Origin of the sequence: Thioalkalivibrio denitrificans, assembly GCF_002000365.1 — a bacterium.
GTDB classification, from domain to species: Bacteria; Pseudomonadota; Gammaproteobacteria; order Ectothiorhodospirales; family Ectothiorhodospiraceae; genus Thioalkalivibrio_A; species Thioalkalivibrio_A denitrificans.
Genome location: NZ_MVBK01000038.1, coordinates 1 through 57,671 on the forward strand (window position 1 = coordinate 1; position 57,671 = coordinate 57,671).

Annotated in this window: 48 protein-coding genes and 2 pseudogenes (1 of these 50 running past the window's edge); 30 read left to right on the forward strand and 20 right to left on the reverse strand. The window is 61.9% G+C overall.

Annotated elements, in window-relative coordinates; translation table 11 throughout:
• Positions 1-346 precede the first annotated feature (346 nt).
• From B1C78_RS06560 to B1C78_RS06585, 8 genes are all read left to right on the forward strand, one after another.
• Positions 347-1,261, forward strand: coding sequence for a ZIP family metal transporter (locus B1C78_RS06560; RefSeq protein ID WP_077278358.1), 915 nt, complete (start codon positions 347-349; stop codon positions 1,259-1,261).
• An 807-nt stretch (positions 1,262-2,068) separates the two neighbouring features.
• Positions 2,069-4,960: a ribonucleoside-diphosphate reductase subunit alpha gene (locus tag B1C78_RS06565; RefSeq protein WP_077278359.1), complete on the forward strand. Its 2,892-nt coding sequence runs from the start codon at positions 2,069-2,071 to the stop codon at positions 4,958-4,960.
• Between the two features lie 173 nt (positions 4,961-5,133).
• A complete protein-coding gene (locus B1C78_RS06570) occupies positions 5,134-6,360 on the forward strand; it encodes a ribonucleotide-diphosphate reductase subunit beta (protein ID WP_077278360.1) in 1,227 nt (408 codons plus the stop codon).
• A 699-nt stretch (positions 6,361-7,059) separates the two neighbouring features.
• Positions 7,060-7,527 carry a hypothetical protein gene (locus B1C78_RS06575; RefSeq protein WP_077278361.1) on the forward strand — a complete coding sequence of 156 codons (468 nt, stop codon included), beginning with the start codon at positions 7,060-7,062 and terminating at the stop codon, positions 7,525-7,527.
• 133 nt (positions 7,528-7,660) lie between these two features.
• Positions 7,661-8,098 (forward strand): hypothetical protein, encoded by a 438-nt coding sequence (locus B1C78_RS17745; RefSeq protein ID WP_217698012.1) that lies wholly within the window; start codon positions 7,661-7,663, stop codon positions 8,096-8,098.
• 126 nt (positions 8,099-8,224) lie between these two features.
• Positions 8,225-9,127 carry a hypothetical protein gene (locus tag B1C78_RS17345; RefSeq protein WP_139349827.1) on the forward strand — a complete coding sequence of 301 codons (903 nt, stop codon included), beginning with the start codon at positions 8,225-8,227 and terminating at the stop codon, positions 9,125-9,127.
• 1,007 nt (positions 9,128-10,134) lie between these two features.
• Positions 10,135-11,031: a CPBP family intramembrane glutamic endopeptidase gene (locus tag B1C78_RS06580; protein WP_077278362.1), complete on the forward strand. Its 897-nt coding sequence runs from the start codon at positions 10,135-10,137 to the stop codon at positions 11,029-11,031.
• A gap of 304 nt (positions 11,032-11,335) precedes the next feature.
• Positions 11,336-12,130 (forward strand): SDR family NAD(P)-dependent oxidoreductase, encoded by a 795-nt coding sequence (locus B1C78_RS06585; RefSeq protein ID WP_077278363.1) that lies wholly within the window; start codon positions 11,336-11,338, stop codon positions 12,128-12,130.
• Positions 12,131-12,247: 117 nt separating this feature from the next.
• Here the strand turns inward: B1C78_RS06585 and B1C78_RS06590 are convergent, their stop codons facing one another.
• Positions 12,248-12,913: an REP-associated tyrosine transposase gene (locus tag B1C78_RS06590; RefSeq protein ID WP_077278364.1), complete on the reverse strand. Its 666-nt coding sequence runs from the start codon at positions 12,911-12,913 to the stop codon at positions 12,248-12,250.
• 351 nt (positions 12,914-13,264) lie between these two features.
• Here B1C78_RS06590 and B1C78_RS06595 point away from each other — a divergent pair, with 351 nt between their 5' ends.
• Entirely contained in the window at positions 13,265-14,167 is a 903-nt protein-coding gene (locus B1C78_RS06595; protein WP_077278365.1) for a pPIWI-associating nuclease domain-containing protein, read from the forward strand.
• A 1,255-nt stretch (positions 14,168-15,422) separates the two neighbouring features.
• Here B1C78_RS06595 and B1C78_RS06600 read toward each other — a convergent pair.
• From B1C78_RS06600 to B1C78_RS06605, 4 genes are all read right to left on the reverse strand, one after another.
• Entirely contained in the window at positions 15,423-16,352 is a 930-nt protein-coding gene (locus B1C78_RS06600) for a hypothetical protein (RefSeq protein WP_139349828.1), read from the reverse strand.
• A 69-nt stretch (positions 16,353-16,421) separates the two neighbouring features.
• A complete protein-coding gene (locus tag B1C78_RS17350; RefSeq protein WP_139349829.1) occupies positions 16,422-17,285 on the reverse strand; it encodes a hypothetical protein in 864 nt (287 codons plus the stop codon).
• A gap of 293 nt (positions 17,286-17,578) precedes the next feature.
• Positions 17,579-17,884, reverse strand: coding sequence for a hypothetical protein (locus B1C78_RS17355; protein ID WP_139349830.1), 306 nt, complete (start codon positions 17,882-17,884; stop codon positions 17,579-17,581).
• Between the two features lie 376 nt (positions 17,885-18,260).
• Complete coding sequence (locus B1C78_RS06605; RefSeq protein WP_077278399.1) at positions 18,261-18,527, reverse strand: hypothetical protein; 267 nt, start codon at positions 18,525-18,527, stop codon at positions 18,261-18,263.
• Positions 18,528-18,813: 286 nt separating this feature from the next.
• Between B1C78_RS06605 and B1C78_RS06610 the strand changes: the two genes are divergently transcribed.
• From B1C78_RS06610 to B1C78_RS06625, 4 genes are all read left to right on the forward strand, one after another.
• Entirely contained in the window at positions 18,814-21,717 is a 2,904-nt protein-coding gene (locus B1C78_RS06610; RefSeq protein ID WP_217698013.1) for a peroxidase family protein, read from the forward strand.
• Between the two features lie 46 nt (positions 21,718-21,763).
• Entirely contained in the window at positions 21,764-22,996 is a 1,233-nt protein-coding gene (locus tag B1C78_RS06615; RefSeq protein ID WP_175628249.1) for a cytochrome P450, read from the forward strand.
• Positions 22,986-25,037, forward strand: a complete 2,052-nt coding sequence (locus B1C78_RS06620) for a c-type cytochrome (RefSeq protein WP_217698014.1) — start codon at positions 22,986-22,988, stop codon at positions 25,035-25,037. The genes B1C78_RS06615 and B1C78_RS06620 overlap by 11 nt, the downstream gene beginning before the upstream one ends.
• Before the next feature lie 77 nt (positions 25,038-25,114).
• Positions 25,115-26,665, forward strand: coding sequence for a c-type cytochrome (locus B1C78_RS06625; RefSeq protein ID WP_077278369.1), 1,551 nt, complete (start codon positions 25,115-25,117; stop codon positions 26,663-26,665).
• A gap of 75 nt (positions 26,666-26,740) precedes the next feature.
• Here B1C78_RS06625 and B1C78_RS06630 read toward each other — a convergent pair whose 3' ends face one another.
• Positions 26,741-28,255: a hypothetical protein gene (locus B1C78_RS06630; RefSeq protein WP_077278370.1), complete on the reverse strand. Its 1,515-nt coding sequence runs from the start codon at positions 28,253-28,255 to the stop codon at positions 26,741-26,743.
• A gap of 316 nt (positions 28,256-28,571) precedes the next feature.
• Entirely contained in the window at positions 28,572-29,654 is a 1,083-nt protein-coding gene (locus B1C78_RS06635) for a DUF2235 domain-containing protein (RefSeq protein WP_077278371.1), read from the reverse strand.
• Positions 29,655-29,906: 252 nt separating this feature from the next.
• On the opposite strand from B1C78_RS06635, the pseudogene B1C78_RS18045 reads away from it, so the two are divergent.
• The 5 genes and pseudogenes from B1C78_RS18045 to B1C78_RS06655 form a co-directional block, all read left to right on the forward strand.
• Positions 29,907-30,038, forward strand: a pseudogene (locus B1C78_RS18045) (GPW/gp25 family protein); the annotation flags it as partial.
• Between the two features lie 33 nt (positions 30,039-30,071).
• Positions 30,072-30,206, forward strand: a pseudogene (locus B1C78_RS17980) (transposase); the annotation flags it as partial.
• A 224-nt stretch (positions 30,207-30,430) separates the two neighbouring features.
• On the forward strand, positions 30,431-30,769 hold the full coding sequence (locus B1C78_RS06645; protein WP_077278373.1) for a hypothetical protein: 339 nt from the start codon (positions 30,431-30,433) through the stop codon (positions 30,767-30,769).
• Between the two features lie 85 nt (positions 30,770-30,854).
• Entirely contained in the window at positions 30,855-31,355 is a 501-nt protein-coding gene (locus tag B1C78_RS06650; RefSeq protein WP_077278374.1) for a phage tail protein, read from the forward strand.
• A 110-nt stretch (positions 31,356-31,465) separates the two neighbouring features.
• Positions 31,466-32,326, forward strand: a complete 861-nt coding sequence (locus B1C78_RS06655; protein WP_077278375.1) for a TraB/GumN family protein — start codon at positions 31,466-31,468, stop codon at positions 32,324-32,326.
• Between the two features lie 160 nt (positions 32,327-32,486).
• Here the strand turns inward: B1C78_RS06655 and ycaC are convergent, their stop codons facing one another.
• The gene (ycaC, locus tag B1C78_RS06660; protein WP_077278376.1) at positions 32,487-33,113 is read right to left on the reverse strand and encodes an isochorismate family cysteine hydrolase YcaC; all 627 of its coding nucleotides are present in this window, start codon (positions 33,111-33,113) and stop codon (positions 32,487-32,489) included.
• Positions 33,114-33,192: 79 nt separating this feature from the next.
• The gene (locus B1C78_RS06665; RefSeq protein ID WP_077278377.1) at positions 33,193-34,062 is read right to left on the reverse strand and encodes a pirin family protein; all 870 of its coding nucleotides are present in this window, start codon (positions 34,060-34,062) and stop codon (positions 33,193-33,195) included.
• 99 nt (positions 34,063-34,161) lie between these two features.
• On the opposite strand from B1C78_RS06665, the gene B1C78_RS06670 reads away from it, so the two are divergent.
• A complete protein-coding gene (locus B1C78_RS06670; protein ID WP_077278378.1) occupies positions 34,162-35,055 on the forward strand; it encodes a LysR family transcriptional regulator in 894 nt (297 codons plus the stop codon).
• 111 nt (positions 35,056-35,166) lie between these two features.
• Here the strand turns inward: B1C78_RS06670 and B1C78_RS06675 are convergent, their stop codons facing one another.
• Positions 35,167-35,670, reverse strand: a complete 504-nt coding sequence (locus B1C78_RS06675; RefSeq protein ID WP_077278379.1) for an HIT family protein — start codon at positions 35,668-35,670, stop codon at positions 35,167-35,169.
• Between the two features lie 494 nt (positions 35,671-36,164).
• Positions 36,165-36,767 (reverse strand): hypothetical protein, encoded by a 603-nt coding sequence (locus B1C78_RS06680; protein ID WP_077278380.1) that lies wholly within the window; start codon positions 36,765-36,767, stop codon positions 36,165-36,167.
• A 39-nt stretch (positions 36,768-36,806) separates the two neighbouring features.
• Here B1C78_RS06680 and B1C78_RS06685 point away from each other — a divergent pair, with 39 nt between their 5' ends.
• Complete coding sequence (locus tag B1C78_RS06685; RefSeq protein WP_077278381.1) at positions 36,807-37,004, forward strand: hypothetical protein; 198 nt, start codon at positions 36,807-36,809, stop codon at positions 37,002-37,004.
• A gap of 222 nt (positions 37,005-37,226) precedes the next feature.
• Here the strand turns inward: B1C78_RS06685 and katG are convergent, their stop codons facing one another.
• A complete protein-coding gene (gene katG / locus B1C78_RS06690) occupies positions 37,227-39,398 on the reverse strand; it encodes a catalase/peroxidase HPI (protein WP_077278382.1) in 2,172 nt (723 codons plus the stop codon).
• A 345-nt stretch (positions 39,399-39,743) separates the two neighbouring features.
• Here katG and B1C78_RS06695 point away from each other — a divergent pair, with 345 nt between their 5' ends.
• Positions 39,744-41,066 carry a sensor domain-containing diguanylate cyclase gene (locus B1C78_RS06695; RefSeq protein WP_077278383.1) on the forward strand — a complete coding sequence of 441 codons (1,323 nt, stop codon included), beginning with the start codon at positions 39,744-39,746 and terminating at the stop codon, positions 41,064-41,066.
• A gap of 75 nt (positions 41,067-41,141) precedes the next feature.
• On the opposite strand, the gene B1C78_RS06700 is transcribed toward B1C78_RS06695, so the two are convergent.
• Positions 41,142-42,065 (reverse strand): NAD(P)-binding domain-containing protein, encoded by a 924-nt coding sequence (locus B1C78_RS06700; protein WP_077278384.1) that lies wholly within the window; start codon positions 42,063-42,065, stop codon positions 41,142-41,144.
• On the opposite strand from B1C78_RS06700, the gene B1C78_RS06705 reads away from it, so the two are divergent.
• Positions 42,047-42,994, forward strand: a complete 948-nt coding sequence (locus B1C78_RS06705; protein WP_077278385.1) for a homocysteine S-methyltransferase family protein — start codon at positions 42,047-42,049, stop codon at positions 42,992-42,994. The two genes, B1C78_RS06700 and B1C78_RS06705, sit on opposite strands and share 19 nt — an antisense overlap.
• 30 nt (positions 42,995-43,024) lie before the next feature.
• On the opposite strand, the gene B1C78_RS06710 is transcribed toward B1C78_RS06705, so the two are convergent.
• Together B1C78_RS06710 and B1C78_RS06715 are read right to left on the reverse strand one after the other, a co-directional pair.
• Positions 43,025-43,624 carry a histidine phosphatase family protein gene (locus tag B1C78_RS06710; RefSeq protein ID WP_077278386.1) on the reverse strand — a complete coding sequence of 200 codons (600 nt, stop codon included), beginning with the start codon at positions 43,622-43,624 and terminating at the stop codon, positions 43,025-43,027.
• A 51-nt stretch (positions 43,625-43,675) separates the two neighbouring features.
• Positions 43,676-44,368: an alpha/beta hydrolase gene (locus B1C78_RS06715; protein WP_139349832.1), complete on the reverse strand. Its 693-nt coding sequence runs from the start codon at positions 44,366-44,368 to the stop codon at positions 43,676-43,678.
• A 249-nt stretch (positions 44,369-44,617) separates the two neighbouring features.
• Here B1C78_RS06715 and B1C78_RS06720 point away from each other — a divergent pair, with 249 nt between their 5' ends.
• Positions 44,618-45,319, forward strand: a complete 702-nt coding sequence (locus B1C78_RS06720) for a transposase (protein ID WP_077278388.1) — start codon at positions 44,618-44,620, stop codon at positions 45,317-45,319.
• Between the two features lie 32 nt (positions 45,320-45,351).
• Here B1C78_RS06720 and B1C78_RS06725 read toward each other — a convergent pair whose 3' ends face one another.
• Positions 45,352-46,629, reverse strand: a complete 1,278-nt coding sequence (locus B1C78_RS06725) for a mechanosensitive ion channel family protein (RefSeq protein ID WP_077278389.1) — start codon at positions 46,627-46,629, stop codon at positions 45,352-45,354.
• Positions 46,630-47,038: 409 nt separating this feature from the next.
• On the reverse strand, positions 47,039-48,094 hold the full coding sequence (locus B1C78_RS06730) for a GlxA family transcriptional regulator (RefSeq protein ID WP_077278390.1): 1,056 nt from the start codon (positions 48,092-48,094) through the stop codon (positions 47,039-47,041).
• A gap of 609 nt (positions 48,095-48,703) precedes the next feature.
• Between B1C78_RS06730 and B1C78_RS06735 the strand changes: the two genes are divergently transcribed.
• Entirely contained in the window at positions 48,704-49,534 is an 831-nt protein-coding gene (locus B1C78_RS06735; protein ID WP_217698015.1) for a class I SAM-dependent methyltransferase, read from the forward strand.
• Positions 49,535-49,638: 104 nt separating this feature from the next.
• A complete protein-coding gene (locus B1C78_RS06740) occupies positions 49,639-50,154 on the forward strand; it encodes a cupin domain-containing protein (protein WP_425443963.1) in 516 nt (171 codons plus the stop codon).
• Between the two features lie 174 nt (positions 50,155-50,328).
• On the opposite strand, the gene B1C78_RS06745 is transcribed toward B1C78_RS06740, so the two are convergent.
• Positions 50,329-51,123: a transglutaminase domain-containing protein gene (locus B1C78_RS06745; protein WP_077278392.1), complete on the reverse strand. Its 795-nt coding sequence runs from the start codon at positions 51,121-51,123 to the stop codon at positions 50,329-50,331.
• Between the two features lie 122 nt (positions 51,124-51,245).
• Here B1C78_RS06745 and msrB point away from each other — a divergent pair, with 122 nt between their 5' ends.
• The 3 genes from msrB (at position 51,246) to B1C78_RS06760 (ending at position 54,055) form a co-directional block, all read left to right on the forward strand.
• Entirely contained in the window at positions 51,246-51,803 is a 558-nt protein-coding gene (gene msrB / locus B1C78_RS06750; protein ID WP_245795342.1) for a peptide-methionine (R)-S-oxide reductase MsrB, read from the forward strand.
• Positions 51,804-51,827: 24 nt separating this feature from the next.
• Entirely contained in the window at positions 51,828-52,442 is a 615-nt protein-coding gene (msrA, locus tag B1C78_RS06755; RefSeq protein ID WP_077278393.1) for a peptide-methionine (S)-S-oxide reductase MsrA, read from the forward strand.
• A gap of 128 nt (positions 52,443-52,570) precedes the next feature.
• Positions 52,571-54,055, forward strand: coding sequence for a 2Fe-2S iron-sulfur cluster-binding protein (locus B1C78_RS06760; protein WP_139349833.1), 1,485 nt, complete (start codon positions 52,571-52,573; stop codon positions 54,053-54,055).
• 66 nt (positions 54,056-54,121) lie between these two features.
• Here B1C78_RS06760 and B1C78_RS06765 read toward each other — a convergent pair whose 3' ends face one another.
• Entirely contained in the window at positions 54,122-55,669 is a 1,548-nt protein-coding gene (locus B1C78_RS06765; protein WP_077278394.1) for a BCCT family transporter, read from the reverse strand.
• Positions 55,670-55,721: 52 nt separating this feature from the next.
• Positions 55,722-56,180, reverse strand: a complete 459-nt coding sequence (locus tag B1C78_RS06770; RefSeq protein ID WP_175628251.1) for a YbhB/YbcL family Raf kinase inhibitor-like protein — start codon at positions 56,178-56,180, stop codon at positions 55,722-55,724.
• A gap of 339 nt (positions 56,181-56,519) precedes the next feature.
• Here B1C78_RS06770 and B1C78_RS06775 point away from each other — a divergent pair, with 339 nt between their 5' ends.
• On the forward strand, positions 56,520-57,119 hold the full coding sequence (locus B1C78_RS06775; protein WP_245795343.1) for a c-type cytochrome: 600 nt from the start codon (positions 56,520-56,522) through the stop codon (positions 57,117-57,119).
• Between the two features lie 267 nt (positions 57,120-57,386).
• A protein-coding gene (locus tag B1C78_RS06780; protein ID WP_077278396.1) for a YeeE/YedE family protein crosses the window boundary here: on the forward strand, positions 57,387-57,671 show its start. It continues 828 nt past the right edge of the window; 285 of the gene's 1,113 nt are visible here — the first part of the coding sequence; its start codon is at positions 57,387-57,389; its stop codon lies beyond the right edge, outside the window.

The following is a 57,671-nucleotide window of genomic DNA, read 5'->3' on the forward strand; positions in this document are numbered from 1 at the left end:
AACAGCCAGGACAGAAAATCCCCTCTCCCTCAGGGAGAGGGCCAGGGTGAGGGTGGTTCTCTCCACTCTGGCGGGACAGGCGCAGCGAGTACACGTGGTTGATCGTTCAGAACCGCGACGCAAAGACGCAAAGACGCAAAGGTGCGCAAAGTACTTCAAGGCTGAAGGTCTCCCCCAACAGCCAGGACAGAAAATCCCCTCTCCCTCAGGGAGAGGGCCAGGGTGAGGGTGGTTTGAATCCCAAACCCTGCCACCGCATCCGATCAATACCACCCGCTCGCCAGGGTCGCTCTCATGGCCATTGATCGCCGCGCTACACTGTTCCGATCAACAGCAAGGAGCGACCATGTCCAACCCCCAGGCCGACGACGACCACTCGCTGCGCAGCTGGGCGCTGCCGCTGCTGGCGCTCATCGTCTCCCTGATCATCATCTACTTCGTGGTGGACAACTGGGCCGCGCTGCAGGCACGCCTGGCGGACATGGGCACCATCCAGCTCGGCCTGCTGGCGAGTTTCGTCGCGGGCCTGTTCACCGCGGTGGGTGCGTTACCCGTCCTGTTCCTGTCGCGCATCCGGCGCAAGGTGGAGGACTCCCTGATGGGTTTCGGCGCCGGCGTGATGCTGGCCGCCACCGCGTTCTCCCTGGTGCTGCCAGGGGTCGACGCGGCCGAGGTCTACACCGGCGGCAACACGTTGGCCGCGGCATTGCTGGTGGGTGTGGGCATCGGCGTCGGCGGCCTGTTCATCCTCGCCCTGCATCGCTTCGTGCCCCACGAACACTTCGTCTCCGGCCCCCAGAGCGGTGCGAACCCCGAGAAGGTGCGCCGAATCTGGTTGTTCGTGTTCGCCATCGCCCTGCACAACTTCCCCGAGGGCCTCGCCGTGGGCGTGGGCTTCGGTACCGGCGACCTGGCCGCCGGCGTGGCGCTCACCATTGGCATCGGCCTGCAGAACATGCCGGAAGGCCTGGTGGTGGCCGTGGCCATGCTGACCCTCGGATATTCGCGCTGGACCGCCTTGGGCGTGGCCCTGCTCACCGGCCTGGTGCAGCCCGTGGGCGGCCTGTTCGGCGCCAGCGTGGTGACCCTGGCCGAACCCCTGCTGCCCATCGGCCTCGCCTTCGCCGCCGGGGCCATGCTGTTCGTGATCAGCCACGAGATCATCCCCGAGTCCCACCGCAAAGGTCACGAGGGCCATGCCACCCTGGGGGTGTTGGTGGGGTTTATCGTGATGATGGTGCTGGATGTGGCACTTGATTGAAGTGGGAAGTGGGAAGTGGGAATTGGGAAGTGCGAATGTGCCGTGGTTGGAGTGAGTGCGGCGGACCCCGGCGTTTGTGGCTGTCGGTGATGGTGTTGACCGCGACGCAAAGACGCGAAGGCGCAAAGGTGCGCAAAGCACTTCGTAGCTGAAACCCCCTCCCGAACCCCCGTGTTTTCCCCTCTCCATCAGGGAGAGGGCCAGGGTGAGGGTGGTTTGGAGGTCCGACTGCCCCTTCCGTCCCGATTCCCCTGGGGCACCCCGGCCCCGGCGGCTTTCGGTGACTTCTGCTCGGGACTCTCGCCAAGACGCGAAGCTCGCGAAGGAAGGCCTTTCAAGATACTTGAATGGGTTCTTCGCGGGCTTCGCGCCTTCGCGAGAGATCCGATCTTTTCCTCACCAGGGCACAGACCCATCCACAACGACCCGTCGCCCCGGAGCGGCACCCCCAACTCCCCACGGGTCCTCAATGAATATTCCCTTCGCGGCCTTCGCGGTCTGCTTTCCCCCACCCAAAACCATGAAAGTTTTTTATCCTCGGCCCCCCGAAGATTTGATCACCGGTCAGCCCCGTCAGGCCCCCCCTCGCCAGGAGCAAGGCAGGACGCGGGTTCCCGATTTCGTGCACCGTTTCCGCGCAGCTTATCCACAGCCTGTCCCCATGGTGTGCACCTCCTTACACACAAGATATTGTGCTTGACGGTTTTCGGAACCCCGTCCTATAGTGTTTTGAGGCCTGAGGGGCACCACAAGACCCCGGCTTTTTCCCCATCCCCCAACACCTGCCAACCGCGAGGCCAGACACTTATGCATACGGAAGTCAGCGTCGAAGAACAGTCCAGGCCGGCAGCCGCAGGCGCCGCCCCCGAATCCGCAGTACCGGCCGCCGAGCTGGCGGCCACGGCCCCGGGCCAGCACCATGTGATCCGACGCAACGGCAAGGTCACCGCCTTCGATGAGGCCAAGATCAAGGTGGCCATCACCAAGGCCTTCCTGGCCGTGGAGGGCGGCAACGCCGCCGCCAGCCGCCGCATCCACGACATCGTGGACGAGCTGACCGCCCAGGTATGCGAGAACCTCTTCCGCCGCACCGGCGGCTCTTCCGTCACCGTGCATATCGAGGACATTCAGGACCAGGTGGAGCTGGCCCTGATGCGCGGCGGTCACCACAAGGTGGCGCGCGCCTACGTGCTTTACCGCGACCAGCAGGCCCAGAAGCGCGCCGCCGAGGCCGCGGCGAAGAAGCCCGGGAAGCAGGCCGAGGCCCCCGTGATCCACGTCACCCGCGCCGACGGCACCCGCGCGCCCCTGGACGAGGCGCGTCTGGCCGCCGTGGTGGCCGAGGCCTGCGCCGGGCTCGACCACGTGGACGGTCAGCTGATCCTCAACGAGGCCCGCCGCAACCTGTTCGACGGCGTCGCCGAGAAGGACGTGGGCACCGCGCTGGTGATGAGTGCCCGGGTGCTCATCGAGAAGGAGCCCAACTACTCCCAGGTCACCGCCCGCCTGCTCATGGACACCGTGCGCCGCGAGGCGCTGAGCTTTCTCGCCGGCATTCCCCAGGAGGCCACCCAGGCGGAAATGGCTGAGCGCTATGCCGAGTACTTCAAGGCCTACGTCAAGCGCGGCGCCGAGCTGGAACTGCTGGATGGCGAACTGACCCGCTACGACCTGGACAGGCTGGGCGCGGCGCTCAAGCCCGAGCGCGACCTGCAGTTCACCTATCTCGGTCTGCAGACCCTCTACGACCGCTACTTCATCCACTCCGGCGGCACGCGCTTCGAGCTGCCCCAGGCCTTCTTCATGCGCGTGGCCATGGGGCTCGCCATCCACGAGATCGACCGGGAAGGGCGGGCCATCGAGTTCTACAACCTGCTCAGCTCCTTCGACTTCATGAGCTCCACGCCGACGCTGTTCAACTCCGGCACCCTGCGCCCGCAGCTCTCCAGCTGCTACCTCACCTCGGTGCCCGACGACCTGGACGGCATCTTCAGCGCCATCAAGGACAACGCGCTGCTCTCCAAGTTTGCCGGCGGTCTGGGCAACGACTGGACCCGCGTGCGAGGCATGGGCGCCCACATCAAGGGTACCAACGGCAAATCCCAGGGCGTGGTGCCGTTCCTGAAGGTGGCCAACGACACCGCGGTAGCGGTCAATCAGGGAGGAAAGAGAAAGGGCGCCGTGTGCGCCTATCTCGAGACCTGGCACATCGACGTGGAGGAGTTCATCGAGCTGCGCAAGAACACCGGCGACGACCGCCGCCGCACCCACGACATGAACAGCGCCAACTGGATCCCCGATCTGTTCATGAAGCGCGTGGCGGAAGAGGGCGAGTGGACGCTGTTCACCCCCAACGAGGTGCCGGACCTGCACGATCTCGTCGGCGAGGCCTTCGAGCAGCGCTATGTCGAGTACGAGGAGAAGGCTGCCCGGGGCGAGATCAAGGTCTTCAAGAAGCTCAAGGCCGTGGACCTGTGGCGCAAGATGCTCGCCATGCTGTTCGAGACCGGCCATCCCTGGATGACCTTCAAGGACCCCTGCAACCTGCGCAGCCCGCAGCAGCACATCGGCGTGGTGCACAGCTCCAACCTCTGCACCGAGATCACGCTCAACACCTCGGACGACGAGATCGCCGTGTGCAACCTGGGCTCCGTGAACCTGGCCGCGCACGTGGACGAGAACGGCTTTAACCTGGACAAGCTCGAGCACACCGTCAGCACCGCCCTGCGCATGCTGGACAACGTCATCGACTACAACTACTACTCCGTGCCCCAGGCGCGGCGCTCCAACCTGCGCCACCGCCCGGTGGGGCTCGGCATCATGGGCTTCCAGGATGCGCTGTATCAGCAGCGCATCCCCTACGCCTCGGAAGACGCCGTGGAGTTCGCCGACCGCTCCATGGAGGCGGTGTCCTACTACGCCATCAAGGCCTCCACGGATCTCGCCGAGGAGCGCGGCCGCTACCAGAGCTTCGAGGGCAGCCTGTGGAGCCAGGGCATCCTGCCCATCGACTCCATCGACCGGCTGGCGAAGGCCCGCGGTCAGTACCTGCAGCAGGACACCTCCGTTACATTCGACTGGGACAGCCTGCGCGACCGGGTGCGCACCGTGGGCATGCGCAACTCCAACACCATGGCCATCGCGCCGACCGCGACGATTTCCAACATCTGCGGCGTGAGCCAGTCCATCGAGCCCACCTACCAGAACCTGTTCGTGAAATCGAACCTCTCCGGCGAGTTCACCGTGATCAACCCGCACCTGGTGAACGACCTCAAGGCCCGCAAGCTGTGGGACGAGGTCATGGTCAACGACCTCAAGTACTACGACGGCTCCGTGCAGCCCATCGACCGGGTGCCCGATGATCTCAAGCAGCTCTATGCCACGGCGTTTGAGCTCGACGCCCGCTGGCTGGTGGAGGCCGCCTCGCGTCGCCAGAAGTGGATCGACCAGGCCCAGAGCCTGAACCTCTACATGGCCGAGCCCTCCGGCAAGAAGCTGGACACCCTCTACAAGCTCGCCTGGATACGCGGCCTGAAGACCACCTACTACCTGCGCTCCATGGGCGCCACCCACGTGGAGAAGAGCACCGTGGCCGACGCCAGCCGCGCGAACAAGCTCAATGCAGTGAAGGAAGGGGAGGCCGCGGAGGCTCCAAAGGTTTGCTCGATTCTGGATCCCGAATGCGAGGCGTGCCAATGAGGCAGTGGCAAGTGGCAAGTGGCAAGTCTCAAGGTTTAAACCCCCTCTCCCTCAGGGAGAGGGTCGGGGTGAGGGTGGTTCGCCCCACCCCCGGCCGCCTGAGACTGGCCACCTGGCCGCGCCTGCGTCTGAATCCACCAAAGCCATAACCGAACAAGAGAAGGGGATAACACATGCTTCAATGGGACGACCCGATCGCCGCCGTCACCGGAAAGAAGGCCCAGGAACCCGCCGTCCGCCCGGGCATGGGCTTCCAGGACAACGAATCCCTCATGACCACCGCCGGCGCCGCGCCGAGCGTGAACCCCGATCCCGACGCGGCCCTGGATGTGGAACCCGAAGGCACCGGCAACACCGGCCTCGAAGACATCGAGCTGGGTGCCGAGCGCATCCGCGTGGACGACAAGAAGATCATCAACTGCCGGGCCGACCTGAACCAGCTGGTGCCCTTCAAGTACCAGTGGGCCTGGCAGAAATACCTGGACGGCTGCGCCAACCACTGGATGCCCCAGGAAATCAACATGAATGCCGACATCGCCCTGTGGAAGGACCCCAACGGTCTGACCGAGGACGAGCGCACCATCGTCAAACGCAACTTGGGCTTCTTCTCCACCGCCGATTCCCTGGTGGCCAACAACCTGGTGCTGGCCGTCTACCGCCACATCACCAACCCCGAATGCCGCCAGTACCTGCTGCGCCAGGCCTTCGAGGAGGCCCTGCACACCCACGCCTACCAGTACTGCGTGGAATCCCTCGGTCTGGACGAAGGCGAGATCTTCAACATGTACCGCGAGGTGCCCGCCGTGGCCCGCAAAGCCGAGTGGGCGCTGCCGTTCACGCGCTACCTCGCCGATCCCGACTTTCACACCGGCACCCCCGAGAACGACCAGAAGCTGCTGCGCGAGCTGATCGCCTTCTACGTCATCTTCGAGGGCATCTTCTTCTACGTGGGCTTCGTGCAGATCCTCTCCATGGGCCGGCGCAACAAGATGACCGGCGTCGCCGAGCAGTTCCAGTACATCCTGCGCGACGAGTCCATGCACATGAACTTCGGCATCGACGTCATCAACCAGATCAAGCTGGAGAACCCGCACCTCTGGACGCCGGCGTTCAAGCAGGAGATGTCCGACATGATCCACGACGCCGTGGAACTCGAAGCCCAGTACGCCCGCGACACCATGCCCCGCGGCGTGCTCGGCCTCAACGCCCCCATGTTCGAGGAATACCTGCACTTCATCGCCAACCGCCGCTGCGCCCAGATCGGCCTGAGCGAACTCTATCCCGGTGCGGACAACCCCTTCCCCTGGATGAGCGAGGTGCTGGACCTCAAAAAGGAGAAGAACTTCTTTGAAACGCGCGTCACCGAATACCAGACAGGAGGTGCACTGAGCTGGGACTGATCACCCACGTCGTCCCGTCCCCGCGATCCGGCCGCCAGTCGCGACGGAACGGGGACGGGACGGGAGGCGGACCCTATCTTCCTACCCGGCGAGCGAGGCAGGGTTGAGGAGGGGGCCGGGGCCGGGCAGGGGCCATCCATCAATCCCCCTCCCCCGCGTGCGGGGGAGGGCCGGGGTGGGGGCCCGCCGGCACAGTGAGCCTCCACCATGCTCCCTAAGAAGGCAGGGAGCCGCGGAGGAGCAAAGAGGAGCAACGCCACCTCCCCGCTCCCTCCCTCGCATCACGGGGGAGGGCTGGAGAGGGGGCCGCAGGAGCACGGTATGGGACGAACGGAAGCAACAGTTGATGCAGCATGTCCGGTTGAACGGCCGCCCGCCCGCAAGGGGGCCGGCGGCCTGCGGTCGCTTGGGGGAAGACTGAGCGAGAATTCGAGAAACAGAATGGCCAAGGATATGGTGATAGTTGAGTCGATAAAGTTGAAGGGGCGTCCCGCCGGGACGCCCCTTCGTGTTTCTCGCACCCCTTCCCCCTCCAAGTTCATGCTGTTGTAGGTCGGGCTTCAGCCCGACAGCGGCACTCGTTGTCACCTCGTGATGCAGGACCATCACCAACATTCAGGCAAAGGAGCCGCCTTTAGCCCCCGGCCGGTCCCGCCAGACCATCCGGCCCGTTTGCCTATCTCACGGAGGGCGAACGACATGAAAGGAAGTTACTTCATAACGGCCGATTTCCTCCTCGCCGCCATCCTCACGGCCTTCGCCCTCTACGCCCTGGCCATGCTCATCGCCCGCTGGGCGCCGGCGTCGCAATCCATGAACCTGCTGCAGCGCTTCGCCATCTGCATCATCACCATCGCCGCCGGATTCGCATCGTTCATCGCATTCCTCACGAGCATTGCCGTCGGCCTGTGGCAATGGCAGATCGGCCTGCCGGGCACCGTCGCCGTAACCGCTTGCCTGGTGTTCGGGCTTTCGGTCGTGCACTGGGCAGCGATGCGGCGGTCGGAGGCGGTGTGGTTCTGTGACCTGGAGGAGCAGGTAAGGTTGAATGGGTTGAGGGCGCGGTGGCGGAGGGAGGAGAGGGAGTCGGTGCGGGCACCCGTTGCGTCCGATCTCGTCTCAAGTCTTAAAGAGAGGGGCAGGAAGGGGGCGCGGGTTTATTTCTGAAGGAAGGCGCAGTGTTTGTGCGCTCGGTTCCTTTGAGAGTCAATGGGTTGTCATGGCGGGTGAAGGTTATACGACGAAAGCGCCATGTTACAACATAACATTCTTGCAGCAGAAATCTGGTTAGAGAAAAATCATGATCAAAGCAGATTTCACTAGAATCTCAGCGAAAGACCATCCAGCAGCCCAGACGATGTCACCTGGATGGTTTGCAATATCCCATCGCTGGATTGCGGAAAAGGACATACGAAGACGGTCCTATGGCACATGGTTCAAGATATCTCGCGGTAGAAAATACTGTTATAGAACTCTAACGATGGTAGCTTTTCTTGAAGGCTCACCGAATTCCGGAGTCGGAGAAATCTGTATTGATTGGGGAGCGTGGTTATATCTTGATGACTATAAAGAAAAGACATCACCCAATCTGACTCTTGAGATAGAACCAGCAGGCCTGTTATCAATGCCCCATATAGCTCTTTCGCACCCTGATCCTGGATACCGCATCGCATCAAAAATCGCATTGATTTCCTTGGGCCTCGGAATTCTATCGGCTGTCCTTGCTATCGGTCTCTAGCCATGCCTTTTCTAACAAAAGCTTCCACCGGACGCGGGATAACTTTTGGGCTGGCCAAGCCAGGCAATTTTAGTGTCCGCGTCGGTTAAGCGAAACATTATGCCACACACTTTCTGATGCCCACCTATGGCTGAGTATCTTTCCTATCGCCACGCGGTCAACGCGATCCGATTGTTATATCAGCGTTCAGGGTTCCATATCCCGTCACGTACTGTTGGAGAACAAGTATCCGCCGAGTTTTCGCGCGAAATTACAACTACAAGAATGGCATCACTTTATGCGCTCGTGGATGAGCAAGTCGCTCTCCTAAGATTGATATCGTGGTATTTCGCATCAGCAATTCCGAATAGTCCGAAAGTTGCGCTTTCCTATTATCGACTTGCCGTACGGCAGATGAGAACGCTCGCCTCAATTCGGCTGCAATGCACTTTTGGTCTTGATACAAATGCAAGACTTCAACTCCGACTCCTATATGAGAATGCAGTCCTCTGGGTTCGTTTAAGGGTGGATGCGGAGGCTTTCAAGGACTTCTCAGAGTCATCATCTAGAGACAAGGCGAATGAGTTCTGGCATAAGTATCTTTCTAGATCAAAGTCCGAACGATTTCTATCTAGCGAGTTTCTGGCATCAGGTCATTCCTGGCTTGGTGGTTACGAAGAGGCGATAAGGGAACTGAGAAATGGTGTCGGGCTGGCCGCACACCCGTCGATGCTTGCGTCATTATTCGATGCATCGGATGACTGGAAAGAAATGGGAGACGATCTCATATTGGCAAATCCTTGCGACGCGTCACATTTCACCCTATCAATGTCAATACTTTCAGCATCGCTACCGTTTTCAATTAAGCCGGAACCTTACTATCCTATTGAAGCAACCAGTCTTTTTGGAGGAACTCGCGCACTGAAGCCCTATGCGCATCCGACGGAGTCGTGGGATGAGTACAACCTTCAACTTCGAGATATGGTTCCAAAGCTTTTCTTGCTGTCTACGCGGTTTTCGAACGAACTCAGTGTCAAGGAGAAAAGGTGACAGATCTATTTTTGCGGTGCACAAATAGATCTGTCACTTTTCTGCCGTCACCTTTTCCGCGCCTTCGATTCACAGTGGTCTGGCCATCCCTAGCCTCGCTCGATTGGTGGTTGTCCTCGGCTACGATAATGCCGGAATCAGTATAAAGGGGACGGAGGGATTTTAAGTCACCTTTCCCAAGCAGCGATGACGGGGTCGGGCCGTGGCAACTGCAAGATTAGCCGTAAGAAATGCTTGGAAGTGGCGTGAAAGCAGGGCTTAGAGTCGCAGTTTCTGGCCCAAAACGGGCGCTCCAAGAGAATCGGCGGCCTTCACCTCAAGGCACAGGCTCGGGCTGCTGGGCGAACTACCAGAAACGTCTAAGATCCGACGACGGGATTGACGGTGGCAACAAATCTGCGTCCATGCACAAAGTTACTAATTGTCCTGCTCAGTGGCATTGGGGCACCCCTGTTCCAGCCGCCGTTCCATGAAGACTACTTGTCCCCACCATCCCTTGCGTTCGTTTCGGTAATTTTTCTATTTGGTGCCGCCGGCGTACTGCTGTTGACTGGGTTGCTCGCCTCTACTGGCCGCATGGGTGAGCCTCTGATCCGGCCAAGTCTGTGCACTCCACCATACCGTTATGATCAGCCATTGCTGTCGTTCGATACTGGAGCCCTGGTACTGATGGCATATGCCATCGGCGGAACACTGTACTCGTCCATCCAGGGCCCGTTTCTATACTTTTGGGCGATACCGTTCTTCGCCGGTCTCGGCGCTTGGTGTGGTGTGCGTGCTTACCTAAAACTCCAGGCATAAGGAAAACCGGGTTAGCAGAGAAAAAGGGGACGGAGGGATTTTAAGTCCCCTTTCCCAAGCCACGGCCAGGTGATTACGGCGGGTTGTACAAGTCTCGTAATTTCTCGAGCCCAGTAGGTGACAGATCTGTTTCTGCAGCGCAACGATAGATTTGTTACCTTTCCATCTTAGCCTGGTTTATTCGTCCTGATCACAGGGATGTGACTATGCAATCAGAAGGTTCATCACGCCTCCCTCAAATTCGCTACTGCCTCATTGCGATCCTGGTGCTGTGGTACTGGGCGCCTGGGCGATACGAGTTTGCGATCATGTGGGTCGACGGCGAGTGGTACCTGTTCGAACTCGCTGCCATCTACTACATGCAAGGCACGATGGCGCTGTTCATAATCCTTGCGGCGTACTGGGTTCGTCTTGATCCGAAGAGGATTCTCGGCCGTGGCTTAGAGTCGAAGGACATTGCTGGCACACTGCTTGTGGTTGTTATGACCTTTGCTGCCGCCTCGGTGCTCAATGTCCTCTTCATCATTCCCGTCACGTATGTGCTCCCGGAGTTCGTTGAGTGGTGGCTGGACTGGTCCCTTTACCCGCTTATCTACGTCTCTTCAGATGGCAGTATCCCGGTCTGGGCGAATTTGCTGAGCCTCGTCTCCCTTGTTGTGCTGGCACCACTGATCGAGGAGATGCTTTTTCGCGGCTATCTGCTCCACCGCCTGGCGCAAAAATTGGGGCTTTGGGCCGGGGTGCTGGTCAGTTCAGTCCTGTTCGGGGCCGTACATCCAGATCCGCTTGCGGCCGCTGTAATGGGATTTGGCATGGCCGTGTTGTATTTGAAGACCCAAACCCTATGGGCACCGATTCTGGCGCACGCGTTGTACAACCTGATCGTGTGGTTCTGGCACCTGCATGATGTACTTGTGCTGGGTGCGGATTATTACGACAGGTACGGGATTGAGCACTTGCGGGAGGATTGGTGGATGGGAGCCATTGCGCTTGTGGTGCTTGTGGTGTTTGTAGATCGCTTGATGAGGCGACGTGGGCCCCTTGGGCCGTTCGCTTTGCCCGGGGAAACAAGGCCCTCGGGTATTGAACATCAGCGCAGCTGACTGTCCCAGCCGTGATCTTTCAAGAGGTCAGTTCGGGAGAATGAATAAAGGGGAAAAGGTGACAGATCTATTTCTGCGATGCACAAATGGATCTGTCACCTTTTTGCCCGATTGTGGAGAGTTGTGGAGAGGGCGCCTACTATCCAGTGAATGGGCAGGTTCAGTCCGACCCCATTAACCCTAACCCATTGATCATCCGCGGTGGGGCCGTTGATCGGGTTTTCTTTCAGAGCGACGAGCGACACACGGACCGCCGCGAAGAGGACTTCAGTTTCTCAATGGGCCGAGACGCAGAGGTAACTTCATGAAGAACCGAACGTCACTCGAAGGAGCCGTGTCGATCGTCACCGGAGCGCGCGGCGTGATAGGCAGGGGGATCGCGCGCGAGCTGGCGGACGCTGGCAGCGACGTCGTTCTACAGGTAGCGCGCGACGGGGATGGATCGGTCGTGGTGAAGGAAGCGGGCCGGGCGCAACCGCTTGTCGAGGAGATCGAGGCACTCGGGCGGAAGGCACTGGCGGTGAACTGTGACGTGAGCAACCCGGCGCAGGTGAATGCGATGGTCGAACGCACGATCGAGATTTTCGGGCGGCTCGACGTGCTGGTGAACAACGCCGGGATCGTCCGCGTCTGTCCAGTGGAGAGCATGACCGATCACGAATGGGACGAGGTCCTCGGCGTGAATCTGAAGGGGATGTTCCTCTGCTGTCGCGCCGCCATCCCGCATCTGAAGGCGAGCGCGGGTGCAATCGTCAACAACGGGTCAATCGCGAGTTTCGGCGGCGCCGGCGGGCTCGCCCATTACTGTGCCTCCAAGCATGGCGTGATCGGCCTCACTCGGGCCTTGGCACTGGAACTCGCGCCCTTCGACGTCACCGTCAACGCGATCTGCCCAGGCATCGTGAACACGCCCATGTGGTCGAAGGTGCTGACTCCCGACCCCGAGCAGTACCGTTCGGTAATCGACAGCGTGATCCCGCTCGGCCGCGACCAGACGCCCGAGGACATGGGGCGCGCCGTGGTCTTCCTCGTGACGAGCCACAACATCACCGGCCAGTCGATCACGGTGGATGGCGGCGTCACATGCCGAGCCACCTAGCGGGAGGGGATGGCAGGAGATAAGAGGAGATAAGGGGGCGGAGGTATTTGGAGATAAGGGGACGGAGGTATTTTAAGTCACCTTTCCCAGGTCACGGGGTATCCGGGGACAGTATACCTATTTCGCATTCAGACGAGCCTTACGCCCGGGGCGTTTCGGCGCCAATGACTGTCCGGTAAGAGTTTCGAGGTGTTCGACAAAGGCTGCACTACCGAGCGGTCTTCCGGTGCGGGTATGTCGCTCGATCTGCTCATGGTCTTCAATCCGCTCATTCGATAGATAGGCCGACCAGTCGCTGATTCTGTCGAGCATCGGCCGTACCTTGACCAGGCGGTCATCCTGACCTTCCATATGGGCCAACGCACTCGACCAGCGCCAGTCGGCAGGCTGCCGACAAAGCCTGGCCTTCACCGGGTTGAGCTCGACGTAGCGAACCGTCGCAAGCAGATACTGTTCATCCATGACAAATGAGTGAAAGCGCTCCTGCCAAAGATGTCCCCGCCATCCATTGCGAAAGTTGATGCGGCGGGTATAACGGCGATGCACCTCGCCAAGAGCAGCGCGCAAGCCGTCCTCATGTTGTGGAACCATCACGAGATGGACGTGGTTGGGCATGAGACAGTAGGCCCAAATCTCCGTTTGGGTTGCTTCGGCAAACTCTGCCATAAGGTCGGTGTAATGGAGATAGTCTGCCTCGGAGAAAAAGACCTTCTGCCGGCGATTGCCTCGTTGGGTCACATGATGCGGATATCCGGGAATGACAACACGACCTATCCTGGCCATAGCTCACCTCCTTGTGATTTCCGCTTATCCTGCCATGACAGTGGGCTTCTGAGAAATGGGTATACTGTCCCCGGAATTGACTGGCGACCCGGAATACCGTTTTTCTCCAGAAGAAGCACGTACTTGTCGAAGAACCTGGTTACGGGGTCAGAAGGGCGGGGAAAAGTGTTAGGCAAGTGACACCTCCTTGTCGAAAACGCGGGCGTCCTGCCGGGAAAAGCTGGAATCCGCGGGGATGCTAAGACGCAGCACTGATTATTGCATTACGTTGCAGCGGTACTATTGCTATTACGGCCGCCGTCGCCGAAATGACTGTTGGGCGACAAGAAGCGGGAGGCGTAAGATTGAACCATGGCAAAGCGCATAAACATCTCGCAGCTGCGAAGCAAGTTCAGGCAACTTGAGAACAAGCGGCGTCAGGCCGTAAACAAATACAATCAGGCGGTACGTCAGTACAACCAGAACGTGAAGCGTGCGGCAGCAGACACCAATCGCGCCATCAACAAGTACAACCAGGAGGTTCGCGCACACAACACCCGTGTGCGCCAGAACCGCGCCAGGATCAACGCAGCTTTATCCCGGTTTCAGTCTCAGCAAGTTACTCGCTATCCGGCATACCGATCCTCAACTCAGACGCTTCATGAGTCGTATACACGCCTTGAGGCCCGATCAAAATATGAAGCGACGGATTCGGTAGATAGTATTTTTGCACTGTCCGAGCGTGAGAACGCCAACAGCCTTGAAACCACTTCTGCGCTGCTCGACAATGAGTACCAAGGCGCCGGAGACGAGTCGGAAGATGATCTCGCAAGTACGAAGATAGCGGACGAGCTGCGGAAGGTTGAGGAAGATCTTCACAATCGGTGGCTTGGAGCTTTGTTTTCTCTAAATCCGCGAAATCCCGATGCCGCTCGCCACTTTTGCACCAGCGCTCGGGAGATATTCACGCGAGTTCTAGATACTTCTGCGCCCGATCAGCAAGTACGTGTGGCGATCCCGAACTGCGACCTCACTCCTCAAGGCACGCCAACGCGCCGGAGCAAAATACATTTCATGCTTGGTCGGCGTAGCGTAGAAAACGACGCCTTGGAAGAGTTCGTCGAAAACGATATTTCTAACATCGTAGAGCTCTTCCGCGTGTTCAACGATGGAACGCACGGATCGTCGGGCACCTTCACTTTGCCTCAACTTTTCAGCATTAAGAGGCGCGTGGAGGACGGCATTCTGTTCCTGTGCAGTTTGAGTGAGGCGTAGTGCCGTTGTCGCCCAACAAATCGCTGCAGCGGACGTTTGACCCTCAGCCCATTTTGCTGCCGCAAAATGGCCCGCGCGTCAAACGCCGCTGAGCTCAAGCGTTAGAGGTCCAGATAAATATGGCTGAGTCTACGTCGACCTTCGACGCGTACGTCCAAGAAATTAACGCGGAGTATTACCGTCTCGGGCATACACTCGGCTGGCGTTTTCTTAGTGTCTCGAAAGACGTGCTCAACGGCCCAGTGCAGATAGCTCTGGTTACGCTTAATCCTGCAGGTCACTACATCCCGCCAGATCATCCGCGGTCTAGTTGCGAGGACGGGAATAAAGGGGACGGGAATAAAGGGGACGGAGGGATTTTCACAATACGATACCGGGGGGAATAAAGGGGACGGAGGGATTTTCACAATACGATACCGGGGACAGACCACGGTTTCCCTGGCCTTGCCGGCCTGTGGATCCTGATCCTATATCCGGCTTGGTAATGCGATAACTGAATTTCTTTAGAAATCAGATATGGAATGGCTGATCCTACTAGTAATCATCGTCATTCTCGGTGCTCTGGCGGGCGGGAATTCCTTCGGAGAGACCATCCGTATGGGATGTGGGTGCCTAGTTGCCATTATGGTTGTTCTCTTGGTAATAACGTGGGGCGTTACCATGCTTGCTGAGTAGAACTATATTCCCCGGGGCGGACCACTGGTTCCACCACGACTATGGGAGTATCGATGGTAATCGTGGTCTGTTCCTGGTTGGTCTCGGTTAGTCCCCTGTCCCGGGTTAGTCTCCATCTCCTGCTTCACCATCGTCAACGACCGTCCGGTCGCGGCCCGCGCGCATTGCCATGTACATCGCCTCATCAGCGAATTGAACAAGTGCGTCAACGGTTTCGCCGAACATCCATAGGAAGACGGGTGTCCTACCGATGTCTGTGGGATGAGGGGTGTCTCGCTCGTCGTCGGTGATCCGGGCCCTGGGTCAAGTCATCTAATGGCGCGGTGAGCTGTTGGCGGCCCACTTCGACAACGGCCCGGAGTATGTCCGCACGGCACTCATCAGTTGGGGAGACTGTTAGAAATGGGAAGGATTGCCGGTCGTGAATAGATCGGGATCGGTAAAGAGACCGGCAAATGCGGACACCAACTGACCGCGGAAATGATATGTCGTCTTTGATGCGCACTGCCCAGATCCTCCATGACACTTCGTCAAAGGCTCCCTAGTCAAAGTCTGCCAGAAGACTCCAAGTCCGAACTGGTTACCATCGGAGAGAGCTAACCCCAGGACCTGATATCGAAACCGGGGCCAAGTCACTGTCACCGCATTCCTTCGGAAGAGCGACTGTACTTCTACCACAAACCATAACATGAAGCCTACACTTTTCCCCTATCAGGCCTACCGCCGATTCGCGTATCACGAAATCTGTCAATCTTCTCTGGTTCCAGATGATCTTCTCTTGCCACGCCAAATCAACATCAAATCTTGCTTTGGCTAATGCATCTTTGGCATCTATTTCAGCAATCATTTCATCCGGCAAATCGGACCCCAGCCGTCGAAGTGACTCAAGCGACCTTTGGTTACGTGCAATCGCTTTCTCCTGAAAGGCCTCAAGTGAGTGTATTTTAAGTTGAATGACGTCCTTATCTGCCCATGGCGCTTCTATGATATCAACCCGGCCTAACCCGCGTAACGCAAGGTACTTAGCAATATCCGCCCGCTCCCGATAAGTTTTCGGGAAACCATTCCGAATGAGAGTCTCCTCCCAAGCCTCGCCTCTTGTCTTTCCTTGAAACCTTGTCGGAATAGGTACTTCACCCTCGTGCAGAAGGACCTGAAACTCATCGAATGCGTCATCGACCGCCCTCTTTAGATCGTCAGCCATACGCAGGGTTCTGCGCGCATCAAAGTACTCCGACTTGGCCCTGTAGACCTCCCTATAGTACCGATAGTCGCCTCTTAACTCAGAGCTTGATCGTGATGGTTCCCCCACCTCGATCCGTTGCGTCTCAATCAGGGCGAAAAGACGTCGAATGCTCTCAGCATTGGCTTCGCAGTGGGCGTAATCTGCAGATGCGATTCGTCCGATATCGTGCACTTTTACGGAGAGGTAACCCAAAACGACAAGGATGACTCCTGACAATGCGCCAATTGCATAGAACAGAGCAAGCATCTTTTTCCGAGATATCATGACTTCTCTCCACACGTCGATGCTGTACTGAAACTCCCGTGGCAAGATAAAACGGAATTGCCCAACGAATCATCTGGACAAGAGTTCATCACAGCTCCTGCCTCGATGCAGCCGCTCAAAAGTTTGACACAAGATGCTATCTCGTGGGTCTCCCGTGAATATCTCCTTGTACCCAGCACTGCCTAAGATTTCCAGCTGGATTGCATTGAATTCCCGGGAAACCTCAATGCTTAACAAACACTGCGAATCGCGTAGGGTCTCGTAGAGCCAACTGTCCGATCCATAAGGTCTTTGATAAATTAGTTGTCCACCAGTTTCCCTTGTCCCGGCAAATACCCAACGCCCTACGCGATCATCGAGATAGAACTTATAAGCATTCGCAATTAACGCCCCGAAGTACTGGCCTTGGCGAACTGTTGGTGGAAAAAGGGCTCCATCGGACAGGACACCCCGACAATACACACCCCATTTTATCTCATCACCAGATAATGGCCGAATAGGCCGACCATCAAGCTGGTACAGAGGTGTGTCGACGGTGGGTAGACTTGCCAAAGGAATTTCGACATACGCAATTCTTGAAAGCTGCCCGCGACTAGATCGATCAAGCAGATCAATATACCTCCTCAAGCGGACTAGCTCGATTACAGATTTCTCAACATCCTCACGCGCCTCAGCCAGTGTTTTGTTTGACTGTGAGAGCTCATAGTCCAGTGACTGTATTCTTGAATTTAGGACAGCTTCTTTCCCTTGCTGATTTAGTTCGTCCAGTCCAACAAGAACGAACGCGCCAGTTGCGGCGAAGATACCAATGTAACCAGGAACCCTAATGCGTCTATACAGAGCCCCGCGCCCCTTGCGATCAATGGCGTTTCCGAAGAAGGAAACGAATGTAAGGACGAGCGCGCATAACGCAATTAGCACCTTCACAATCATTGTGTCTCTTCTCCGCCGCAGGTGTGCCCGTTGCCGACCGTCTCCGAGTATAGGAGGAATGTACACTTTTTTGAGGCGCGACAACTGTTCATCCATCTAGTAAAGGGGACGGACGGATTAAAGGGGACGGAGGGAATTTAGGGATTAAAGGGGACGGAGGGAATTTTGTAGGGATTAAAGGGGACGGAGGGAATTTTGTGGATCAAAGGGGACTGAGGGAATTTAGAAAGGAGGAATAAAGGGGACGGAGGGATTAACCTTTAATCCCTCCGTCCCCTTTATTCTTCTCCTCCTTAGCGTCCGGTGCGCGAAGCCTCGGGCTGCTGAGGAACAAGCTCTCGAACGACCGGCGTGGGCAGAGTGGGTCTTTGCGGCGGGGCCAGGAGCTGGTTTGACGCAGCGCCCGGGCCGGTACTTTTCGGGCACTTCTGCCCCAGTTGCGCTTTGATGCACAGTTCATAGGCCCCGTAGTTTTTATCCGGATCAGGATGCTTGGCATTGCAGACGTCAATTGCATCGTCGGCACAGTTGGCCATGGCCGGCCCGGTAAAACCCATCGCAGCAACAAGAATGGCAGGGATCAGTTTTGCAATGTTCATGAGAATGCTCTCCAGTGTTGTTGGTTGATTCTGGTGTTCTCATGAAGTGAGTCGTGGTGATTTTCGAGAGGGTTCAAGAAAATGTCGTAAAACGAGGGAAAGGATGACAGATATGCTGACTTGCAGGGCGCCGGGCCACGCTCAGGGGCAACGGGGTCGGGGAAAAGAGGGGACGGAAAAAAGGGGAAAAAAGGGGACGGAGGGATTAAAACGAAAGAGGGGTGAAGTAGAGAATGACGGGATCGGACCACGGAAACCGCGTGGTTAGCTGGAAAAGTGCCTGGTAGTTGAGTGACATCAGGCCTTAGATCTGCGATTTCTGGCGCTCCAAGCGAATCTGCGGGCACACACACTCGCGCCCCCGCTCCCGCGGCGACTATTCGTGGGAAAACCTCAGAGACTGCCCCCAGTTTCCCATGGCCGGCAGCAGCTCAGGTGGATGAGAGGCGTTGTCGTGACGCAGCAGGTAGACGCCGCCGTCGTCACAACGCAGTTTGAAGTACCTGTGGTCCGGGGCAAGCCAGCGGTCGAGGATTTCCTCCACAACGGTGCGCCGTTCGCCGATGCGCAGCGCCCGGGGCTCCTCTTCACCCCGATAACCGGCATGACACTCCACGACGATCTTGATGTGTGCATCGCCCATCGCGTCGACCTTCCGCTGCTCCTTTTTCAAAGGGTAGCGCATTGCATCGTGAGGGAAGCATTCAGGTATCCAAAACTTTCGGAAATCCGGGCACAGTATCCCTGGTTTGCCTTCTGACGAGCCTTACGGCTGGGGAGTTTCGGCACCGGTTCAAAGAAAGTGCTACGTCCCCTTGTCTCGCTATTGCGGTGTTGTTCGCCGTGTACTATAAGGCGTCGTGACAGGACGTATCTTCTTGCTGATCGGCAGTGGTGGTCTTTAGCCGCTCCGGTTGGAGGGGCCTACGATGACAAGGAAAGCATGGCTTCTCGGCACCGCGCTGATCGCGGCGGGTGTCATGGGTATCCCCGCGCTGTTGGTGGTGGCCTGGCCGGATCTTCGCGAGGAAGTACATTCCCTTACCGCCTGTTATCAACTCGGACGTACCGGGTTGCGTCCCGTAGCTGATGAACCCTCCGACCGTTTCCTCGGCAAGGTTCAGGAGTTCACGGCCCGCTGCCGAGGCGGCACCGCAGCACTGGCCCAGAGGGATACACCGTGGGTCGACTGGTCAAGTTACTGGGGATCCGGGGACGAGCGGTCTCTTTCGGACTTTCGGCTGCTTCCAATCAACCGTCTGTCACGCCAGCAACGCGGCATCGACGGGGCCCTGATCGATCTCGAGTACCAGCGCATCGAGCTGATCAAGTTCAACCTGTTCGACAACTACACCTATCCCAACTATGTCCTTGGGCAAAATGCGATCCCGGGGCGTTCGGTCCGGCAGTGGGCGGCCATGCGGTTGCCGCCGGATCATCCCGACTATGAGGCCGTTGGCGGCGCCGGCGAGCAGTTGTGCACCGGCGAACTGATGCGCCACCGCACCCTCACGGGGATCTGCAACGACCTGCGCAACCCGCTGATGGGTTCCACCAACACGTTGTTCGCGCGGAATGTGCAGTTCGAGGAGACCTTCCCCGAGCTGGGAACGACCGAACTCGTCCGCAACCGGCACGGGGACCGAATCGGTCTGCTTCGGCCCGACCCGCAACTCATCAGCCGCACGTTGTTCACGCGGCAGCAGTCCAATCCCGAGGCATGCAATCAGGGGCTCGGCTCGAGTTCTGCAGGAGTGCCGGCTGAATGTGACTACATCAAGGCGCCCTTTTTCAACGTGTTGGCGGCCTACTGGATCCAGTTCATGACCCATGACTGGTTTTCACACCTGGACGAGGGGCGCAACAGCGCCGAGATGATCGACGTGGGCTGCAGGAGCCGGCTGGACAACGGGGTGGAGCGGCCACTGTCGGCCGCCGAGATTGCTGCCCTGGGATGCCGGCCGGGCGACCGCGCCGATCGTACGCTGTACCACGACATCGAACCCGCGCCGCAATTCCACGCCGTCGGCGAGGGCCGGATGGCGCGCGCGCACCGCACGACCCGCAACACGAACACCGCCTGGTGGGATGCGTCCCAGATCTATGGCTACAGCGAGACCTCGCTGCAGCGGGTCAAGCGCGATCCGGACGACCCCGCGCGGCTGCTGATGGTGAGGCGAGGGGATGCCTCCGGGTCCGGTGCGGCCCAGGGGTATTTACCGGTCTTCGAGCCGGGTGACCCGATCCATCCCACTTGGGAGGGTCAGGAGGCTGTGGCGTTTCCGGACAACTGGTCCATCGGACTGAGTTTCCTGCACAACGTTTTCGCTCGCGAGCACAACCTGTTCGTCGACGGTTTCCGCCGCCATGCGCAGCGCAATCCGGACGCCGATTCCGGATTGCGCAATCCAGCCGATCCGGACCGGGTCATCCGCTACCGGGACGTGACACCCGACGAACTGTTCGAGGTCGCCCGGCTGGTCGTGGCCGCGGGAATCGCCAAGATCCACACCATCGAGTGGACCACGCAGTTGCTCTACGACGAGGTCCTCCACATCGGCATGAACTCCAACTGGAACGGAGTGTTCCATGACAAGGACCGATTGTCGCGGCTCCTCGAGAGGATCGTGGTCGATCGGCTCGGTCCCTCAATCCACGAGGACGATCACACCACGTGGTGGTCGGTCCTTGCGTCCGGCTCGGGGATCTTCGGGCTGGGCAGCGAGCGCTACGCCGACCGTCCGCATCTGCTGAGTCGGAGCGGGCGCGGCCAGGATATCTGGGACCTGCGCAACCCTGAGCACGTGAACGGCGGCATCAATCACTTCGGTTCCCCGTTCAATTTCCCGGAAGAGTTCGTCACGGTCTACCGCCTGCACCCCTTGGTTCCGGACCTGCTGGAATATAGGAGCTGGGACGATCCCAATGCGATCCGGAAACAGGTTCCGGTGATCTCCACGATCCGTGCGCAGGCGACGCCGGCCATCCAATCCGGGGGGCTCGGCGACTGGGGCGTGACCCTGGGCCGGCAGCGGCTGGGGGCACTGACGCTGCAGAACCATCCGAACTTCCTGCAGAACCTGCCGATGCCTCGCCTGGACAGCGAGACCCGGCAGATCGACGTAGCCGCCCTCGATCTGATCCGTGATCGGGAGCGGGGTGTTCCGCGTTTCAACGAGTTTCGCCGCCAGTACGGCCTGAAGAGCCTGACCAGCTTCGACGACTTTGTCGACCGGCGGCTGCCCGCGGATTCCCCTGAACGGCAGCGCCAGGAACAGTTGGTGGTGAAGCTGCGCGATATCTACGGCCAGCACCGTTGTGACGATTCCAAGGTGATCACCGCCGTCCAGCGTCTCAACGGACGCCCGGTCACGGACTGCCTCGGCCACCCTGACGGCACGCTCGTGGACAACGTCGAGGATGTGGACACGGTCGTGGGCTGGCTTGCGGAATCGACCCGGCCGCACGGGTTCGCCATCTCGGAGACCCAGTTCACCGTTTTCATCCTCAACGCGTCGCGCCGGCTTTTCAGTGATCGTTTCTTCACCTCCAGCTTCCGGCCCGAGTTCTACACTCATTTCGGGATCGCCTGGGTCAATGACAACGGGCCTGATGGGAAGGTCATGGAAGCGGTTGGTCCGGACGGTCACGAACAGGAGGTCTCGCCGATGAAGCGGGTGCTGCTGCGCACCGTCCCGGAACTCGAGGACGAGCTTCGCGACGTTGTGAATGCCTTCGACCCCTGGGCGCGCGACCGCGGCCGCTATTACTCCCTGGAGTGGCGGCCGCGGCAGGGTGCCGAGACAGACCCTGCCTTTGCGGTCGCGCCCTAGCGGGACCGCAGCCGTGAGCGCGCAAACTGGAGTCGGAGCGCTGGGTTTGCTCCGTTTGGGTTCGACCCTGCTGATCGAGCGCCTGTGGCGGCGATCGCGCGCGGATCCGGGCGCCGTCATCTGCCGATGGGCGAGAGCGCGCTCGGGCCGGGGCGGCGATATTGCGGTCCGCATTTTCCGGCGTGCATACCTGCTGGTGACCAGTGGCGAGTCCTCCCGAAGCATTCTCGATCCATCGCCGGCCAAGGACGGCCTGCCTCCTGGTCGCTCCAAGCGCAACGCGATGTCCTTCCTCGCTCCCCGCGCGCTGACCATTGCTCCCGGTCAGGACTGGGCGCGGCTTCGCGAGTTTCACGAGCGGGCACTCGCTTTCGATGACGGTCACCCGCTGGCACAGCGGTTCCTGGCACAGATTCGCGCAGCCTTCTCGCCCCCTGTGCGGTCCTCCGAAGACGTGCGTTCGGCGATGGCGCAGGTGATGCTCGGGATCGTCCCGGGTGTCGCAGACCCGAGGCTGGCCAGCGATGTCCAGGCGATGTTCGAGGCCGTCCAGAGCCCGGTGCGACGGAGGCTGCTCGGCATCCGGTATCGACCCATCCGCCGCCGCCTGTACGGGCATCTGCGCAGCCGGGTGCGCCAGCCGTTGGCAGCCGATGCCGACAACTTGCTGGACCTCGCGCGGAACAAGGATCCGCCGGCCGATGAGGAGGAGTTCATCCAGCAGATCCCGCATTGGATGTTCACCTTCACCGGTTCAGGGACGGATCTCCTGACGCGAACGCTTGCGATGATCACCTCGCGTCCCGCGGTTCACCGCCAGGCACTCGACGAACTCTCCGCGGCTGGCGCCCCTGATCAGGCCACGACAGTCGGCAGCCTGAAATACCTGGAGGCCTGCCTGCTCGAGACGGGGAGGCTGTTTCCGCCGGTCCGGATGACATTTCACCGGAGCAAGGATGGCGAGCAGGAGATCATCCACTATTTCCCGCTCCTGCATCGCGACCCGGCCCTGGGTGCTTCGGTCGATGCCTATCGCCCGGAACGGTGGCTGGACCCGGCGGGGGATGCGATCACCGGAGCGTCCAGCCTGTTCCTGCGTGGTCCGCGGAGCTGTCCCGGACAGGGGTTGATCCTGTTCGTCTGCAAGGCCGCGCTGGCGCAGCAACTGGGCGAGATCGGGATGAGGGTGCGGACCACCCGGTTGTCCGTGGACCCGCTGCCGGTGACGTTCCCTGAATCGGAGGCGCACTTTCAACCGGAGGGAAGTCATGGCGATTGAGGCGAAGCACCTGCAGTCGATGTCCGGGAGCGAACTCGATCAGCTGTTTCGGGATAGTGCGGCCGGTCCGATCCCGGAGGGCCGGGCCCGCGGGACCGCGGTCCTGTTGCCCGGCTCCTGGTTCGGCCGATTCCTCGCGCTGTTGATCCGCCTGCTCTTCTGGAAGGGCAAGATCTTCCGCGCCAGGTCCGGGGATCTGAAGAATCGCATCGGTCCCTTGGGGTGGCCCTTGATCCGGGCACGCGTGTACGAGGACCAGAGCTGGTTTGCCGACGGTTCCGCGGTGGTACTCGATTACTCCAGGACCTCCCTTGTGGCACGCTGGATCCGCGACGAGATCCGGGAGGTCAGTCCCGGGGTATACCTGGGCGTGGTTTATTGGGGCAGGCGCCGGATTGCCCGCTTCCTGCTGGAGTTTGGCCGTGATGCGCAGCTCGGCCCACTGCGTGGATTCGCATTACTCGTCGGCGTGTTCACGCTGGCCGGCCTGCTCGTCGGGGGGACCTATCTGGCCATCCGTCTGGCAGATGATCGCCCGGTCACCTACGCCCTCGACGAGGATCACTTCAAGTACGGGTCCACCGGGGGCGAACGAGGGTTCGGGAAGCAGTTGGGTTTGGGCATTCCCTATTGGGTCTGGGTCGCACTGCCGGAGCTGTTTCCGCAGTACCTGCCGGACCAGCAACCGGGTCAGGGCTACGCCGCGTTTGGCATGATCTACGAACCCGACCGGGATCCGCGCCTCGAACTGCCCGTCGGCATGTCGATGCGGCGCGTGCAGGGCATCGATCGGGTTTATTTCAACTGCGCCGTATGCCACACCGGCTCGGTGCGCGCCGCACCCGGAGCACCCGCCGAGATCGTGCTCGGCATGCCGGCGAACACTTTCGATCTGGGGGCACTGGTCAATTTCTTTGCGCAGGCGGCGTCGGACTGGAGGTTCCGGTCCGACCGGATGATGCCCGGGATCGAGGCGATGGCAGCGCTCCAGCGGGAGGCTCATCTGCCGGAAGACCGCTATCAGCCAAAGCCGTTCGGTGTGCTGGACCGGTTCCTGTTTCGCCACCTGGGAATCGCCCTGATGCGCGAGCAGCTCCTGACCCTCACGTCCCGGCTGGCATTCATCGATATGTCGAGCTGGGGGCCGGGTCGGGTCGACACCTTCAACCCCGCCAAGGCCCTGCTGGGCTTTCCGATGGAGAGGGCCACGGAACGCGAGTTGATGGGCAACGCCGATCTTCCGTCGGTGTGGAACCAGCGCTGGAAACAGGGCATGCAGCTTCACTGGGATGGCAACAACACCAGCGTGGACGAGCGCAATCTCAGCGCCGCGTTCGGTACCGGTGCCACCCCGACGACCATTGACAGGAGAAGCGTGCTGCGTGTGGCGGACTGGCTTTGGGACAAGGCGCAGCCGCCCGCTTTCCCCGAGCGTCACATTGACCGCGATCTGGCGGCCCTGGGGGGTTCGGTCTACCAGCAGCACTGCTGGTCCTGCCATGGGAACCGGACCCCGCCGTTCCGTACGGAAGGGGACGGCAGCCTGGTGGGTACAGTGACGCCGATCGAAGTGATCGGGACCGACCGCGCCCGCCTGGACTCCTACACGAGGCTGCTCGCTGTCGCGCAGAATTCCCTGTATGCCGGTTTTCCGGCCAACGAGGCGCAGTGCAGGAACCGGCCCGATGACACCGAGCGCTGCTATCCGGCCCGTTTCGCCCATTTCCGCAAGACCAACGGGTACGCCAATTTGCCGCTCGATGGCCTGTGGCTGCGCGCTCCCTACCTGCACAACGGATCGGTTCCCAACCTGCGCTACCTGCTGGAGCCCGCCGACGCGAGGCCGAAGATCTTCTATATCGGGTACGACGTCTACGACTACGAGAACGTCGGTTTCGTGAGCCTGGGCGTGGAGGCTCAACGCCGGGGCTGGCGGTACGACACGCAGGTTCGCGGCAACGGCAATGCCGGACACGAGTACGGAACTGATCTGGAGGCCGGGCTCAAGGATGCGCTGATCGAGTACCTCAAGACTTTCTGACTCATCGTAAGGGTGAGAGGCGGGAGGATGGACTGATGAGCACCGAACGGACGAGGCCCGGATGGAAGCGCAGGGTGATGAACGTGTTCCTGATCCTGCTCATTCTGGCCGTTCCGATCGCCGCCTACGGCTGGTACAAGTTCTTCCGGGACCTGCCGCAGCCGGACTGGATCACCGGCGATCCCGAGGCGAACTTCCTGTACGGCTCCATCGGCGGCGAATCCGAGGGGGGGATGCCCTATTGGATCGTCGTGGTGCTGCCCCGGATCTTCGACGACCTGATGCCCGGTCCCGGGGGTTACGCGGCCTTCGGTCTCCCATGGGCCGAAGGGGCGGAGTTTCCCGCAGGGTTCTCCAGGAAGACCATCGGCTTCGAGCGTGTGGGCTTCAACTGCGCCCTTTGTCACGCCACGCAATACCGTACGGCCCCGGAGAAGACTCCAGTCATCGTCGCCGCCGGCGGCAGCCACACGGCCGACATCCAGGGCATGCTGGATTTCTTCACCCGGGCGGCTAACGATCCGCGTTTCAATGCCGATACCATTCTCACCCAGATCGACGCGTCCTACCCGCTGAGCTGGATCGACCGGCAACTCTACAAGTTCCTGTACATCCCAATCACGCGCAAGCGTTTGCAGGAGCAGGGCCGTGATTTCGCCTGGGCGGATGATTTGCCGCGTTGGGGCCCCGGCCGGGATGCCCCGATGAATCTCACCAAGTTCAATTTCCTGGGAATGGAGGTGGACGGCAGTGTGGACAACACCGATTTCCCGTCACTGTGGAATCTGCAGACACGCGTGCAGCCGGGCCGGACCTGGCCGGAGCACGACCACTCGCTCACCGCGGACTGGTCCACGCTCGACATCGACCCGGCACGGCTGATGCTGATGAATCTCGACGGCGCGACGACCTCGTTCCGTTCCGTGGTCATCGACTCGGCCCTGGGGCTGCAGGCGAAGAACACTCCCTTCTTCCGGCGCCGCGTGCAGGAACTGGAGGATTGGCTGATGACTCTGCCGGCGCCCAAGTACCCACTGCCCATAGACCGTGAACGGGCGACCGCGGGTCAGGCCGTGTTCGAGCAGCACTGTGCAGCGTGCCATGCGAGTGGCCGCGACAATCGTCTGGGTACCGTGATTCCGCTCGCCGAGATCGGTACCGATCCCGAGCGCGCCAATGCCTGGTCACGCGAGGCGGCCGACCTCGCCAATCGCTTGGTGCAGGAGCGCTTCCGGCTCACGCGGACACCGATGGGGCAACCCGACGAGCCGGGCTATGTCGCGCTGCAGCTCGACGGTGTGTGGCTGCGGGCTCCCTATCTGCACAACGGGTCCGTGCCGACATTACGGGCAATGCTGGAGCCGGAGGAAGGGAGGCCGCGCACCTTCTACCGCGGCTATGATGTCATCGATCGCTGGAACGTCGGTTTCGTGTCGCGCCGCTGCGTCGGCGATGAGGAGGAGCTTCCAACGGAATCGGCGTCGCCGCAGTGGGGCTGCATGCCAGGTCATGAAGGTTGGCTGTACGACACGGCCGAGCGTGGCAACAGCAACAGCGGGCATCTCTATGGAACTACCCTCCAAGATGAACTGAAGGACGCGCTGGTCGAGTACCTGAAAACATTGTAGAAAACGCCTGCTTCGCCAAGGGTTGCGCGGGTGCCTGGAATGGCGCGCGTGGGATGCCACATGTGTGGGTACATGTCAGAGTGCGATGCCCAGGAGCGCGAGCACGCCCTTTACCGCGGTGGTGACCGGGCCGACCATCTCGGCGACGGTCTTTGCCGCTTCGATCAAACCCTTGCCATTGAATTTCAGTGCCGACTTGTCCGGGTTCGGGTCGGTTGCTTCTTCGGTCAGCGCCTTCAGCTTGCGCGTGGCCTGGCGCTGCTGGTCGGCGTCCAGCTTTTGCGCCATCTCGGCGACGGTCTTGGTCAGTTCTGTCAGCGCATCCTGGAGTTTGTTGTCCCCTGCCCCGGAAGCGATGTTGAAACTGTCCTTGATGTAGCCGGCGGCGATCGCATCGCCGTTGAAGGTATTGCCCTGGCCGTAATCGATGTTGACTGTCTGCTGCGGTCCGGTGCCCATGATGGTCAAATTGCCTCCTGTGATGTTGCCCGCGATTTCGACATACATCTGCCGCGGTTCACCGCCCTGAAGCTGGGTGAAGCGTTCCAGCTTCAAGCGTACCTGCCGCCGCGCCTGCTCCAGTTGCTGCAGCAGTACCGCCCGTTCAGACGGGCTCATCACCCAGTCGTAGGCGGCCATGATGTTGCGCAGCGATATCTGCTCGACGCCATTGCGGGCCTTTTGGAAAATCGTGTGCGTCGCCTGGTTTAAATACTCCTCCAGCCGGTCGGCGGTGGGCGTGTGGGGTTGATACTGGATCGTGCCCTTGGCCATCCAGCGCAACATCTGCCCCAGCGCCTGCTGCTCTGCATGCAGGCGCAGCACGCAAAGGCGCAAGCGGCGTGCCGCGTCGGCATCCTGGCGGGTGTGCCCGATCAGCCAGATGCCGATATTCCTGCCATCCATCGCCAGAGTAAGGTGCGCCACGGTGAGCCCGCCCACCTTGTCCGGTTGTATCAGGTCGCTGCGCGCGGGCACACTGGTAAGTTCGGCGAGGCCGCTGGCCGGATCAATTTCGTATTCAACGACCACGACGGGAAAGCCGGGCCAGACGAAATTCGCCGGCGCCATCGGTTTCGTTAAATCGGTGGTGTGGCTGGTGGCCTGGGCATAAAGCTTGGCGAGGGCGGCGCCCTGCCGGCCAAGCGGCTGTCGCTGCGGCATGCCGTCCAGTTGCTTGACGGCTGTCGGCAGCCTCAGCACATCGCGGATTGCGCCCAGCAGGCCGTCGCCGTCCACGGCGAAGGCACCCTCCAGGCCAAGTCCGATCTCGACCCGGCTGACCGCGCCGCCGTCACAAAAGAACCGGCGGAACGCGCCCCGCAGCCGCAAACCTGCGGCGGGTGGCCCCACCGGCGCGTCGCCCAGGCCCGGTAATTTGATGGCGGCTTTCGATCCGGCGAAATAGAAATCCTGGCTGAACACACCGCCCACCGGTGCCCCGCGCGCGCGGGAACGGACGGCGCCGAAACCGCGCACGAACTCGTTCTGCGGTATCGGGATCGGCCATGCCGGTGCGGAAAGGCGTGCCGGTCCCTGGTTCAGGAAGGGCCTGGCGTCGGCGAAAGGAAACTGCAGTGCCAGCAGCATGTGCTTACTTTCCGGAGCCGGAAGAGGGAGGGGAGGGCCCCCCTTCTGACGAGCATCAGGGGGGCGAAGCTAAACGAGCTATGTACGCGTCTTAGCACCATCGGACGTTCAAGGCGATCGGCTGTCGTCTCTTACCATCCGACACTTTCAAAACTAGGCAAGGAACCTGACATAGTCAAGGGGGCATGCCGAAAGTCCCGAGGGCCTATGGGAAGAAAGGGGGGAAGAAAGGGGACGGAGGGATTAGCATTTAATTCCTCCGTCCCCTTTCTTCCTTTCTTCCTTTTTAACGGATGGGTGCCCTTGATCCGCCTCGTTAACTGACGGCGATCTGCAGATCCCTTAACCTGGGGGTGTCACCGATGGTGATGTTCGGCGCACGCAGATGGGGCCGCAGGGGATTCTTCGGGCGATAGTTGTCTTTTTCCTTCAAGCGCTGCAGGACTGCGTCCTCCAGGGTTTCATGGCCGTGGGTTGTGGTGCCCAGAGGACGGTAAAAACGAGAGGAAACGAGCTGGTACGCGCCCTTCAGGAAGGCGGCAAAGGAATCATGGGCAGGGGCCAGCAGGTTGGCTTCCGTGACAGGCGCCAGTTTATTCTTGTCGACGCCCAGGCCGCACTCCCCCAGACGATCGGCCATCCAGTGCAGGGTGATGTCGGAGAGGCGGGCATCCTTGTAGCCGCCGCCGATATCGGCATGGGCGCCGCTGAACCAGGCTTGTTCGACGCGCTGATTGGGTTTCTGTTTCGGATCCCACAGGGTCGGCTCGTAAGTGCTGCGGTGTTCGTCGACGGCGATGGCATGGAAGGCATTGTGGACGATGTCGCTAAGTTCGGTATCGTGGAACTCGTAGCGGCGGGCATTGAACCAGTCAAAGGAACGCAATGGGACGCCCAAGGCACCCACCGTGTCCCAGACTCCCAGACAATGGATGTCCGGTTGGCGTGAGAAGCGCTCACGAAAGGCGAGGGCACCGGGGCTGTCCGCGCCTTCGTCGCGGGTGCGATAGAGTTCGTAGGCGCTGTCGATTTCCCGGCGGTGACTCCGGTGGGTTAGGCCGGCATTGCGGATCATGCCGACCAGGCTGCGGGCGGAGTATGCGCCGCGGCTGAAGCCGATGACGAAGATGCGGTCACCTTCTTCATAGTGGTCAACCAGCGCCCGGTAGCCCTGCTTGATGAGCCGGTCCAGGCCCACGCCGAAGGCGCCTCCCGTGATGCGATTGTACCAGCGGTTACCCACACCAGGGACGTAATGCTTCTCCTGACGAATGCCCTGGTGGACTTTGGGGACGGCTTCAAAGAGTTTGTAGACGTTCGTGTTGGCTCCCTTTTCGATATCGCCGGGGTCTTTGGGGGTATTCCAAGTACCATCGAAGCATATGATGATGTTCTTCATGGGTCGTCTCCAATTTTTCGGTTGTGGCACATATGAAGATAGGTAATGGTCCGGAAGTTGGTTATGCCGCCTCTGTTGCCAGGCCGGTGAAAGAAAGGGGACGGAGGGATTAACGTTAATCCCTCCGTCCCCTTTCTTTGCTTTCTTTGAGGAACAAGTGGACACCCATCATGCTGTTTCAACTGTCCTCCGTTCTCAGTCCCGGATGCCGAGGGGCGACTGGTGTATAACCCGTAGTCCGAAAGCGTCGGCCAGTCGATCAAGGTGATCCTCCAGACGCGGTCGGGCGAACGACTGATGCGGCCGCGTTTCGGCGTCGGCCTGGAGAACAAGAGGGCACCCATCTTCCAGTTGACAGCCCCGAAGAGGGCGGCTAGTTTCTGAATCGCCCATCAAGCAAGGGACAAGGAGTGCCCCATGAGCAGAGCCGGAAGGGAACTCGTCTCGCTGGATTCCACTCCGTATCACCACTGCGTCTGCCGCTGCGTGCGGCGGGCGTTTCCGTGTGGACGGGATTTGTTCTCGGGAAGGCGTGATGAGCACCGCAAGGGCTTGGGCGCCAGGAAAAAATGGGGACGGAGCGATTGACTCTTGATCCCTCCTTCTCCTCTATTCTTTAAGGAGATTGGATGGGTGGGACGGCGCACGCTGGCGGCAACCCGGACCCTCCCGTCCCTGCCACCGGCGGGGAGGGCAGCCGGCGCGACGTCACCGATCCACCGGACTACCTATACTTCGGTGGGTCCGCGGCGGCAATTGGACAAGGCAACCCCCATATGCAGACACTCGACTCCGACTTGCGACAGGCCGCAGGGATCGCGCTCGGCCTGGTTCACGTGGTGCTGGTCATCAGCCTGCTCCTGTGGCTGGCCACTCTGCTGGGCGCGGCCTGGCACTGGCCGGACGTGGCCGCTCATCCCCGGAGGATTATCGCCGTTGTGGCGGCTCTGGTGTGGTTCTCGCTGGGGGCGGCATCGGGGCTTTGCCTGAGCGTGCGCATCTGCCGGGAGGGCGCCTGCGGCCTTTGGCGCATCGCCACGCAGGACATGGTGTTCATGCTGCAGTGCGCCTGCGTCCTGCTGGGTGCCGTGAGCCTTGCAGTGGCCCTGCCCTGACCCGGCATTGCCCGAATCTGCGCGCGAACGGACGCCTTGAGGGGCGATTGTAAAGCGACCGTAATAGCCAACCGGAGAGACAACCATGGCCATGTTCCCAGTCAACACCCATCGCCTGGATCCCTACCGCAACTACAAGTTTCGGGTCATCGCCGACGGGGTGCCGATTCCGGGCATCCTGCGGGTCAGTGCGCTGGTGCACACCATTACGCCGGTGGACTACCGCCAGGGAGACTCCCCCAACAGCTACCGCGTCGCGCCCGGTATGACCAGATTCGCACCCATCACCATCGAGCGCGGACTGTCGCACGACACCACCTTCGAGGATTGGGCAAGACTTGCCTTCAACGTGCAGGGCGATGCGGGCATGTCTCTGAAGAATTACCGCAAGGACATCCTCATCAATCTGTACAACATGCAGGGCACTGTGGTGCTTTCCTACCGGGTCTACCGCGCATGGGTGGCCGAGTATCAGGCGCTGCCGGCCCTGGATGCTAATGCCAACTGCCTCGCCATCGAGCGCATCGTGCTCGAGCACGAAGGCTGGGAGAGGGACACCGCTGTGAGCGAGCCTGCTGAAACCTGAGAGAACCGGGGCAGCTCAAAATGCCCCGATCCCCGGTCCGACCCTGAGCCCTTTGCGCCAGTGACCAATGGCGCCGGTCCAGAACAATTGAGGACGCTGTCATTCGCAGCTTGATCCTGTTCCTGTTCCTGTTCATGGCCCTTGCCGGCGCTAACGCGACGGCCCAGTCGGTCGGCCCCGCCATCTGGGAGATCGGTGAGGGCGATTCCACCCTGCTGATCATGGGTTCCGTGCACCTTTTCAGGTCGGATATCCATTGGCTTGATCCGGAGATAAGATCCCGTTTTGAAGAGTCGACCATGCTGGTGGTCGAGGTGGCCTACCTGGAGGACATGGATGAGGTGACGATCCGTCTCGTGGAAGAGCGGGGATTCTATCCCCCGGGCGAGAGTCTCGCCGATGAAGTGGGAGCGGAACTCTATGAGCGTGTGATGCTTCACGCGGAGGCTCTCGGTTGCGGCCGACGGGAGTTCTCGCAGTTGCGCCCATGGCTGGCCGTTCTCGTCCTTACGCAACTTTGGGCCGAGCGCCATGGATACGATGCCGGCGCCGGTGTCGATGTGGTTTTTAACCGAATGGCCAATGAGACCGGCAAGCCTGTATGGGGGCTTGAAACAATCCGGGAACAGATGGATGTGCTCATCGAGGACCTTGGGAGCGATCCCGAAACCATGCTGGAGTATGCGCTGGTTCAATTAGACAACGGCGATTACCTGGATTCCCTTGTCGAGGCCTGGCTCAAGGGGGACATGCGTGCATTGGAGGCGCTTCTGCATGAATCTCTGGCAGACTTCCCGGAGATGTATGAGCTGCTGATCGCGGCACGCAATCGCCGCTGGGCCGGCATGATCGAAATGATGCTCGGCGATGAGCACAGCCAGTTCGTGGTGGTGGGGGCGGCGCACCTGTTGGGCCCCGACAACCTGCTCGACCTGCTCAGGGCCCGTGGCATCAGGGTGGTCAGGCAATGATCCGGATGAAAAGGGGACGGGGGATTAACTGTCCTCCGTCCCCTTCCTTTCCCATTTCTTCCCTCCATCGCCTTACTTCCTTACCCAGTTCACGGAGGATAACGGGTGTCTTCAATCTGTCCTGCCCGTTGTGGCGAGCAAAATGCAGGGGCGCTGCTACCTATTTCGCGGCCTGCATGCTCGCGAAGCTGTTCATCAGGTTCCGGTAATCCGGGATGTGATTGGCGAATAGCGTCCCGAGGCCTTCGACGTCGTTGCGCCAGTCGCGATGCAGTTCACATGCGACCCCGAACCAGGTCATCAACTGTGCACCCGCGGCGGCCATGCGTTGCCAGGCGGAATCGCGCGTAAAGGCGTTGAAGGTCCCGGATGCGTCCGTGACCACGAAGACCTCGTAACCTTCTTCCAGCGCGGAGAGGGTCGGGAAGGCAACGCAGACTTCGGTGACGATGCCGGCAATGATCAGTTGCTTCTTGCCGGTCGCCTTGATCGCCTGAACGAACTCGCCGTTGTCCCATGCATTGATCTGACCGGGGCGGGCAATATAGGGCGCATCCGGAAAAGTCTCCTTGAGCTCACTCATCAAGGGACCGTTGGGACCGGTCTCGAAACTCGTGGTCAGCACAGTCGGCAGCTGGAAGTACCTGGCGAGATCGGCCAGGGCCAGGATGTTGTTCCGGAACGTGTCGGGATCGATATCACGCACCAGGGACAGCAGGCCGGCCTGATGGTCCACCAGCAGCACGGCGGCGTCGTCTTTGTTGAGTCGAACGTAGGGTTGAGTCATTGGAGATCTCCTGTCGAGTCGCCCCCAACCGGGGGAAGGGTGGTGAGATGCCGGCTCGGGTAGAGCCGGCAGATCTGCGTCAGTCTGTCGCGGGCATGCGCCCGAACCGGCCGGCGCCGAAGTCGCGCATGGCCTGCTGGATTTCCTCGCGCGAGTTCATGACAAAGGGGCCGTGACCGACGACCGGTTCGTTCAGTGGTTGGCCGCCGAGCAACAGGACCATGCTGTCCTGGGCCACTTCGAAGGCGAGTTCCGAACCCTCGCGCTCCAGCACGGCCAGCTCGGCCGGGCCGACCGCCTGATCGCCGGTCCGGATCAGACCGCTTAAGATGAACAGCGCCGTGGTGTGTCCTGCCGGCAGTTCGAGTGAAACCTGCCCGCCTGCCTGGAGCCGCATATCCCAGACATTGATCGGTGTGAACGTGTGTGCGGCACCTGCCACGTCGCCACATTGGCCGGCGATCACGCGCAGGGTTCCGGCATCGTTCGGCAGCGAAACCTGGGGGATCCGCTCGTTCGTGATGCCCTGGTAGGACGGTGCGGTCATCTTGTCGCTGGCGGGGAGATTGACCCAGAGCTGAATCATCTCGAACCGGCCACCGCGTCGTGCGTAGTCGTCGCTGTGGTACTCCTCGTGAAGCAGCCCCGATCCGGCCGTCATCCACTGCACGTCACCCGGACCGATGGTCCCGCCGGCCCCGGTTGTGTCGCGGTGCGACACCTCGCCGTCGTAGACGATGGTGACGGTTTCGAAGCCACGGTGAGGATGCGCCCCCACGCCCCGTCGCCGGGTGGTGGGTTCGAAGTGTTCGGGCCCGGCGTAGTCCAGCAGCAGGAAGGGGGACAGGTCATGTGCAGGGTCGTTGTAGGAAAGGACGGTCCGGACCGGGAATCCGTCGCCGACCCAGTGACCTCCAGTACTGCGCTTGATGTAGGTGAGCTTTTTCATGTCGCCTCCTGAGTTGATGAGGACGACTCTAGCGACGCGCACAGGTGTCGACTAGATGGTAAAATACGCAAACACTATTCCACTGAATGAACAATCGGCATGGACCTCAACGAAACCGCTGTCTTCGTCAAAGTTGTGCAGGCGGGAAGTTTTACCGCTGCCGGACGGCAACTGGGCCTGCCGACCTCCACGATCAGCACACGGGTTGCCCGCCTGGAGCGCCGGCTGGGGGTTACCTTGTTGCAACGCACCACCCGGCGACTGAGTCTCACCGAACTGGGCGAACTCTATTACCGCCATGCGGCCACCGGGCTTGGACACATGCTGGAAGCGGAGGCCGCGTTGACCGCATCCCTGGGCGAGCCCAGGGGGCGGCTGCGTGTCACCGCCCCCGCGGACTTCGGGGATGCCATCCTGGTCTGTCTCCTCGAACGACTGCACAAGGCCTACCCTGAGATTCACGTCGACCTGCTTCTCACGGACAGCTACCTGGACCTGGTGGCGGAGGGTGTGGATGTCGCCATCCGAGCCGGCGAGCTGCGCGATTCGACCTTGATCGCGAAACGGGTCGGCATCGCCTGTTGGGCACTGTTTGCAAGCCCAACGTATCTTGATGCTGCCCCGCCGCTGGCGTCGCCACGGGGTTTGCGTCGGCACCGGTGTCTGCAGTTCACGTCATTGGGCAAGGGGCATTGGACGCTGTCGAATCGCAAAGACAGCCTTACGGTGCCGATGGAAGGGAATCTGATCGTCAATGATCTGGGAGTGATTCGCCTGATGACGCTGCACGGGCAGGGCATTGGCTTGTTGCCCACCTATATCTGCCGAGAGGATCTGCAGGCCGGCCGACTTGTCAGGGTATTGCCGAATTGGCAGGCCAGGGCGGACCCTGTCCATCTCGTCTATCCGCGCCAGCGTTTCGTGCCGCCCAAATTGCGGGTCTTCATGGAAACCGCGTCCCTGGAATTGGGCGGGTTGCTGGGAGAAGGATGAGGATGACGGGATTGGGAAAAGGGGACGGAGGGATTGGCTCCGCTCAACCTGACCGCAAGTTCTCTCTGAGGCCCGACCCGGCCCACGGTCGAGGTCAACGTGATGCTGTGGTTACTTGTGGTACTTGGCCCGGTCCGGGATCACGTTTCGGATGCCGCCCCTTGGATCCTGCACGTCTCCATGGAAGCGTGGCAGGAGGATGACGTGAAGGTGGTCGATGCTGCGCCCGGCCGCCCGGCCGTCGTTGTTGCCGATGGTGTAGGCGTCGGGCCGATTGTCCAGGAAGGGGAGTTTCAGGACGCTTTCGATGTGGCCCTTCGGCCGCTCCCGCAAATCGTCGCGGCTCAACATGTTCCGGTACAGATCGGTCATGTCGGTCGCTTCGATGACCTGCCGTGTACCTTGAATCGCGTCGAAGTAGTCTGATTGCTCCATCTCGTTGAGATCGAACAGAGAGACCACGTGCCGCCGTGGGATGATGAGGGAATGCCCCGGATTGACCGGATTGGTGTCGAAGGCGGCGACGAACGAGCGGTTCTCGAAAATGAGCGGGTCGGCCAGACCGGCGGCAATACGGCAGAAGCGACAGTCCTGGGTGGCTGGGGTGCTGGTCATCGAACGGTCTGGATGTGATCGGTTTGAGAATTCCGGGATAGTATACCGATTTCGCATCCTCCCGCTGCCCCGTTCCAGCCAGGTCGACATGATGCGGGCCGCTTGCGCCGTGTGCCTTCTGGAAGAATGACGGGCGCCCCTAACCTGCTCTCCGGTTGTGTCCGGCCCGAGCATTAGCAGGCTGTTGAAAAACCCTCGGGCGGCGCCATGCTGCGTTGGAAAGCGGCTCAAAATGCTCATGTACTCGCATGTACACTGCGCTTTTTCGCCGCTTTCCGCCTTGCTTGGCATCCACCGGAGGCTTTTTCAACAGCCTGCTAGCCCGGACACTGCAGCAAGGATCGTGAATGATTGTGGTCTCCGGGCCCGTCGCGCTTCGTCTCCGGAAGGAGAAGCATAGGGCGGGCCGTACCCGCCGTCAGCCGTGCCTGCTGTCAGCAGGCGGCCATGGGCCGCCCTATGAGCAAGCGTGCTTGGTGTCGTGTCCCGGCACCTCACCTCGCGCCGGCCTGCATCTCCAATTCGTGGAGCCGGTCGTCCGCAGCGTACATTGTGTCGCTGAACTCCTGATCCATCAGGTCCCAGAACGATGCCACCATGACCTCGAATCTTTCGATTGCGGCATCCATGATCGGCGGTGGCATCCGGGCCTCCATCATCCCGATCGCATCGAGCACGCGCAGGTGCGCCTGAAGGAATTGTAACGCGGCGTCATTCAACTGCTGCCCGCCGCGTCCTCCTTCCAGGGCAAGGGCCTCGAGTGATTCATTGTGTTCCCATGAGAGTCTTTCCCATGTAACTGATGTCAGGAAATTCATCGCCGATCGCGCGCGCGGTGTGATTTCATCGCGCAATTCGTAGGCGGCCGAGTTGAGGACGTGGACGCGCGTCTCAGTGGACAGGCCCTCCAGCGTCGCGGCGGCCTCGTCGTAGGCTTCGGCGACGGTGACAATGCTCTCGATGATCCTTTGCTGCCTTTCGGTCAGCGGCTCCGCGTCCGCGGCGGCGTCCTGTCCGCCACAGCCTGCGAGCACCATGCTGAGGGCCAACACCGTCGTTGCGATGAGAGCGGGTCGATACCATGGCTGCGTCGGCATGTCTTGGTTCTCCTCTGATGGACCCCGAAACACGCTACCGTGGGCCGACGATGGGCACACCTCCCAAACGGGGGGTGGCTGGATCAGCTGGGCGCGGCGCTGGAACTGAAGCCCGATACGGTCAAGGGTTCCGTGGGCGACAACACCCACAAGGCTACCAGCCGCCACCCCTGGCGCATGGACGATGCGAAGGTGACCTATCCGGTTAGCGGCACGTGGGCGGTGATCCGGGGGTGACGTTCGGCAACCATCATGGGAGGGATGGGGATCAGGATAATGGGGAGGCTCAGGATGCCCCGTATTTCCGTCTCACCAGGGGCCGATTCCGGCTCCATCAAGCAACGGGTCTCGGCCAGTCAAAAGATAAGGGAACGAAGGGCCGATACACCCTCCGTTCCCTTCTTGCAGTTCCCGATCTGCTGCCCTCCCTGGCGGCACCCGGGGCGGTTCACCTGTCGATCAGTTCAGGTCGAAACGGTCCGCGTTCATCACCTTGTTCCAGGCATTGATGAAGTCGCGCACGAACTTCTCCCTGTTGTCGTCCTGGGCGTAGACCTCGGCATAGGCACGCAGGACCGAGTTGGAGCCGAACACCAGATCCACCCGGGTGGCGGTCCACTTGACCGCGTCCGTATTGCGGTCGCGGATCTCGTAGTGAGCCCCCGCCGGTTTCCAGACGTTGCCCATGTCGGTCAGGTTCACGAAGAAGTCCTGGGTGAGCGCACCCTCGCGGTCGGTAAACACGCCGTGCTTCGTGTCGCCGTGATTGGTGCCCAGCACACGCATGCCGCCGACGAGGACCGTCATCTCGGCCGCGGTCAGGCCCATCAGCTGCGTGCGGTCGAGCATCAGTTCCTCGGCGCTCACCACGTAGTCCTTCTTCAGCCAGTTGCGATAGCCGTCATGGATCGGTTCCAGCACTGCGAAGCCGTCCGCGTCGGTCATCTCCTCGGTTGCGTCGCCGCGGCCCGGGGAGAAGGGCACGGTCACGTCGAAGCCAGCGGCCTTGGCAGCCTGCTCGATGCCCACGTTGCCTGCGAGCACGATGACGTCGGCCACACTGGCACCGCTTTGCGCGGCGATCGGCTCCAACACCGAGAGCACCTTCTGAAGGCGGGCGGGCTCGTTGCCTTCCCAGTCCTTCTGCGGCGCGAGGCGAATGCGCGCTCCGTTGGCCCCGCCCCGGTAATCCGACTGGCGGAAGGTGCGGGCGCTGTCCCATGCGGTGGAGACCATCTCCGAGACCGTCAGCCCCGAGGCCGCGATCTTCGCCTTCACGGCATCCGCGTCATATTCGGTGCTACCGGCGGGAACCGGGTCCTGCCAGATCAGATCCTCGGCGGGAACCTCCGGGCCGATGTATCGCGCCTTCGGGCCCATGTCGCGGTGGATCAGCTTGAACCAGGCACGGGCGAAGGTTTCGGATAAATAGGCCGGATCCTTGTGAAAGCGATCGGAGATCTTGCGGTACGCCGGGTCTTCACGCATGGCCATGTCGGCATCGGTCATGATCGGATTGTGGCGGATCGACGGGTCCTCCACATCCACGGGCTTGTCTTCCTCGCGGATGTCGACGGGTTCCCACTGCCAGGCACCGGCGGGGGATTTCTTCAGCTCCCACTCATGGCCGAAGAGCATGTCGAAATAGCCGTTGTCCCATTGCGTCGGATGTGTCGTCCAGGCGCCCTCGATGCCGGAGGTCACGGTGTCGCGGCCCACGCCGCGGCCGGTATGGTTCATCCAGCCCAGACCCTGTTCGCTCACGTCCGCGCCCTCGGGGCTCGGCCCCAGGTCCTCGGCCCGGCCGTTGCCGTGGGTCTTGCCGACGGTGTGGCCGCCCGCGGTCAGTGCCACGGTTTCCTCGTCGTTCATCCCCATGCGGGCGAAGGTCTCGCGCACCTGGGCGGCGGTCTTGAGCGGGTCCGGCTTGCCGTTCACACCTTCGGGGTTGACGTAGATCAGACCCATCTGCACTGCGGCCAGGGGGTTTTCCATGGTCGAGGGGTCTTCGACGTTGCCGTAACGCTCATCGCTGGGCGCCAGCCACTCCTTCTCGGCACCCCAGTAGGTGTCTTTTTCCGGATGCCAGATGTCCTCGCGACCGAAGCCGAAGCCGAAGGTCTTGAGGCCCATGGACTCATAAGCCACGTTGCCTGCGAGCACGATCAGATCGGCCCAGGAGAGGCGGTTGCCGTACTTCTTCTTGATCGGCCACAGCAGACGGCGGGCCTTGTCGAGGTTGGCGTTGTCGGGCCAGGAATTCAGGGGCGCGAACCGCTGGTTGCCGGTGTTGGCGCCGCCTCGGCCATCGGCCACGCGGTAGGAGCCGGCGGCGTGCCAGGCCATGCGGATCATGAGACCGCCGTAGTGGCCCCAGTCCGCCGGCCACCAGTCCTGGCTGTCAGTCATCAGTGCCTCAACGTCCCGCTTGACCGCGTCATAGTCCAGCGACTTGACCGCCTCGCGGTAGGAAAAGCCCTCGTTCATCGGGTTGGTCTTGGTGTCGTGCTGATGCAGGATGTCGAGATTCAGCGCATTGGGCCACCACTCCATGTTCGAAGTGCCCGTGGCGGTGTGCGCCCCGTGCATCACCGGGCATTTGCCTGTTGACTTGGTGTCTTGTGCGGACATGTGTCCCTCCTGGTCGTGGTCGGTGAGTGTGGAATCGACTGCTTGTGAACTAACTGTAGTTCAAGGTGTTTGATAGATATAGAAGATTATATTTATTTGCTTTATAGCCATTACCTATTTTGGCTTCAGGCCGAGAAGGTGGAGAGGGAAGGGAGAGGAGAGGTGGAGATGGAATCACGGGGGTCGGACCACAGTATCCGGCCTGTGCGTGCCTCGCTGCCCCACATATCCCGGCAGGAATAGAGAACAGGCCGGCATGGTTGGCTACAGTGAAGTCAAGCATTCTGAGTTTCTTGTCGGTGCCGTGGTTCCGGTAGCCGACGCGACTTTTGGAGACCATCCTCCTTGAAAGGGCTCCTGGAAAGCCGCGACAGCACGGAGCTCCGTCGCATCATTGATCAGCTGGGAATCGCGGCGTTTGTCATCGATGTGGACAACGATGGCGGCTTTCACCTGGCGGCGATCAACGAACGCCATGAGCAACTGAGCGGCATGCGGCATGCCGAATCGGCCGGTCGCAGGATCGAGGAACTCCTGCCCTCGGAGTCCGCCAGCCGGGTCTGCGAGAACTACCTCCGGTGCGTTCGTCAGCGCGCGCCCATCGACTACCAGGAGTCGCTGGAGCTGCCCGTAGGGACCACGTACTGGCAAACCTCACTGGTCCCCTACATGAACGCTGCGGGGAAGGTGTTCCGCCTGCTGGGCACCGCGCTCGAAATCAGTCCGGCTGTCTATCTGGAACTGCAGACCCGCTACCAGGATACGCTCCTCTCCGCTTACCTCGAAGAATCGCCCGACGGCATCCTGGTGGTGGATGCGGATAATCGCATCAAGACCTGGAACCGCCGGTTTCTTGAGATCTGGAGTATCCCGGATGGCGTCATGACAGCGGGCGACGGCGCCGGCGCCCTGGAATCTGTGCGCGGGCAATTGAAGGATCCGGATCAGTTCATAAGCCGAGTCCTTGATCTGTACGAACACCTGGATAAGGAGGAACGCGGCTATCGCGTGGAGATGCGCGATGGGCGGGTGTGTGAGCGTCACTCGCGGGGCCTGCGTGATCCCCAGGGGACCTACTGGGGGCGAATCTGGTTCTATCGCGACGTCACCGCGCATGAGCAGATGACAGCGCAGTTGGAGCAGTATGCCCGAACCGACATGCTCACCCACACGGAGAACCGGCGCGCATTCATGGAGGCATTGAGGAACGAATTCAGTCGTGCCCGCCGATATGCACATCCGCTCACCGTACTCATGATCGATCTGGACCGGTTCAAGTCGGTGAACGACAAGTACGGGCATGAAGGTGGGGATGCTGCCTTGAAGGCGTTTGCCCACACCGTGCGTCCGTTGCTCCGCGACACGGACCGGTTCGCCCGCATGGGTGGGGAGGAATTCGCCGTACTGCTGCCCGAAACCGGCCTGGAGGAGGGCCGAAAGCTTGCAGAGCGCCTGCGCGCTGAAGTCGCAGGGATGACCGTCGAGAGCCGCTTGGAGTACTTCAAGGTCACCGTCAGTATTGGCGTGGCGGAGCTGCAGCCCGACGAGGTCGATGCCGAGGAAACATTGAACCGGGCAGACAAGGCGCTTTACGCAGCCAAACATGGTGGGCGTAACCGAGTGAGCGTGGCCTCGGCAAAAACGCCATCGGAGAGAGATGCGTCCTGATATGGGGAACCATCTTCCCGGTCCCGCGTGACCCTGCGCCTTGGCGTCCAGCCTTCCGAGGCTACTGTAAGGCCCCTATTGGAGCGTGGCAGCGATTCTGCGAATCTCGTCCGGCGTGCGTTCGCCGGCCAGCGGGGTTGCGGGCATCAGGTGTCTGCCCGATTCGAGCCCGCCGATCAACACGGGCTCGTAGCCGATGTCGCGTATCAGCGGCGAAACAATCGCGACGGCTTCCTCGTCGTCGCTGGCAATGGGCATGCCGAAGCGTCCCGGCTCTTCGTGGGCGGCACCCATGCGCGCATAACCCACGGCGTTGAATGCGCGCACGATGCGTGCCCCGGGAAGCAGTTCCGCCGAGGCGAGTCCGGCACCCTTTTCCCGTGCCCAGTTCGCGATTTCCCCGTCACGATGGACGAACGGGTTGCAGGTGTCGATAACGACCTTGCCCTCGAGCAGGTCTCCCAGTTCCTTGCCGACGTCCGGCAGCGCGTGGTAGGGCACCGAGATCATCACCACCTCACCGAAGGCGGTGGCCTCCCTCGGTGACCCGGCCCGTGCGCCCCGTCCGAGCCGGGCGGCCAGCGCCCGGTCGTTCTCGATGTGCCGGGATGAAAACATGACCTCATGTCCCACATTCACCCACACCGTCCCCAGCGCGCCGCCGACCCTGCCTGACCCGACGATCCCGATTCGCCTCATCTCCGGGCTTGTGGCACCTGCACCCAGGGGTGCGCCCAGAGAACAGGAGGCCAGAGCCACCGCGGAGACTCCGACGGCTTTCAGGAAGCGGCGCCGATCTTGATGCATGTCCGGGACCTCGCAGGAACCCCCGAAGAGTATAGTGCCCGGCTGGAGCGCCTGTGTCCGTGCAGCACGAGATTTGCGAAATCCCGGTTTCACTTCTACGGTTGTATGAGTCCCTGTCAGGCACGTGGCCGAGCACCTGGCGTACACACGACCGATCCATGGAGGTGGACCCCATGACGACCGAGACGACATTTCCGACCCATCCGGGAGACACGCTGTTCCTCACCGAGGGCGGCATCGAGACCGAGTTGATGTACAAATGGGGCTTCGAGTTGCCGCATTTCGCCGCGTTTCCGTTGTTGGACAACGACGATGCAGTGACGGTCATGCGCGACATGTACCGGCGCAGCCTGGATGTGATGGCTTCACACGGCATGGGTGCGATGCTGACGGGCCTGGATTACCGGGCAAGCCCCGACTGGGGCGAGTTGCTCGGATACTCGCCCCAGGGGCTTGCCGATGCGAACCACCAGGCCATCGAGTTTCTCCGGGATGTGGCCCGGGAGTACGAAGGGGATATTCCCTGCACACTTGTAGGCGGCATCGTGGGCCCCCGGGGAGACGCATACGAGCTCAATCGCACCATCACGGCGGATGAGGCCGAGGATTATCACTCGACCCAGTTGAACACGCTCAAGGAAGCGAACGCGGACTTTGCCTGCGCCATGACGTTCAACAACATTCCCGAGGCCGTTGGTGTGGCTCGGGCGGCCAAGCGCATCGGCGTGCCGCTGGTGATCTCTCTCACGGTGGACGGCACTTCCCGGCTCAATTCCGGGCCCAGCATTGCCGAGGCGGTGACCAGTATCGATGCGGAGACCGACGCCGCACCGGTCTGTTACATGCTGAACTGCTCCCATCCCCTGGAGTTCGAGCCGGGAATCGAGGACGGAGACTGGATCCGGCGCCTGCGTGGATTCCGTCCGAACGCCTCCAGGATGGAAAAGATCGCCCTGTGCCAGCTGGGGCATCTTGAGGAGGGGGATCCCGAAGAACTGGGCCGACTTATGGGCGACCTGTCCCAGCGCTATCCGCACATGGATATATGGGGCGGGTGCTGCGGCACGGGACATGTGCACCTGGACGAGATCGCGCGCAACGTGCGGGCAGCGAGGGTTTAACCCCTCCGTCCCCTTCGTCCCTTTTTCCTGCTAGAAGCGCAGTGATCCGATGACGCGAAAGAAGGGCCCGCCCTCGGGCTCCAGGACCAGCGCTTGCGCGACGCCCACCCGTTGCTGCGTGATCAGCACGATGTTCGGTTCATGGGTGATCAGGACGAGATTGCCCTCGCCGTCGTAGTTGCCGATCAGGTCTGCTGCATCCAGTGCGGCGTCTTCGGCAACCGCGTCCGGCAAGGCCTCGGACAGGGCCAGGAACTCACGCGTCTCGACGGCTCCGAAGGCAAGCTCTCCGCTGTTGCGGGTGCGGCAGTAGGGGCTGGTCAACACCTGCTCCACTTGAATCCCCCGCGACGCGAAGGCCTCCCCGACACGCGTGAACTGCCGTCGGCCGGTGGGTGATAGATTGCGTTCGCGGTTGCATGAGCCATCACGAACCAGCGGATCTCCGGATCCCGCCCCGCGCTGTGTTTCGCCGTGACGGAACAGCACTACCTTGCCGCCGGCCGCCAGCGCAGCCCATGCGGCGTCGGACTGCGCATCGGACGCCACGCTCGTGCCCGTGGTCGCGGTGCAACCCGTCAACAGGGTGCACGCCAAAATGGCTGCAATAATCCATCCGGTGATTCGCATGTCCGTCTCCTGATGTCCGATGGATCAGTTTCCCCCGCCGCAGTCGCGGCGTTATTGCCGCTCCGACAACCAGGCCACAGCCGCCTGAACCATGGGCCGCTCGTGCCGATCAAAGGTGTGGTTGGCTCCGGGGATCAATACCTGCTTGTAGCGGTCGGAGACCATGTCTGATCTGGCCCGTGCGTCCTGCAGATCCACGCCGTCGCCGCCGTCTCCGTAGATGTCCACGACGGGGAGCGAGATCATGCGCAGGTTGGCGTTGCTGTCGAGGGGCGGACCGCCCCGATTGCGGACACCGACGCCGATGAATCCCGCCACCGGCGCGTCCGGGTGTCTTGCGAGGTAAGCGCTGCCCATGCTGTGGCCCATCAGGTAGATGGTCTCGACGTTGCGCTTTTCCCTGAGGAAGGCGATGCCGGCCTCAATCTCCTCGTAGGCCCGGGGGAAGTCCGCGGCATACTCGCGCCAGGGTTTGTTGGCGGCGGGCATTTGCAGGGAGAGCGTGTGATAGCCGAGTTCCCTGTGGATGCCCCTGCGCAGGGGGTCCACCACTTTCCAGGTCGGGTGGTGGCCGCGGCCATGCAGGAGAATGACGCCCACCTTGCTGTCGCCCCCATCCAGGTACGCCGACCTATCCGGCGCATCCCGGTACGCCTCGGAACCCCCGACGCACCCCCCGACCAGAGCAAGGCAGAACGCCCCGACCAGCCAACCCATCCAGACGACGTGATGTCTGTGATTCATGATCCCCCCTCCCTGTTCCTCCGAACGATTCGACACTTATAGGCCACCCCCCGCCCGTGAAAAGGGGACGGAGCGTGAAAAGGGGACGGAAGAATTTTTAGCGGGGTCGAGGGCAGGAAAAGGGGACGGAGGGATTTAATTTGGGTCCAGGGCGCACGCAGGGGACGACGGGATAGCGCTTTGACCAGAGCCCACGGTTGGACTATGGTTTCTAGGGTAGGTGGCTTGGGAGCTGCAAGGGAGTTGCTTATGCCACGACGACCACGGACCTATCTGGCCGGTTTCCCGTATCACGTGGTGCAGCGTGGTAACAATCGGGAGGCCTGTTTCCTCGAGCCCCAGGATTACCAGTTCTACCTCGGGCTATGGCGGGAACTCTCCAGGCGCTATGGGGCGGCTGTTCATGCCTATTGCCTCATGACCAACCACATCCATTTCCTCGTGACGCCCGACACCGAGACGGCGATCTCCGACACCCTCAGGGTGGTGGGCAGCAGCTACGCCCAGTATGTGAACCGCAAGTACGGGCGGACGGGGACGTTGTGGGAGGGCCGCCACCGATCCAGTCTGATTCAGTCGGAGCGCTACCTGTTCACCTGCTACCGATACATCGAACTCAACCCGGTACGCGCGGGCATGGTGAAACGACCCGAGGCGTACCAGTGGTCCAGCTATGGGGCAAATGCGAAGCTGGAACGCAGTTGGCTGACGCCGCACGACGAGTACCTGAGGCTGGGGCGAACGCCCGAGGAGCGTGCACACGCCTACCGGGCGCTCTTCAATCACCATCTCGATGAGGAAGACCTGAACCGTATCCGGTGTGCTGCGCATTATTCCCAGCCCATCGGGGATGATGGATTTCGCCGGCAGCTCGCGGAGCGATTCGGGCTCAGGCTTGGCCAGATGCGTCGCGGGCGACCCAGGAGCACATCGGCTCCCGCCGGGATTTAATTCCTCCGTCCCCTCGTCCCCTTTTTTCCAGATCACGCGTCCCCCGGAGGCATTTCCTTGATGTACAGATCCCGTTGGGGGAAGGGGATGGTGATGCCCTCCTGCTTGAAGCGGCGCCAGATCTCCAGGTTGAGATCCGAGCGCACGCCGCCCAGACCGCTTTCCGGATCTGCGACCCAGATCCGCGCCTCCAGATGTATTCCGTTGTCGCCGAATTCGATCAGGCGGCAGGAGGGCGCCGGGTCGGTCAGCACCCTGGGGTGTTCGCGCGCGATCTCCAGCATAATTTCCATGGCCCGGTCCACGTCATCGCTGTAGCTGACCGACACCGGAACCTTGACGCGTACGTTGGGGTCGGAATAGGTCCAGTTGATCACTTCGGTGGTAATGAGGTTCTCGTTCGGGATCAACGTCTCTACCCCGTCCCGGTCACGCACGACAACGTAGCGCGAATGCAATTCTTCCACCCAGCCGAACTTGCTGCCGACGCTGATCACGTCCCCGGGGCGAATGGAGCGGTCGAAGACCAGGATGAATCCACTGATGAAGTTGCTGGCGATCCGTTGCAGACCGAAGCCGAGTCCTACGCCCAAGGCGCCGCCGAAGACCGTCAGGGCCGTTAGGTCGATGCCCACCAGGTTGAGCACGAACAGAAAGGCAACGGTAATCAGAACGAACTTGCTGACTTTGGAGAAGCCTGCGGCCACGCCGGCGCTCAGATGGGGTGACTGCGCCACACGCCGGTCGATGATGTTGGAAAGCCACATGGCAACGAGCAGGAGCAGGCCCAGTAGCAGCACCAGCTTGACAGTCGCCAGGAGGGACACCCGCACCGCGCCCAGGTCGACTGCAAGACGGTCCATGGCCTCGAGGATCCCGGGCAACCAGCCGAGCAGGTGCAGGGCCACCAGCAGCCAGATGCCGGTGCTGATGATGTGCTCCCAGGCCTTTACGAGTGGTCCGCTGCGCAGGCTCTTGCGCAGTACGTACACCAGGATCCGGATGATGGCGAGAGAGATGAGCAGGGGGACGGCCAGGTCGAGCGCCCATGTGGCCTGGCCCAGGGCGTCAAGCCCTTCGCGTCCTACCAGCACGACCAGCAGCATGGTGATGGGGAAGGCGATGCGCCGGATGGCATGTTGCGTCAGTCGGCGCATGCCCCGGGTCTCGCCGTCGGTCAGTCGTCCCAGAAGTCGATGTACGAACATCGCGGCAGCCGCCGCCAGCAGGAGGACAAGCCCCTGGGACGCGAGGTCGAGCGGCTGCACGTCCCGCAATGCAGCCATCCAGTCCTGCCAGATTTCCGCCATCGGTCATTCCTCAAGCAAGGAGAGTCTTCGCAAACATCCGCAGCGCGTGGTGCATTGTCGCATTCCGTGGGAAAAGGGGAAGGTGCAACCCGGCCTGGACCCGGCCAATGCGCCGTGTGAAGCGCCGGCGGGACATCGGACCACGGCGGTGCTTCGGTGTTTGCCGACAGCCGGGCCGTTTGGTTTCCGATTCCATGATCAATTCAGGGGGTAGGGAGTGCCCCATGGCCATGGCCGGAAGGGAATTCATGCGCCCGGAAGCCGCCCTCGAAAGTCACCGCATCCGCCGCCGTGTGCGGCGGACGTCGCTGTGCGGGCGGTCTGCCCTGAATGCAGCGTGATGGCCGAAGTGTCCGGGGCTGGGCGCGGGATTTAATCCCTCCGTCCCCTTTTTCTCCTTTTTCTTGCGTCAGGAGGAGGGCGGCGCCTGCTCCCCTTGCTGCTGCGCCAGGGCCTTGCGCAGTGTGGCGAAGCGTCTGCGGTACTGTGTGGGCGTGATGCCGACCTTGCGCCTGAACAGCCGCCCGAAGAAACTCGCATCCTCGTAGCCCACCTCGTTGGCCACGGCTTCCACGGACAGGTCCGTTGTCTCCAGCAGCTGCTTGGATTCCTCCAGGCGCAGGGTGTGAACGTATTCCAGCGGTGACATGCCGGTGGCACGCGCGAAGCGCCGCATGAACGAGCGTTCGGACAGGCCGCTCCTGCGCACCATCTCGGCCACGGGTGCGTCCTGATCGTAGTGCTGCGCGATCCACTCCTGGCAGTCGGCGATGACGGCGTCCCCGGTCTGGCGTCGGCAGACAAACGCCGCGAAGGGCTGCTGACCGATATGGTGCCAGTCCACGAGGTGCAGGCGCGCCACGCGCATCGCCTCCTCGACGCCGAGAAAGCGCGCGATCAGGAACAGTGCCAGGTCATGCCAGGCGGTGCCGCCGCCGCCCAGGATGAGCCGACCCTCGCCCGAGATCACCAGTGCCCGGTTGCGATGTACGCGCACGGCAGGATAGCGCGCAGCCATGGCGTCGCTATAGGCCCAGTGGACCGTGGCGTCCTGGCCGTCAAGCAGACCGGCCTCGGCGAGGATCATCGAACCTGTGCAGGCGGTGGCGAGCAGCGCGCCCGAAGCGTAGCGCTCCCGCAGCCAGGCCACTTCGGCCGGGTGACGCCCGGCGATGTCCTCGTCCGGCGCGACCATCAGATCCGGCACCGCCACCAGGTCCACGTCCGGGCAGTCAGCAAGCGAATACTCCGGCTCGATGGCCAGGCCGCTTGGGCTGCGGATGCGCCGGCCATCGGCGGAGACGATCATGGGGTGGATCAGCGGCTCGCCCGGCACGCCATTGACGAACAGCTCCCAGTCCCGGCCGGTCGAGCCCAGCATGTCGTACATGCCGTAGAGCGTGGAGGCGGTGGACTCCGGAACCGCCAGCAGGGCCACCATGAGCTTGTCGTGTCCGTCCGCCATGGCGGATTCGTCCGTTTCTTGCCCAAAACGACTTTAGTTCAGATCAGCCGCAGGGGCTACCGTGTCACTGACACGCCCCCGATCTGTATGGCACCCCCGCTGCCCCTGACGCGCGTGGACATCCTGGACACGAAAACCATGGAGGAGACTCACCATGACAGTCGCACACCAATCCATCGACTCCCGAATTCGTCCGCACAACGCCGGCCCCTCGGCCGTGTGGTCCAGCATGAATCGACTCTGACCCCAATCTTGAGCGTCACACGCCCCATCACACGGCTGCTCGAGCAAATGGTCCTCGGGCAGCGCAAACCGAGATGGAGGTGCACGCCCTGAAGGCGAAGCTTCGCGCAGCGATACCGGCCGGCCTTGCGCTCGCGGCCCTGGCGACTGACCGGATCTGGCCAGGACGGCAGATGGACATACGGTCGTTCCCGCCGGAGAGGTCCAGTGGAGTCCGGCCCCCTTCGTTGCCTCAAGGCGCGCAAGCCACCGTGCTGTGCGGAGATCCGGATGAGGATGGCTTGTTTGCCCTTGGGGTGCTGAATTCCCGATGCGCGGTGCCGCGTCCGAAAACCTGGGACACGAAAACCATGGAGGAGACTCACCATGACAGTCGCACACCAATCCATCGACACCCGAGTTCGTCCGCACAACGCCGGCCCGTCGGCCGTGTGGTCCAGCGGCGGCGCCGCCTATGACGAGGTGAGCCGCGGCATCCTCGATGCCATCGAACACGCCGTCAACCGCCTGGCACCATCGCCCGGCATGCGCGTTCTCGACGTGGCCACGGGCACCGGCTGGGCCGCCCGGCGTCTCGCCGAGCGCGGCTTCGACGTCACCGGCGCGGACTTCGCGCCGGACCTGCTGAGCGCCGCCCGCGATCTGGCTTCGGCCCGCGGGCTCGATATCCCGTTCCTGGAGGAAGATGCCGAGGCGATGTCCTTCGAGGACGGTGCCTTCGATGCCGTCATCTCGACGTTCGGCGTCATGTTCAGCCAGCGGCCGGAGGACGTTGCCGCCGAGCTCGCCCGCGTCTGCCGCCCGGGAGGGCGGCTCGTGCTCGCCGTCTGGACGCCGGATAGCAACGTCTTCGAGATGTTCAAGGTCATCAAGGGCTACATGGCGCCGCCCGCGGGCGAGCCCCCACCGTCACCCTTTGAGTGGGGTCGGCCCGAGCGCGTGCACGCGCTGCTGGGCGACGCCTTCGATCTCGGCTTCGAGCGCGGCATCTCTTTCTACCGTGAGCCCGATGCACAGGCCGCCTGGAAGACCTTCTCCGAAGGGTACGGCCCGGTGCGTACGCTGGCCGGCAAGCTCGATCCGGAGCGGCGCAAGCGTTTCGAGGCCGATTTCGTGGCCTTCCATGAACGCTTCGGCGACGAACTCGGCATTACCGTGCCGCGCGACTACTGGATCGTGCACGGCACGCGGCGCTGATGGTGCCGCGACAGGTTCGGTTCCACTCTGATCCACAGGAGGATGCCATGATTATTCAGCAACCGTTTTCTCTGATGACAGGTGCGTTGTTCCTTGTGCTCACCATGATGCTCTCGCTCGCCGTCGCGACGACGGTGCATGCGGAGCCCGATGCGATCACGGCCAAGCCGCTCACCCAACGCCACGCGTTTGGCGGCAACGTTTCGGTGCAGATCACACAGGAGCTCGATGGTCTTCCCGCGCAGGTCGTCGATATCGAAGACGCATCGAAGGTGGCCGTGGTCGAGTTTACGATCCAGCCGGGTGCCGTGTTTCCCTGGCATACCCATCCAGGCACGGTGCTGATCAATATCACCGAGGGCGATTTCGTGTTCGTGTTTGGGGAGGACTGTGTCGAGCGCCGGTACGGGCCCGGCATGGCGCTGGTCGATCCCGGACACACCGTGCACACCGCCTTCAATCCCGGCCGGGAGGAGGCCACCGTGGTGATCGCCACGCTCATCGGGGTGCCGGCGGAGGGTCCGCTCATGACCCAGGTCGACGCGCAGGAAGGCGCCGCCCTGGACGAGAAATGCGGCATAAAGCGCGCCGACGCGGGCAATCTGCTTTCCGGGTATTGAGCTGCAGCGCACCACAGGATGCCGGGTCAGGGGGCAGGCCACGCCAATTGCACAGGCCGATCCTCCCTGGCCCGGCCGTTCTGCCCCGGGACAGCCGGCGGCCTGGTGGACGTCCCGATCCGATCCCGGGACTTGATTCCTCCGCGCCCTTCCTTGTCGGCCTGCGATCGAGTTTCAGACGGGTCCCGCAATCTCTTCGACGCTGACGTCCATCCTCGACGGCACCACCGGCGGACCGAATTGGTGAAACACGGGTACGTCCGCCGCGTCGCGTCCGTAGGCAAGCCAGACCCGTCCTCCGGCGGTGGTTGCCTGGGTTGGATCGAACGTAAACCAGCGCCGGCCCACGTATGCCTGGAACCATGCATGCAGATCCATCGGTTCGAGGCGGTGCAGGTATCCCACGACCAGCCTCGCCGGGATGCTCAGGCTTCGACACAGCGCGATGCCCGCATGGGCAAAGTCGCGGCATACGCCGGCGCCTCGTCCGATCGCCTCGCTTGCCGATACGGGTGCGGGGTCTGTATCGGTCAGGTAACGTATGTTGTTGTGTATCCAGTCCGAGATTGCGGCGACCTGGTCATAGCCGGGACGATATCCCTGCACGATTTCGCCCGCCAGGGTCCCAAGTCGGTCGGATTCACAGTAGCGGCTGGGAGCGAGGTACATCAGCGTATGGTCCGGTAGCGCCTGTACGGGTACAAACGGTGCCCCCGGTTCCTGGTAGACGCGGGCAGGTACCTGGACATCCGACTGCACCTCGACCTGAAACCGCCCGGGAGGGGCCAGCAACCGCTGACAGAGGTTGCCGTACATGTCGGTGTATTCCGTGATCGGCATGGTGGGGCGGACGGCGTAGTGGTCCCGTGCGACCCACTGCTGTGCATCACTGCGCGGGCGGAGGAGAAGCAGCATGGGACTCTCCACCTGAAACTCCATCTCGACGTTACTGCTGACCCGCAGCCACATGGCTGTCACTTCCTTTGCGCGTCAATAAGAGAGGGCGACATGGTTATGAGTGTAACCCGGATATTGCGTCAAGGCGGCCGGCGGCTTTGTGCAACTTCCTGTTCCCGGCGGGATCAAAGTGCATGATGAATGATCGACCATCGATTCAAGGGCGCAGGCGTTTCGTGGCGGCACTCGGTCTCGCCCTGCCGGCCTTCTGGCTGACCGGCTGCGGGCGTCCCGCCAGCGCCGATCGGGATACCCCCTTCGAGCCCCTGAAGCTGGCTGACGCGCAGTGGCGCGAGATCCTGACACCGGAGCAGTACCACATCCTGCGCCGGGAGGGCACGGAGCCGCCGTTCTCCAGCCCCCTGGACAAGGAATACGGCGACGGCACCTACGTCTGCGCCGGCTGCTTCCTGCCCCTGTTCTCCAGCGAGCACAAGTACGATTCGCGTACGGGCTGGCCCAGCTTCTGGCAGCCCATCGATCCGGCCCACGTGGGCACCAAGCGCGATTTCCGCCTGATCATTCCCCGTATCGAGTACCACTGCGCCCGCTGCGGCGGTCATCAGGGACACGTCTTCAACGACGGCCCGGAACCGACCGGGGAGCGGTGGTGCAACAACGGCCTCGCGCTCAAGTTTGTGCCGGCCGGCCAGCCGTTGCCTGCGCTGCGGGCCGCAAAGGACAACGGGTAGCCCCGGTATCGGGGAGGGCATCCCATGCAACGCGTCTCCATCTGGCTGATCGCAGTCCTGCTGTGTGTGCCCCTGACTTTGGCGGGGGAAGACCGTGAACTGGCCCGGGCCACCTTTGCCGGCGGCTGTTTCTGGTGCATGGAGCCGCCCTACGACCGGCTGGAGGGCGTGGTGGAGACCATTTCCGGATTCAGCGGTGGACATGTGTCCAACCCCTCATACGAGGCGGTGGTGGCGGGCGGCACCGGCCACCTGGAGGTGGTGCAAGTCGTCTTCGACCCCGCGGTGGTCAGCTACGAGACACTGTTGTACGTGTTCTGGCGTAACATCGATCCGTTCCAGGCCGATGGGCAGTTCTGTGACCGCGGGTCCATGTACCGCTCCGCGATCTTTGTCCACGACGAGGAACAGCGGCGTCTGGCCGAGGCCTCCCTGGAGGGCGTGCGGGAGAAGGGTCTGTCGGAGCGGCCCATCGATACGCGGATCCTTGCGTTCGAGGCCTTCTATCCGGCCGAGGATTATCACCAGGCCTACTATCAGAAGAATCCGTTGCGGTACCGCTATTACCGATGGGCCTGCGGGCGTGACGAGCGCCTGGAGGAACTGTGGGGGCCGGAGGCGGGCGGCAGCCCGGGTTGAACGGGACCGTGTTTCCGTAGGCACCTGCGTCCGAGCCACAGGATCGACACGCGAGAGCAGTTGATCGGTGTCAGTGAGTTGTAGCCGGAAATCTGGACCGACCGCGAACAGCCGACTAGTCTTGTCGTATGGACCAGTGGCTTTCGGTGATTCGAGCGGCAAGGTTCGCGGGGGTGACCCGGGGCGAACTGCAGGCGCGCATCAAGTGCGGCGACCTGCCGAGCTTCGACGGGATGATACGGGTGGAGGATCTGCTGAAGGTCTACCCGACGACCCGCCTTGAGGACGAGCGCACGCTGGAGCGCCTGGACCGGATCAAGGCCGCGGCGCTGGGCACGGACATTGTCCGGCGCAGTCTGCCGGAGCCCGAGGTGCTGGCACGACGACTGTCGGCGCTGGGTCACCGGTTCAACCGGGTTCAGCAGCAGGCGGAGCACTACGCCGGTGTGCTGGAGGCGCTGGAAAGCCATCTGAGACACCTCGAGCGCACCTGCAGCGAGGCGGCGTGTTCCGTGGTGCGCGACATCAAGCTCCGCATGCAGAGCATGCTGCACCATGAGCAGGACGGCTCCGGCGCACCGGCGGAAGGTGTCAGCTGGCTGAGCGTGATGGCGCCGCAGGTCCGGCTGTTGCCCAGCAACCACGAGTTCCTGGTGGAGGGGACGGATACCGTGCTGCAGGCGGCGCTGCGCGCCGGGCTGTCCATCCGCTACGGCTGCAGCGACGGCCATTGCGGGGAGTGCAAGGCGCGCATCGTATCGGGCGAGGTGCGCGAGGTGCACCCCCATGGCTACGAACTGAGTGCCGCGGAGAAGGCGCAGGGTCATGCGCTCATGTGTGCGGTCTCTCCCGTGACGGATCTCGTGGTCGAGATGGACGTGGCGCGCACGCCTGAGCAGATCCCCGTGCAGTCGATCGATGCCCGCGTCCGGGCCATTGAGCATCCGGGCGCGCATGTGCTGGTGCTGAGGGTGCGCACACCCGGAACGCACCGGCTGCGTTTTCTGGGAGGGCAGTATGTGCGCCTGTCCCTGGACGGCGGGCAGGTGCGGGGCATGGCGTCGCTTGCCAACTGCCCCTGCGACGATCGCAACCTGGTCTTTCATCTGGCGGAGGACCGGGACGACCCCTTCACGGCCCATTGTTTCAAGCGTCTGCGCGAGGGCGATGAGATCCATGTGGAAGGTCCTCTCGGTGACTTCGTCATCGGCGACGAGATCGAGCGTCCTCTGGTGTTTCTGGCCTGCGACACGGGCTTTGCGCCCATCAAGAGCCTGATCGAGCACGTCATTGCGCTGGATGTGGCGCACACCATGGACCTGATCTGGGTGAGCGGCGGCAGCGTCGGACACTACGAGGACAACCTGTGTCGCTCCTGGGACGATGCACTGGACGATTTTCACTATCGGCCCGGGCGTGTCGGTGCGGTCGGCGATCCCGGCGCATGGCGCGCTGCCATCGCGGGCAGCCTCGCACGTGTGGGTGATGCCCTGGGGCGCGATTACTACATCGCCGGTCCGACGCACTTTATCGAAGCCGCCACCGACGTGCTGGGCAGGCTCGGCGTGCCTGAGGCGCACCTCAGGATCCAGCGCATTCCGCCGCCCGCCTGATTCCTCCGGATACCAACGAAGCACCGAGGTCGGGCCGCGTTCTGAGCGCCCGGTGAGATATGCGGGTTACCCCCAGGGAGGATTGACCCCTTCGACGCGGTACTCACGGCTGAGCGCGCGCGTCAGGCTCACGCAGCAGAACACCAGGATGATGGCCACCGGCAGGCCTGCCGTCAGCGACCCGGTCTGCAGGCTGTTCAACGCGCGCTCACCGCCGACGATGAGCAGCGTGGCGGCCACCGCCCCTTCGGTGATGCCCCAGATCACCCGCTGGCGCTTGGGCGAGTGCTTCGAGCCGCGCGAGATGAGCGCGTCGATGACGTAGGTGCCGGAGGCCGACGAGGTGATGAAATAGGTGGCGATCAGCAGCGTCGCCACGGCGGACGTCAGCGTGACCCACGGCAATTGCTCCAGGGTGACGTACAGCGCCACGGTGGTGTCCTCGGCCACTGCCGAGGCGATCCCGGCGCCCTCCTGGAACAGTTCCAGGTACAGGGCGGTGCCACCGAAGATGGCCATCCAGCCGAACACGAACAGGGTGGGCATTGCGAGCACGCCCACGATGAACTCGCGGATGGTGCGCCCGCGCGAGATGCGGGCGATGAAAATGCCCACGAAGGGCGACCAGGCGATCCACCATGCCCAGTAGAACATGGTCCAGTCCTTCTGCCAGCCGGAGCCGCCGATGGCGTCGGTGTGCAGGCTCAGTTCGATCAATTGCTGCAGATAGGCGCCGGTGGAATCCAGGAGGAAACGCAGGATGAACAGCGTCGGGCCCGCGAACAGGACAAACAGCATGAACGTGACGGCAAGCGTGAGGTTGAAGACACTCACCCACTTGAGGCCGCGATCCAGCCCCGAGAGCACCGAGAAAACGGCGACTGCGGTGATTGCCGCAATGATTCCCACCTGGTTCCAGTGCGACACCGGCATGTCGACGAGGACGTTCAGCCCCGTGTTCAGTTGCATCGCACCGAAGCCGAGCGAGGTGGCGAGTCCGAACAGGGTGCCGAACACGGCAAGGATGTCGATCACGTGGCCGATGGGTCCGTAGATGCGGTCCCCCAGAAGCGGGTAGAAGATGGAGCGGATGGTCAGCGGCAGACGGTGCCGGAAGCTGAAATAGGCCACCGACAGGCCCAGCACCACGTACACCGCCCAGGCGTGCAGCCCCCAGTGGAAGAAGGTGTAAACCATCGCCTGGCGCGCGGCCTCGTGGGTGCCGCCCTCGGCATGAGGGGGGTTCTGGTAGTGCAGGATCGGCTCGGCGACGCTCCAGAACACCAGGCCGATGCCCATGCCCGCGCTGAACAGCATCGCGAACCACGCGCCGTAGCTGAACTCGGGGCGGTCTTCCGGCTGTCCCAGCCGGATCGTGCCGTAGCGGCTGAACCCGAGCCACACCAGGAACGCGACGAACAGCGTGACCACCAGCAGGTAGCCCCAGCCGAGATACTCGGTGATGAATCCGTGGATCCCGTCAAAGACCGCGCCGGCGGTCACCGGGAACGCGACGCCAAAGGCAACGAACACCACCACCATGATGGCGGAGGCGGTGAACACGGCCGGATTCACCGTGGAGAAGAAGGCCTGCGGGCGGTAATGGGTCGGCATGCGGGATCCGGGAGGTGGTGAACGCGGGCTGAGCCGGCTTGACGGTGGGGGGTCAGGAATCGGGATCGGTGGGCGGGCGCTCGATCACCCCGACGAGATCCGCCGTCTCCAGGATGTGCCCCGTCGCCGCTTCATCGAAGTGGCTGCGTGTGGCGCCGGCCTCGAGGTCCAGTGCCTTGTCGAGGGCCAGCAGGCGGAAGCGATAGCGGTGGCTCCCCTCCGGGGGAATCGGGCCCAGGTAGCCTACCTTTCCGAAGGCGTCCATGCCCACCCGGCTCTCGGCCGGCAGACTCAGGGCGTCCACTCGGCTGGTGTCGGCCGGCAGATTCCACGCCAGCCAGTGGGTGACCGGTCCGAGCGGGGAATCCAGATCCTCCATGAGGATGGCGAGGCTGCGGGCCTCTTCCGGCACGGCGCGGATCTCCAGAGGGGGCAGTTCGTTCTCGTTCGGCGCGGACGCGGTCCAGGGCATCGTTCCGCCATCCTCGAATGCCGGGCTGGTCAGTTGCATGGGGCCTCGTGACGCAGGGGGTTTACCCGAAACCCTCGCCCGAGAGGGGTGCCCGGGTCAACCGTGTCCGTCCTGGCCCGGAGACTCCAATCATTCGCGATCCTTGGTGCAATGTCCGGGATAGTATCGTGTCCGGTCAGCCTGCAGGTGACACGTCAAATTCGGCGCAGTTTCCTGCGAATCGTTCCTCCGTATTGGCTATCATTAAGAAAATCCCACGAATCAAACAACAGATCGGCGTGGGTCAGATCTGTGCAACAGCCAGCAGGAGAAGCGGGTATGAGATGTTGGAAAGCGGGTTTGCTCTTTGCGTCTTTTGCATTTGCGTGCGCATTCGCCGTGACTGGGTGGGCGGATGCCCCACCGTCGGACGCGGAGCGGCTGGTACGCGCGGCCCAGAAGGTGGACCTTGACCGGGCACACGAGATCAACATGGATTCATGCTTTCGCTGTCACGGAGCCGAGGGTCTGAGCACGGATCCCGACACCCCGCGCCTGGCCGGGCAGCATTTTGATTACATCGCGAGGCAGCTGGCCGATTTCCAGTCGGGTCGTCGGGAAAGCGATGTCATGCAGCGCATGGCCGCGGACCTGACCGAAGAGGAGATGCTGGCGCTGGGCGTGTATTTCAATGTCAAGCCGTCTCCTCCGCAGCGGGTGCGTGACTCGGAGCTTGCTGCAGTCGGACGCTTCCTCTATCACCGCGGCAACGAATTCTCGGGCGTACCCAACTGTGCGGGCTGCCACGGCGGGCGCGGGATGGGCACCTCCGACCTGCCCAGGCTTGCCGGCCAGAGCATGCGTTACACGGAAACCCAGCTGCAGCTGTTCAGCGAGCGCCCGCGCACCGAGGGCAACGAGGTCATGCATGAGGTCGCATCCAAGCTCACCGAGCTCGAGATCAGAGCACTGGCGGCCTATATCAGCTCAATGGAGTAGCAGCAGGCGGATCCGCTCGCACTGCTAATGGGTGGCGTGTAATGCCCAAGTCGGCATCTCGTCGCTGGCGTGAGTGCTTTTGGATTGCCCGCATCGACTTCCCATGACAGGGGCAAGCATCGCGCGACGAGCGGTCAAAAAAGCGGTACAGGCGGACAGCTTTCCCGTTCATTTGCGCGGCATCAACAGTTGATGCCGTGCCTGCTTGCCGATGGCGTGCGGCGCGGTCTACAGTCGCAACGGGAGGTCGAAACTGAACCATGAAATATGGGTGAATCCGCCTACACGCTGATCATTGCCACCTCAGCCTTTGTTGGGCTCGTCGCCGGCTTTTTCATGCATCGCTCGGATTTCTGCGTCACGGCAATGTTCCGCGATGTCTTCCTGGTGCGTGATTTTTTTCTGTTGCGCATGCTGTTGCTGCTGATTGTGGCAAGCATGCTGCTGTTCGAGTTTTCCCGTCTGGGCGGATTGCTGTCTCCGTATCCCTTCCCCCTGCTGGGCCCCGGATCACTGGCCACCCTGATTGCCGGGGCCTTGTTCGGGGTCGGG

Bases quoted from the DNA above. Each gene is read 5' to 3' on its own strand.
- B1C78_RS06770 (WP_175628251.1), bottom strand. From the start codon at position 56,180: ATGCAACTGACCAGCCCGGCATTCGAGGATGGCGGAACGATGCCCTGG.
- B1C78_RS06580 (WP_077278362.1), top strand. From the start codon at position 10,135: ATGCAATCAGAAGGTTCATCACGCCTCCCTCAAATTCGCTACTGCCTC.
- B1C78_RS06630 (WP_077278370.1), bottom strand. From the start codon at position 28,255: ATGCTGCTGGCACTGCAGTTTCCTTTCGCCGACGCCAGGCCCTTCCTG.
- B1C78_RS06570 (WP_077278360.1), top strand. From the start codon at position 5,134: ATGCTTCAATGGGACGACCCGATCGCCGCCGTCACCGGAAAGAAGGCC.
- B1C78_RS17345 (WP_139349827.1), top strand. From the start codon at position 8,225: ATGGCTGAGTATCTTTCCTATCGCCACGCGGTCAACGCGATCCGATTG.
- B1C78_RS06735 (WP_217698015.1), top strand. From the start codon at position 48,704: ATGACAGTCGCACACCAATCCATCGACACCCGAGTTCGTCCGCACAAC.
- B1C78_RS06675 (WP_077278379.1), bottom strand. From the start codon at position 35,670: ATGACCAGCACCCCAGCCACCCAGGACTGTCGCTTCTGCCGTATTGCC.
- B1C78_RS06620 (WP_217698014.1), top strand. From the start codon at position 22,986: ATGGCGATTGAGGCGAAGCACCTGCAGTCGATGTCCGGGAGCGAACTC.
- msrA (WP_077278393.1), top strand. From the start codon at position 51,828: ATGCAACGCGTCTCCATCTGGCTGATCGCAGTCCTGCTGTGTGTGCCC.
- B1C78_RS06715 (WP_139349832.1), bottom strand. From the start codon at position 44,368: ATGAATCACAGACATCACGTCGTCTGGATGGGTTGGCTGGTCGGGGCG.
- B1C78_RS06710 (WP_077278386.1), bottom strand. From the start codon at position 43,624: ATGCGAATCACCGGATGGATTATTGCAGCCATTTTGGCGTGCACCCTG.
- B1C78_RS06625 (WP_077278369.1), top strand. From the start codon at position 25,115: ATGAACGTGTTCCTGATCCTGCTCATTCTGGCCGTTCCGATCGCCGCC.
- B1C78_RS06670 (WP_077278378.1), top strand. From the start codon at position 34,162: ATGGACCTCAACGAAACCGCTGTCTTCGTCAAAGTTGTGCAGGCGGGA.
- B1C78_RS06740 (WP_425443963.1), top strand. From the start codon at position 49,639: ATGATGCTCTCGCTCGCCGTCGCGACGACGGTGCATGCGGAGCCCGAT.
- B1C78_RS06585 (WP_077278363.1), top strand. From the start codon at position 11,336: ATGAAGAACCGAACGTCACTCGAAGGAGCCGTGTCGATCGTCACCGGA.
- B1C78_RS06635 (WP_077278371.1), bottom strand. From the start codon at position 29,654: ATGAAGAACATCATCATATGCTTCGATGGTACTTGGAATACCCCCAAA.
- ycaC (WP_077278376.1), bottom strand. From the start codon at position 33,113: ATGACTCAACCCTACGTTCGACTCAACAAAGACGACGCCGCCGTGCTG.
- B1C78_RS06700 (WP_077278384.1), bottom strand. From the start codon at position 42,065: ATGTCGTCTCGGTCGTCATGGGGTCCACCTCCATGGATCGGTCGTGTG.
- B1C78_RS06590 (WP_077278364.1), bottom strand. From the start codon at position 12,913: ATGGCCAGGATAGGTCGTGTTGTCATTCCCGGATATCCGCATCATGTG.
- B1C78_RS06565 (WP_077278359.1), top strand. From the start codon at position 2,069: ATGCATACGGAAGTCAGCGTCGAAGAACAGTCCAGGCCGGCAGCCGCA.
- B1C78_RS17350 (WP_139349829.1), bottom strand. From the start codon at position 17,285: ATGATTGTGAAGGTGCTAATTGCGTTATGCGCGCTCGTCCTTACATTC.
- B1C78_RS06720 (WP_077278388.1), top strand. From the start codon at position 44,618: ATGCCACGACGACCACGGACCTATCTGGCCGGTTTCCCGTATCACGTG.
- B1C78_RS17355 (WP_139349830.1), bottom strand. From the start codon at position 17,884: ATGAACATTGCAAAACTGATCCCTGCCATTCTTGTTGCTGCGATGGGT.
- B1C78_RS06560 (WP_077278358.1), top strand. From the start codon at position 347: ATGTCCAACCCCCAGGCCGACGACGACCACTCGCTGCGCAGCTGGGCG.
- katG (WP_077278382.1), bottom strand. From the start codon at position 39,398: ATGTCCGCACAAGACACCAAGTCAACAGGCAAATGCCCGGTGATGCAC.
- B1C78_RS06680 (WP_077278380.1), bottom strand. From the start codon at position 36,767: ATGCCGACGCAGCCATGGTATCGACCCGCTCTCATCGCAACGACGGTG.
- B1C78_RS06725 (WP_077278389.1), bottom strand. From the start codon at position 46,629: ATGGCGGAAATCTGGCAGGACTGGATGGCTGCATTGCGGGACGTGCAG.
- B1C78_RS06665 (WP_077278377.1), bottom strand. From the start codon at position 34,062: ATGAAAAAGCTCACCTACATCAAGCGCAGTACTGGAGGTCACTGGGTC.
- B1C78_RS06605 (WP_077278399.1), bottom strand. From the start codon at position 18,527: ATGGGCGATGCACACATCAAGATCGTCGTGGAGTGTCATGCCGGTTAT.
- B1C78_RS06730 (WP_077278390.1), bottom strand. From the start codon at position 48,094: ATGGCGGACGGACACGACAAGCTCATGGTGGCCCTGCTGGCGGTTCCG.
- B1C78_RS06745 (WP_077278392.1), bottom strand. From the start codon at position 51,123: ATGTGGCTGCGGGTCAGCAGTAACGTCGAGATGGAGTTTCAGGTGGAG.
- B1C78_RS06610 (WP_217698013.1), top strand. From the start codon at position 18,814: ATGACAAGGAAAGCATGGCTTCTCGGCACCGCGCTGATCGCGGCGGGT.
- B1C78_RS06575 (WP_077278361.1), top strand. From the start codon at position 7,060: ATGAAAGGAAGTTACTTCATAACGGCCGATTTCCTCCTCGCCGCCATC.
- B1C78_RS06765 (WP_077278394.1), bottom strand. From the start codon at position 55,669: ATGCCGACCCATTACCGCCCGCAGGCCTTCTTCTCCACGGTGAATCCG.
- B1C78_RS06650 (WP_077278374.1), top strand. From the start codon at position 30,855: ATGGCCATGTTCCCAGTCAACACCCATCGCCTGGATCCCTACCGCAAC.
- B1C78_RS06600 (WP_139349828.1), bottom strand. From the start codon at position 16,352: ATGATATCTCGGAAAAAGATGCTTGCTCTGTTCTATGCAATTGGCGCA.
- B1C78_RS06705 (WP_077278385.1), top strand. From the start codon at position 42,047: ATGACGACCGAGACGACATTTCCGACCCATCCGGGAGACACGCTGTTC.
- B1C78_RS06760 (WP_139349833.1), top strand. From the start codon at position 52,571: ATGGACCAGTGGCTTTCGGTGATTCGAGCGGCAAGGTTCGCGGGGGTG.
- B1C78_RS17745 (WP_217698012.1), top strand. From the start codon at position 7,661: ATGATCAAAGCAGATTTCACTAGAATCTCAGCGAAAGACCATCCAGCA.
- B1C78_RS06595 (WP_077278365.1), top strand. From the start codon at position 13,265: ATGGCAAAGCGCATAAACATCTCGCAGCTGCGAAGCAAGTTCAGGCAA.
- msrB (WP_245795342.1), top strand. From the start codon at position 51,246: ATGATGAATGATCGACCATCGATTCAAGGGCGCAGGCGTTTCGTGGCG.
- B1C78_RS06645 (WP_077278373.1), top strand. From the start codon at position 30,431: ATGCAGACACTCGACTCCGACTTGCGACAGGCCGCAGGGATCGCGCTC.